This window comes from Escherichia sp. HH26CH (assembly GCF_009820205.1).
Classification (GTDB): domain Bacteria; phylum Pseudomonadota; class Gammaproteobacteria; order Enterobacterales; family Enterobacteriaceae; genus Escherichia; species Escherichia coli_F.
On record NZ_VNXM01000053.1, the window covers coordinates 57,672 to 101,539 of the forward strand.

39 protein-coding genes and 6 tRNA genes (1 of these 45 only partly in view) are annotated in these 43,868 nt (G+C 51.2%); 10 read left to right on the forward strand and 35 right to left on the reverse strand.

Annotation, left to right across the window (positions count from 1 at the left end; translation table 11 throughout):
* Both hemY and aslA read left to right on the forward strand, forming a co-directional pair.
* Positions 1–348, forward strand: partial view of a protoheme IX biogenesis protein HemY gene (gene hemY, locus FQ015_RS17280; protein ID WP_000921814.1) — the 3' end only. Its footprint begins 849 nt before the window's first position; 348 of the gene's 1,197 nt are visible here — the last part of the coding sequence; its start codon lies off the left edge, out of view; the stop codon is at positions 346–348.
* A gap of 678 nt (positions 349–1,026) precedes the next feature.
* Entirely contained in the window at positions 1,027–2,682 is a 1,656-nt protein-coding gene (gene aslA / locus FQ015_RS17285; RefSeq protein WP_160524312.1) for an arylsulfatase AslA, read from the forward strand.
* A 174-nt stretch (positions 2,683–2,856) separates the two neighbouring features.
* Here aslA and FQ015_RS17290 read toward each other — a convergent pair whose 3' ends face one another.
* The 21 genes from FQ015_RS17290 to trxA form a co-directional block, all read right to left on the reverse strand.
* The gene (locus FQ015_RS17290; RefSeq protein WP_160524313.1) at positions 2,857–4,092 is read right to left on the reverse strand and encodes an anaerobic sulfatase maturase; all 1,236 of its coding nucleotides are present in this window, start codon (positions 4,090–4,092) and stop codon (positions 2,857–2,859) included.
* 146 nt (positions 4,093–4,238) lie between these two features.
* Positions 4,239–4,315 (reverse strand) — tRNA-Pro (locus FQ015_RS17295).
* A 42-nt stretch (positions 4,316–4,357) separates the two neighbouring features.
* Positions 4,358–4,444 (reverse strand) — tRNA-Leu (locus tag FQ015_RS17300).
* A 20-nt stretch (positions 4,445–4,464) separates the two neighbouring features.
* A tRNA-His gene (locus tag FQ015_RS17305) sits at positions 4,465–4,540 on the reverse strand.
* Positions 4,541–4,598: 58 nt separating this feature from the next.
* A tRNA-Arg gene (locus FQ015_RS17310) sits at positions 4,599–4,675 on the reverse strand.
* Positions 4,676–4,777: 102 nt separating this feature from the next.
* A complete protein-coding gene (gene thrP / locus FQ015_RS17315; RefSeq protein WP_000774737.1) occupies positions 4,778–6,163 on the reverse strand; it encodes a bifunctional threonine/serine APC transporter ThrP in 1,386 nt (461 codons plus the stop codon).
* A 190-nt stretch (positions 6,164–6,353) separates the two neighbouring features.
* Positions 6,354–7,094: a lipopolysaccharide N-acetylmannosaminouronosyltransferase gene (gene wecG / locus FQ015_RS17320; RefSeq protein ID WP_001064038.1), complete on the reverse strand. Its 741-nt coding sequence runs from the start codon at positions 7,092–7,094 to the stop codon at positions 6,354–6,356.
* A gap of 2 nt (positions 7,095–7,096) precedes the next feature.
* Complete coding sequence (wzyE, locus tag FQ015_RS17325; RefSeq protein WP_000055132.1) at positions 7,097–8,449, reverse strand: ECA oligosaccharide polymerase; 1,353 nt, start codon at positions 8,447–8,449, stop codon at positions 7,097–7,099.
* Complete coding sequence (gene rffT / locus FQ015_RS17330) at positions 8,446–9,525, reverse strand: TDP-N-acetylfucosamine:lipid II N-acetylfucosaminyltransferase (protein ID WP_115739265.1); 1,080 nt, start codon at positions 9,523–9,525, stop codon at positions 8,446–8,448. Before rffT ends, wzyE begins: the two co-directional genes overlap by 4 nt.
* The gene (gene wzxE / locus FQ015_RS17335) at positions 9,522–10,772 is read right to left on the reverse strand and encodes a lipid III flippase WzxE (RefSeq protein ID WP_000050278.1); all 1,251 of its coding nucleotides are present in this window, start codon (positions 10,770–10,772) and stop codon (positions 9,522–9,524) included. The genes rffT and wzxE overlap by 4 nt, the downstream gene beginning before the upstream one ends.
* Position 10,773: 1 nt before the next feature.
* The gene (gene rffA / locus FQ015_RS17340; RefSeq protein ID WP_000612044.1) at positions 10,774–11,904 is read right to left on the reverse strand and encodes a dTDP-4-amino-4,6-dideoxygalactose transaminase; all 1,131 of its coding nucleotides are present in this window, start codon (positions 11,902–11,904) and stop codon (positions 10,774–10,776) included.
* Positions 11,905–11,908: 4 nt separating this feature from the next.
* On the reverse strand, positions 11,909–12,583 hold the full coding sequence (gene rffC, locus FQ015_RS17345) for a dTDP-4-amino-4,6-dideoxy-D-galactose acyltransferase (protein WP_160524314.1): 675 nt from the start codon (positions 12,581–12,583) through the stop codon (positions 11,909–11,911).
* Positions 12,561–13,442, reverse strand: coding sequence for a glucose-1-phosphate thymidylyltransferase RfbA (rfbA, locus tag FQ015_RS17350; RefSeq protein WP_000676063.1), 882 nt, complete (start codon positions 13,440–13,442; stop codon positions 12,561–12,563). Before rfbA ends, rffC begins: the two co-directional genes overlap by 23 nt.
* Positions 13,443–13,460: 18 nt before the next feature.
* The gene (gene rffG / locus FQ015_RS17355; protein WP_001226575.1) at positions 13,461–14,528 is read right to left on the reverse strand and encodes a dTDP-glucose 4,6-dehydratase; all 1,068 of its coding nucleotides are present in this window, start codon (positions 14,526–14,528) and stop codon (positions 13,461–13,463) included.
* Complete coding sequence (wecC, locus tag FQ015_RS17360; protein ID WP_000006603.1) at positions 14,528–15,790, reverse strand: UDP-N-acetyl-D-mannosamine dehydrogenase; 1,263 nt, start codon at positions 15,788–15,790, stop codon at positions 14,528–14,530. The genes rffG and wecC overlap by 1 nt, the downstream gene beginning before the upstream one ends.
* Positions 15,787–16,917 carry a non-hydrolyzing UDP-N-acetylglucosamine 2-epimerase gene (gene wecB / locus FQ015_RS17365; protein ID WP_000866672.1) on the reverse strand — a complete coding sequence of 377 codons (1,131 nt, stop codon included), beginning with the start codon at positions 16,915–16,917 and terminating at the stop codon, positions 15,787–15,789. Before wecB ends, wecC begins: the two co-directional genes overlap by 4 nt.
* Positions 16,918–16,972: 55 nt before the next feature.
* The gene (gene wzzE, locus FQ015_RS17370; protein ID WP_160524315.1) at positions 16,973–18,019 is read right to left on the reverse strand and encodes an ECA polysaccharide chain length modulation protein; all 1,047 of its coding nucleotides are present in this window, start codon (positions 18,017–18,019) and stop codon (positions 16,973–16,975) included.
* An 11-nt stretch (positions 18,020–18,030) separates the two neighbouring features.
* Entirely contained in the window at positions 18,031–19,134 is a 1,104-nt protein-coding gene (gene wecA / locus FQ015_RS17375) for a UDP-N-acetylglucosamine--undecaprenyl-phosphate N-acetylglucosaminephosphotransferase (protein ID WP_001050974.1), read from the reverse strand.
* Positions 19,135–19,373: 239 nt separating this feature from the next.
* Positions 19,374–20,633 carry a transcription termination factor Rho gene (rho, locus tag FQ015_RS17380; protein WP_001054527.1) on the reverse strand — a complete coding sequence of 420 codons (1,260 nt, stop codon included), beginning with the start codon at positions 20,631–20,633 and terminating at the stop codon, positions 19,374–19,376.
* 84 nt (positions 20,634–20,717) lie between these two features.
* Complete coding sequence (rhoL, locus tag FQ015_RS17385; RefSeq protein ID WP_001295255.1) at positions 20,718–20,819, reverse strand: rho operon leader peptide RhoL; 102 nt, start codon at positions 20,817–20,819, stop codon at positions 20,718–20,720.
* A 140-nt stretch (positions 20,820–20,959) separates the two neighbouring features.
* The gene (gene trxA, locus FQ015_RS17390) at positions 20,960–21,289 is read right to left on the reverse strand and encodes a thioredoxin TrxA (protein WP_001280776.1); all 330 of its coding nucleotides are present in this window, start codon (positions 21,287–21,289) and stop codon (positions 20,960–20,962) included.
* Positions 21,290–21,419: 130 nt separating this feature from the next.
* On the opposite strand from trxA, the gene rhlB reads away from it, so the two are divergent.
* Together rhlB and gppA are read left to right on the forward strand one after the other, a co-directional pair.
* Positions 21,420–22,685, forward strand: a complete 1,266-nt coding sequence (rhlB, locus tag FQ015_RS17395; RefSeq protein ID WP_000047508.1) for an ATP-dependent RNA helicase RhlB — start codon at positions 21,420–21,422, stop codon at positions 22,683–22,685.
* Positions 22,686–22,820: 135 nt separating this feature from the next.
* Complete coding sequence (gene gppA, locus FQ015_RS17400) at positions 22,821–24,305, forward strand: guanosine-5'-triphosphate,3'-diphosphate diphosphatase (RefSeq protein WP_160524316.1); 1,485 nt, start codon at positions 22,821–22,823, stop codon at positions 24,303–24,305.
* A 47-nt stretch (positions 24,306–24,352) separates the two neighbouring features.
* Here the strand turns inward: gppA and rep are convergent, their stop codons facing one another.
* Positions 24,353–26,374, reverse strand: a complete 2,022-nt coding sequence (gene rep, locus FQ015_RS17405; RefSeq protein WP_001238880.1) for a DNA helicase Rep — start codon at positions 26,372–26,374, stop codon at positions 24,353–24,355.
* A 217-nt stretch (positions 26,375–26,591) separates the two neighbouring features.
* Here rep and FQ015_RS17410 point away from each other — a divergent pair, with 217 nt between their 5' ends.
* Positions 26,592–27,041: a type II toxin-antitoxin system PemK/MazF family toxin gene (locus tag FQ015_RS17410; protein WP_000996697.1), complete on the forward strand. Its 450-nt coding sequence runs from the start codon at positions 26,592–26,594 to the stop codon at positions 27,039–27,041.
* A 151-nt stretch (positions 27,042–27,192) separates the two neighbouring features.
* Positions 27,193–27,474: a peptidylprolyl isomerase PpiC gene (gene ppiC, locus FQ015_RS17415; RefSeq protein WP_001140251.1), complete on the forward strand. Its 282-nt coding sequence runs from the start codon at positions 27,193–27,195 to the stop codon at positions 27,472–27,474.
* 45 nt (positions 27,475–27,519) lie between these two features.
* Here ppiC and ilvC read toward each other — a convergent pair whose 3' ends face one another.
* Positions 27,520–28,995 (reverse strand): ketol-acid reductoisomerase, encoded by a 1,476-nt coding sequence (ilvC, locus tag FQ015_RS17420; protein ID WP_000024950.1) that lies wholly within the window; start codon positions 28,993–28,995, stop codon positions 27,520–27,522.
* A gap of 149 nt (positions 28,996–29,144) precedes the next feature.
* On the opposite strand from ilvC, the gene ilvY reads away from it, so the two are divergent.
* On the forward strand, positions 29,145–30,032 hold the full coding sequence (ilvY, locus tag FQ015_RS17425) for an HTH-type transcriptional activator IlvY (RefSeq protein ID WP_160524317.1): 888 nt from the start codon (positions 29,145–29,147) through the stop codon (positions 30,030–30,032).
* A gap of 62 nt (positions 30,033–30,094) precedes the next feature.
* Here ilvY and FQ015_RS17430 read toward each other — a convergent pair whose 3' ends face one another.
* Positions 30,095–32,368 carry a hypothetical protein gene (locus FQ015_RS17430; RefSeq protein WP_160524318.1) on the reverse strand — a complete coding sequence of 758 codons (2,274 nt, stop codon included), beginning with the start codon at positions 32,366–32,368 and terminating at the stop codon, positions 30,095–30,097.
* A 518-nt stretch (positions 32,369–32,886) separates the two neighbouring features.
* Here FQ015_RS17430 and FQ015_RS17435 point away from each other — a divergent pair.
* Entirely contained in the window at positions 32,887–33,273 is a 387-nt protein-coding gene (locus FQ015_RS17435; protein ID WP_160524319.1) for a hypothetical protein, read from the forward strand.
* 16 nt (positions 33,274–33,289) lie between these two features.
* Here the strand turns inward: FQ015_RS17435 and FQ015_RS17440 are convergent, their stop codons facing one another.
* The 8 genes from FQ015_RS17440 to ilvL all read right to left on the reverse strand — a co-directional run bounded on the left by FQ015_RS17440 (position 33,290) and on the right by ilvL (position 40,295).
* Complete coding sequence (locus FQ015_RS17440; RefSeq protein ID WP_160524320.1) at positions 33,290–33,574, reverse strand: YceK/YidQ family lipoprotein; 285 nt, start codon at positions 33,572–33,574, stop codon at positions 33,290–33,292.
* 165 nt (positions 33,575–33,739) lie between these two features.
* Positions 33,740–35,284, reverse strand: coding sequence for a threonine ammonia-lyase, biosynthetic (ilvA, locus tag FQ015_RS17445; RefSeq protein ID WP_000785599.1), 1,545 nt, complete (start codon positions 35,282–35,284; stop codon positions 33,740–33,742).
* 2 nt (positions 35,285–35,286) lie between these two features.
* Positions 35,287–37,137, reverse strand: a complete 1,851-nt coding sequence (ilvD, locus tag FQ015_RS17450; RefSeq protein WP_160524321.1) for a dihydroxy-acid dehydratase — start codon at positions 37,135–37,137, stop codon at positions 35,287–35,289.
* A 64-nt stretch (positions 37,138–37,201) separates the two neighbouring features.
* Positions 37,202–38,131 (reverse strand): branched-chain-amino-acid transaminase, encoded by a 930-nt coding sequence (ilvE, locus tag FQ015_RS17455; protein ID WP_000208520.1) that lies wholly within the window; start codon positions 38,129–38,131, stop codon positions 37,202–37,204.
* Positions 38,132–38,150: 19 nt separating this feature from the next.
* Positions 38,151–38,414: an acetolactate synthase 2 small subunit gene (gene ilvM / locus FQ015_RS17460; protein WP_000983255.1), complete on the reverse strand. Its 264-nt coding sequence runs from the start codon at positions 38,412–38,414 to the stop codon at positions 38,151–38,153.
* Complete coding sequence (gene ilvG, locus FQ015_RS17465) at positions 38,411–40,057, reverse strand: acetolactate synthase 2 catalytic subunit (protein ID WP_039020271.1); 1,647 nt, start codon at positions 40,055–40,057, stop codon at positions 38,411–38,413. The genes ilvM and ilvG overlap by 4 nt, the downstream gene beginning before the upstream one ends.
* A gap of 2 nt (positions 40,058–40,059) precedes the next feature.
* Positions 40,060–40,110, reverse strand: a complete 51-nt coding sequence (ilvX, locus tag FQ015_RS17470; RefSeq protein WP_001387183.1) for a peptide IlvX — start codon at positions 40,108–40,110, stop codon at positions 40,060–40,062.
* 86 nt (positions 40,111–40,196) lie between these two features.
* Positions 40,197–40,295: an ilv operon leader peptide gene (gene ilvL / locus FQ015_RS17475; RefSeq protein WP_001311244.1), complete on the reverse strand. Its 99-nt coding sequence runs from the start codon at positions 40,293–40,295 to the stop codon at positions 40,197–40,199.
* A 352-nt stretch (positions 40,296–40,647) separates the two neighbouring features.
* Between ilvL and FQ015_RS17480 the strand changes: the two genes are divergently transcribed.
* The gene (locus tag FQ015_RS17480; protein WP_103253853.1) at positions 40,648–42,168 is read left to right on the forward strand and encodes a YifB family Mg chelatase-like AAA ATPase; all 1,521 of its coding nucleotides are present in this window, start codon (positions 40,648–40,650) and stop codon (positions 42,166–42,168) included.
* A 25-nt stretch (positions 42,169–42,193) separates the two neighbouring features.
* On the opposite strand, the gene maoP is transcribed toward FQ015_RS17480, so the two are convergent.
* Positions 42,194–42,532, reverse strand: coding sequence for a macrodomain Ori organization protein MaoP (gene maoP / locus FQ015_RS17485; protein ID WP_000841001.1), 339 nt, complete (start codon positions 42,530–42,532; stop codon positions 42,194–42,196).
* A gap of 118 nt (positions 42,533–42,650) precedes the next feature.
* On the opposite strand from maoP, the gene hdfR reads away from it, so the two are divergent.
* A complete protein-coding gene (gene hdfR / locus FQ015_RS17490) occupies positions 42,651–43,490 on the forward strand; it encodes an HTH-type transcriptional regulator HdfR (RefSeq protein ID WP_000379245.1) in 840 nt (279 codons plus the stop codon).
* Between the two features lie 95 nt (positions 43,491–43,585).
* Here hdfR and FQ015_RS17495 read toward each other — a convergent pair.
* Positions 43,586–43,661: transfer RNA gene (locus FQ015_RS17495), tRNA-Trp, on the reverse strand.
* A gap of 8 nt (positions 43,662–43,669) precedes the next feature.
* A tRNA-Asp gene (locus tag FQ015_RS17500) sits at positions 43,670–43,746 on the reverse strand.
* Positions 43,747–43,868: the final 122 nt, after the last annotated feature.

The window sequence follows — 43,868 nt, forward strand, 5'->3', positions numbered from 1 at the left end:
CAAATTATCATCGACGGCCTGAAACGCCAGTATGACGATCGCCTGCTGCTGCCGATCCCGCGTCTGAAAACCAATAACCCGGAACAGCTGGAAAAAGTGCTGCGCCAACAGATCAAAAACGTGGGCGATCGCCCGTTGTTGTGGAGCACACTGGGTCAGTCGCTGATGAAGCACGGCGAATGGCAGGAAGCATCGCTCGCCTTCCGCGCGGCGCTGAAACAACGTCCGGACGCCTACGATTACGCATGGCTTGCCGACGCGCTGGACAGACTGCACAAGCCGGAAGAAGCCGCAGCGATGCGTCGCGATGGCTTGATGTTAACGTTGCAGAACAACCCGCCACAGTAGCTCTTTCTCACCCGGAGGCAAGCACCTCCGGGGCCTTTCTGATATATAAAAAAACGCCTGCTCTTATTACGGAGCAGGCGTTAAAACAGGTCTGTATGACAACAAGTGGGTGCTTCACTCAACGTTGTGTCCATGGTGTCTGATGAGGCATAAGCGACATCTGTCAGTGGACGATAAGCACCGTAAACGGCTCTGCGTCATTCCGGAGTTTATGAGGCACTAAGGCGAACATAAGAGATGGAATGAGCATCTACTCGTTTATTATGCCACAGAGAACCGGGAAATAACATCCCTTAACACTTGTTATGAGATAATTCTGTAATCCTCTTTGCTTCCTGAGTAATAACTTCCTGAGTGAATATTTCTCCTGCGCACGATTCTACACATATATATAATGAATAATAAAAGTCATTCAATTAATAACATATATATTAATTGCCGTTAAAACTAAAAACAGCATCAATAATCAACGCGATATAACATCACCGCCTTACATATCACCTGCGCCAGAGGTAGGATTGAAAACGCTCTCCTGATTTTCCAATTCATTATCTGTATAAATAAATAATTTATTTTTATCACTATTATTTATGCAATCATCCTGTCAGGGAGAGGGATCTCAATTATCAATGCTTAATTACGTCATCATTTTGACGACATGAAACCGGAGCATTTTGCATGGAATTTTCGTTTTCACCCAAACTTCTTGTTGTGGCTGTCGCCGCCGCTCTTCCACTCATGGCCAGCGCAGCAGATACCCCGTCAACCGCCACCGCACGCAAAGGCTTTGCCGGATACGATCACCCAAACCAGTATCTGGTTAAACCGGCGACCACTATTGCCGACAACATGATGCCGGTAATGCAGCATCCGGCACAGGACAAAGAAACCCAGCAGAAGCTGGCAGAACTTGAGAAAAAAACCGGCAAGAAACCGAACGTGGTTGTTTTCTTGCTGGATGATGTGGGCTGGATGGACGTCGGCTTTAACGGCGGCGGCGTGGCGGTGGGTAACCCTACGCCAGATATCGACGCCGTTGCCAGCCAGGGGCTGATTTTAACTTCGGCGTATTCTCAACCGAGTTCTTCCCCAACCCGCGCCACGATTCTTACCGGACAATACTCCATCCACCACGGCATTCTGATGCCGCCAATGTACGGGCAACCGGGCGGTCTGCAAGGGTTAACCACTCTGCCGCAGTTGCTGCACGATCAGGGCTACGTCACTCAGGCCATCGGGAAATGGCATATGGGGGAAAACAAAGAGTCGCAGCCGCAGAACGTTGGCTTTGATGATTTCCGCGGCTTTAACTCGGTGTCTGATATGTACACCGAATGGCGCGACGTTCACGTCAACCCGGAAGTCGCCCTGAGCCCGGATCGTTCTGAATACATCCAAAAACTGCCGTTCAGCAAAGATGACGTTCATGCCGTGCGCGGCGGTGAACAGGAAGCCATTGCCGACATTACGCCGAAATATATGGAAGATCTGGATCAACGCTGGATGGAATATGGCGTTAAGTTCCTCGACAAGATGGCGAAGAGCGATAAGCCTTTCTTCCTCTATTACGGCACTCGCGGCTGTCACTTCGATAACTACCCGAACGCCAAATATGCGGGTAGCTCTCCGGCGCGCACCTCTTACGGCGACTGCATGGTGGAGATGAACGATATCTTCGCCAACTTGTATAAAGCGCTGGAGAAAAACGGTCAGCTTGATAACACGCTGATTGTGTTCACCTCTGATAACGGTCCGGAAGCTGAAGTTCCGCCGCACGGTCGCACGCCGTTCCGCGGTGCGAAAGGTTCTACATGGGAAGGCGGCGTTCGTGTGCCAACCTTCGTTTACTGGAAAGGCATGATCCAACCGCGTAAATCTGACGGTATTGTCGATCTGGCGGATCTCTTCCCTACGGCGCTGGATCTGGCAGGACATCCTGGAGCGAAAATGGCGAATTTAGTGCCGAAAACCACCTTTATTGATGGTGTGGACCAGACATCTTTCTTCCTGGGAACAAATGGTCAGTCTAACCGTAAGGCCGAGCACTACTTCCTCAACGGCAAACTTTCTGCTGTGCGTATGGATGAGTTCAAGTATCACGTCCTGATCCAGCAACCGTACGCGTATACCCAGAGCGGGTATCAGGGTGGATTCACCGGCACAGTAATGCAAACGGCGGGATCGTCGGTGTTTAACCTGTACACCGATCCGCAGGAAAGCGACTCTATCGGCGTGCGCCATATCCCAATGGGTGTACCGCTACAGACCGAAATGCATGCGTATATGGAGATCCTGAAAAAATATCCACCACGCGCGCAGATTAAATCTGATTAAGCCGGCGCTATCGCTACATCGGGCCACACTGACCTTGCCGGATGCGGCGTGAACGCCTTATCCGGCCTACAAGCCTTGCAAATTCAATAAATTGCAGCGTCCTGTAGGCCGGATAAGATGCGTCAGCATCGCATCCGGCAATCAACCGCAGGCGGCCACAAAATGGCTGCTTTTTTACTTATTCACCACCATCAAATGCGCCTGCATAATGTCGCTGGCCGGGCGACCGTGCGCCAGCAAATCAGCCATTGCTTTAAGATATGGCGGTAGATAGCGGAAATAACGCTGATACCCGGCACACAAATAATTCAGCCCCGGCTTACCGCTGGCATCGAGCATAAAGCGGTGTTTCGGGCAGCCTCCCCAACATGCTTTTAACACGTTACAACTGCGACACTGCGCCGGTAACTGCTTAAATTTATCTTCTCCAAACACCTGCTGCTGCGGGGAATCTACCATTTCTGCAATTGTTTGCTGAAGCATATTCCCCAGTCGATATTGCGGATAAACATAGTGATCGCAGGCGTAAACGTCGCCGTTGTGTTCGACAATCACCGAGCGTCCACAGGTCGGCTGATGATGGCAAACCGCACCCGGCGCACCGACAAAATTGGCAAACGCCCATTCGATATTCATCACGAAAATCTTGCCGACGTCACGTTTGATCCAGTGGTCAAAAATTGCCACCAGAAACTCACCGAACTCATCGGGGCGCACCGACCATTCTGTCAGTTCCCCCTGAATATCACCAGGCGCATGTAATTTCAGTCCATTGCGGGCAGCTGTTTCATCAGCCAGGCGCTCCACCACCGGAATAAACTGGATGAACTCCACGCCTGCATTGCACAAAAAATCATAAACCTGTAACGGTTGCTGCGCGCTGGTGCGGTTGACACAGACCAGCACGTTATAGTCGACATGATGTTTTTGCAGGAGCGTCAGGGCACGCATCACCAGCTTATGCGTGGGTCTGCCACCTTTGGTCACGCGATATTGATTGTGGATCTCAGCCGGACCGTCCAGCGATAACCCAACCAGAAAATGATTTTCTGCCAGAAATGCACACCATTCATCATCGAGCAGCACACCGTTAGTCTGAAAGCTGTTACTTACCTTCCTACCAGCACCATATTTCGCCTGTAGCGCCACGGCACGGCGGTAAAAATCCAGCCCGAGTAACGTTGGTTCGCCGCCCTGCCAGGTAAAAGCCACTTCGTTTTGGGGTTCGCTGGCAGCGATATAGTGACGGACATACGCTTCCAGCGTGTCATGATCCATATGCGCAACTGGCTTTTCGCGGTAAAGGGATTGTTTTTCGAGATAAAAACAGTAGTCACAGTTCAGATTACAATCGGAACCGCTTGGTTTCGCCATCACATGAAAAGCACGCGTTGGAACCTGTTGCAGCATGGTCGCTCCTTGCCTGAAGTCATCCTTCAATACGTTAAGGGCGAAATCATACCGTGTAGCAATGAGTGACTACGGGCGTTTCTTGCGAAGGGAGAGTGATGAAATGCACAGAAAACAAAAAACCCCGCCGAAGCGGGGTTCAAAATTGGTCGGCGAGAGAGGATTCGAACCTCCGACCCACTGGTCCCAAACCAGTTGCGCTACCAAGCTGCGCTACTCGCCGAAATACTGCTTTTTGAATTTTTAGTTCAATTCTTTAAAGTCGTGGTGCGAGGGGGGGGACTTGAACCCCCACGTCCGTAAGGACACTAACACCTGAAGCTAGCGCGTCTACCAATTCCGCCACCTTCGCATTGTCACAACTTCTAATAATGGGGTGGCTAATGGGATTCGAACCCACGACAACTGGAATCACAATCCAGGGCTCTACCAACTGAGCTATAGCCACCACTACAAATCTTGTTACGCGGTATTACTACCACCGCAGCTCAAGCGCCGGGACTAAATGGCGCGCCCGACAGGATTCGAACCTGAGACCTCTGCCTCCGGAGGGCAGCGCTCTATCCAGCTGAGCTACGGGCGCTTAGCGCCGTTGCGGGGGTGGATAATACGGACTTCCCACCCCTCTGTCTAGTCCCTTTTTAAATAAATTGCGCGTTTGGTTACGGTTTGTGCGTTTTGCTGCTTATTCCTCCAGTTTATGCGCTTTACCGTGGCGATTAAGCCCAAAAACTTTATAAATTGCCGTCACCGCCAGCATAAAGATGATGCCGACAAACAGCGACATACGCGTATCTTCATTAAAGTACATGCCGATCAAAACGCAAATCAGGAATGCCATTGTTACGTAGTTGGCCCACGGGAACAGGATTGAGCGGAACGGATGGCTGGCAATCGCCGCTTTGTGCGCTCGACGAAAACGCAACTGGCTAATCAAAATCACAAACCATGGCACCATCCCCGGAAGCACGCTGGCACTGTAGACATAGACAAACACACGCTGTGGATTGGGAATGATGTAGTTCAGGCATGAGCCAATTAACAGAATAGCAATTGATACCGCCACGCCTGCAACCGGAACACCTTGACGGGAAACTTTCGCCATTGCCGCCGGTAACTGACGGTTTTTCGCCAGTGCGTAGAGCATACGTCCACAACTGTACATGCCGCTGTTACAGCCAGAGAGCGCAGCCGTCAGTACCACAAAGTTGATAATACCCGCCGCTGCGGTAATGCCGATTTTGGCGAAAGTCAGTACGAACGGGCTGCCGTTGCTGCCAATTTCATTCCACGGGAAGATGGTGACAATAACGAAAATCGCACCTACGTAGAAAATCAGGATTCGCCACAGCACTTTGCCAACGGCACTGCGCAGTGTCACCTGCGGATTCTTCGCTTCACCGGCAGTAATGCCAATCAGCTCCACGCCCTGGTAGGACGCCACCACAATACACAATGCGGTCAGGAACCCTTTCCAGCCACCCGCAAAGAAACCGCCATGCTCTGTGAGATTGCTAAAACCAATCGACTGCCCGCCATTGCCAAAACCAAAGAAAATTACGCCCAGGCCAATGACAATCATCACGATAATCGTGGTGACTTTGATCATCGCGAACCAGAACTCGATTTCGCCGTACAACCGCACTGCCGCCAGATTCGCCAGTGCCACCAGCGCCACCGCGATCAATGCCGGTATCCATTGCGCCATCTCCGGGAACCAGAACTGGACATAAACGCCAATGGCGGTGATTTCTGAGATCCCCACCGCCATCCACATAAACCAGTAAGACCAGGCGGTGAGATAGCCAAAAAACGGGCTCATATAACGATGCGCATAAACGGCGAACGAACCGGTAACCGGTTCGAGGAACAACATTTCGCCCATTGAACGCATGATGAAAAAGACGAACAGCCCGGCGATGATATAGGCCAACAATACGGATGGCCCGGCCCATTTCAGGGTACTGGCGGCCCCCATAAACAGGCCGACGCCAATGGTGCCCCCCAGGGCAATGAGTTCGATATGTCGAGCTTCCAGCCCACGCTGTAGCTCTGGTTTGTTATCTGCCATAAATCCTCGTGTTGTGTTTGCATGCTTTCCGGTGTTACCGGTTATCGTTATGGGTACATCGAGTGTTGCGAATGTTTTCGTAATTCAGGAGAAATGGCAAATAAAGCATTAAAAATTTGAATGATTTGTGTAATAAAAAGACAGGCAGGCGACGAAGTGACCACTCCGTCGCTTTACAGAGAGAGGAAAATCAGAGGTTGCCGGTGTAATGCCAGCGTAAATAACGCAGCAAACGAAGCTGACGCTTGATGCGGCTCGGCTGCGAAAGCAGGCGGTAGAGCCACTCCAGCCCCAGCGTTTGCCAGATTTTCGGTGCGCGTTTCACGTGACCGGTGAAAACATCGTAAGTCCCGCCAACGCCCATATACAGCGCATCCGGATGCACCAGACGGCAGTCGCGCATGAAGATCTCCTGCTTTGGCGATCCCATCGCAACGGTGACGATTTGCGCTCCGCTGGCATGAATGCGTTCAAACAGCGCCTGACGCTGCTCGGGTTTAAAATAACCATCCTGACTGCCAACGATATTCACATTCCACTGATTGCGCAGTTTAGCTTCAGTTTGCGCCAGCACTTCAGGTTTACCGCCCACAAGAAATACCGGCGTCCCTTCTTTGCCTGCGCGCGCCATCAGCTCTTCCCAGAGATCGGCCCCGGCAACGCGGGAAACCTGCGCCTGCGGGTACTTTTTACGTACTGAACGTACAACGCTGATGCCATCAGCATATTTAAATTCGGCAGCGTTAATTAACTCCCTGACCTCGGCGTTATCTTCAATGGTCAGCATTTTTTCGGCATTAATGGCAACCAGCGTTCCCTGCTTAAGCTGCCCGTCAGCAAACAGATAATCGAGGGCGTGCTGCATATCACGCCAACCGATTAACTGTAAGCCACGCAACGTATAGGTCGGTGCCGTGGTATTGTTATTCATTGTTATCCTTCAACCTGTGTCCGGAGCGATGATTTTGTACGTTTATGAATGAGTCCGGCGCTTTCAAAAAGCCAGTACAACAGTTTTGCGATCATCAGACATGCGCCGAAGACCACGATAAAAAAGACTACGCGTGAGACAAACGAATCCAGCCCTTCACGCGCCAGTACGATCATATTGAAGATCGCCCCGAAGCAGAAACTGTGCAATATCGCAGCCTTATAGCGATTAGTTTCGCGATTGCCCAGTTCATACAGCCAGTCGAACCATTTGATGATCAGTCCAACCACAATCGCCCCGAGCGGGATGAACAACGCGCCGCCCATAACAACCAGTGAGCCTATAAGCGTAGGCGAGATCGCCAGCCCGGAGTGGTTATTCAGCACTTCCCAGGTAAAGTAGTTGGCGGAGTTCAGTACCATACTCGGGCGACCCGGCCACAGCCAGGAAGGGATAAAGACATAGAAATCGCGGACAATGGGAGCCAGGCCCTGGAAGTCGATGTTGTCGTAGTTCTGCAACAGCAATGCCAGATTCTCCCACGGCGAAAAGGTATCGCGGGTGAGATAGAGAAACGTATAGAACGCTTCATCGCCGCTCACATTCATTCCATAGCGTTTTAGCGCCAGCCAGAACATGCCCACAATCCCCAGCACGCCCGCCGCCGCCAGCATCCACAACGAAATCCAGCCGCGAATAATGCCAATAAACAGGAAGATAGCGAATGCGATGATGATATTGGCGCGAGTGCCGCCGACAATCATATAAGTCAGCAAGCCAAAGGCGACCGTGCTGACGAGGAAAAACAGCCACGCTTTGCTGTCCTGGCGCAGAAAGTAGACCACCAGCATTGCTGGGATGAAAAAGTAAAAGAAGCGCTTTAACGCCACGCCGGAGACTTCACTGGAGAAGATCTGACTGTAGGAGTTAAGCCGGAACAGCAAAAATCCGTTGTGCATGAAGAAGATGCCGACGCTCACCAGTGCAATGCCCATCAGAATCACCCATGTGAGATTGGTCTCCACGCGGTTCATGGTAAACAGCGGACGGCGCGGTACATCAGCAACGCGTTTGCGTAGGCGGGTTTTGTAGGTGACATAGTAAACCGCGTAGAAGCAGCCCGCAGAAAGCAACGCCTGCAACAAGATTTCTGGCGGCGCAACACCAACATCAAAGCGAAATACCAGCACGCTGGTCAGCGGGAAGCCGAAGAAAAAGGTGAGCAAAAACAGCAATGAAAAGAAGACATTGAAGTTAAAGCGCACACGGCGAAACTCAAACCAGGTCAGCGTGGCAATAAACAGCGTGCAGAGCAGCCAGACAACAAACAGGCCACTGAATTGCAGCAGACTCATGCGACCTCCCCGGCGGCAATCGCCAACGCCCGCTTCCAGCCTTGTAGATAGTTAGGGCTAAAGAAGGCAATGGTGTTTTTATCCACCGACGCCAACTGGCGCTGTGCTTCACGCACAATATCCTCGTTGAGATCGTCGGTAGTAAACAGCACCGGCAAATGCTGTTCCGTCATATCCTGCCAGAACGGATTTTCCCGGTTAAGCACACAAGGAATACCCGCCTGAATCAGTAAGCACAGCGTACCAATGCCCTGCTGGCGGGCAAAAATAAAGTAACCGAGATCGCACTGACGAAGTAGCGTCAGATAGGCGTCAAATTCCAGTTTTTCGCTCAGAACTTGCAGATTTTCTTCGCTGAATAACGCCAGCCCCGCCTGACGAACTTCCTCGATGTACGCTTCGTTATTGAGCGGATATCCCATCGGCACCACCACTTTTACCGTATCGCCAAATTGCTGATGAACGGCGCGTAAGGCGGCGACATGCTCATTGCTGCGGTCGCCGGAGTTCCCCACCAGAATGGTCATTTTCCCTTCACGTTGCCGATCGTTCGCCATCGTATTGAGAGAAGGGTCCATCCGCGTCGGGAAGTACAGCAGTTCGCCCCGCACCTTTGGATGCGTTTTGGCAAAAAAGCTCAAATCACCGCGGGTGGCAAATACACAGCCGACTCGCTTTTGCGCCAGGCGACGCAACGGGTAAAAAAGCTTATATCTCAAGCCACTGGAAAGCTCATACAGGTCTGCCCCCCAGATATGCCAGAAAAACTGGCTGGGCTTAATGCCACCACTCAGCAGAGCCAGCCACAGTTTGGGATTGAACTGACCGTGGAAAAAAAATCGCTGCTGACGGTTAGCTTTTGCTTTCGCGATGACCGCTTCCGCCAGCGATTTTTTCCCAGGGAAAAATTGCACAGAAAGCGCCGGACAGCTATCACTTAAGCCGTCGTCCTTGCCAACAACCATAAACTCGCGCGCGTGCTCGCTCGTCGCGACCAGCGCGTCGTTGAAAAACCGCAGAACGGTTCGGTTATGGTGAGGGATATCCGATCCCAGTACGTGAATCAGTACAGTCATGCCCGCCTACGCCAGAGTAAAAACACGCCACAACAAAGAGAAAAATAGACGATATAGGTTGCCATATAGGCCTGCGCCGCGCCCAGTGCACCATGCGCAGGGATTAGCCAGTGGGCAAATACCATCAATAAAGTGAACTGGCTGACTTCCGCCAGAATATAAAACCGCAGTGACGCTTTGGCGATCACCAGATAACCAAAGACATAAGCGCCCACTTTTAACACATCACCCACTAACTGCCAGGCAAAGAGATCGCGCATAGCGGTAAATTTATTCGACAACAGCAGCCAGATAGCAAAATCACGCAGCAACCAGACGGTAAAACTCGCCACAGCTACCGCCGGTAAGACGAATTTCAGCGATTTAACCACTTCCCGGGTGATATCGCGCTTTTCCGTTAGCCGCGACAACGTGGGCAGTAAATATACGCTGAACGATGCCGTAATAAATTGCAGGTAGGCATCGGAAATACTGCTCACCCCTTGCCAGATCCCCACTTCATCCCAGCTATACTGCGCCGCCAACAGTTTACGCATCATGATGTACGCAACGGGCAAGGTCACCGACGTAATCAACGCCATGAGCGTAAATTTGCTCAACTGCCCTGCCAGGCCGTTATCCCAGCTGGGTTTCAGATAGCTTAACGGGATGGCACCACGTTTGATCAACATGATGACGGCAGGAATCACCACCAACGCGGGAATCAGCGCCAGCCCCAGCAATGCCCCTTCATAACCGCCCAAACGGTAACTGACATAATAAGCAATTACGCCAATCAGGCTGCCGACAATCAGCGATAACGCATTACCTGCAGCATCGCGAAAGCCTTTCATCAGCGCCAGCAACAGGTTGCCCCAGGCGATCCCCATTTGCACCAGCGCCACTAAACGCACCAGCCCCACATAGTCGGTATTACCAAACAATCCCTGGCTAATTGGCGCTGCCGCCAGCACAAAAACCAGCGCCATCAGCGTAGAGAAACCAAGCACCATCGCTGATGAAGTGCCGACCACGCGGCGCAGCTGCTGCGGATTATCATGGTACTGGGCAACGTATTTGGTTACGCCATTAAAGATGCCCGCCCCGGCAAGCACGCCAAGCACGGTAATCAACTGGCGGAAATTTGCCGCCAGCCCAAGCCCCGCCGGACCAAATGACACCGCCAGTAACTTACCGACCAGTAACCCTGCACCAATCTTGACCAGTGTACTGGCCGCCGTCCATAAGGACGCTTTTGCCAACGACATATCAGGAGAAGTAATTCAACAAGGTCGCAATTACCGTACGCTGATTGACGGGCGACAGGTTGTAGAACAGCGGCAGGCGCAGCAGGCGCTCGCTCTCTTTGGTGGTGTAGCGATCTTCACCGTGGAACTCACCAAAGCGTTCCCCCGCAGGGCAACCGTGCAGCGGAATGTAATGGAACACCGCCATGATTTCCGCTTCTTTCAGAAAGTTAATCAACGCGCTCCGGTCATCAATATCCCGCAGTTTAATGTAGAACATATGCGCGTTCTGCACGCAGCCATCCGGAATCGATGGTAGCTCGATACGCCCGGCTTTCGCCAGAGGTGCTAACGCATCGTAGTAGTTTTGCCACAGCGCCAGACGTTGCTGATTGATACGATCCGCTGCTTCCAGTTGCGCCCACAGGTACGCAGCTTGCAGATCGGACATCAAATAGCTGGAGCCAATATCGCGCCAGGTATATTTATCGACCTGACCACGGAAGAACTGGCTGCGGTTTGTGCCTTTTTCACGGATGATCTCGGCTCGTTCGATTAACGCTTTATCGTTAATCAGCGTCGCGCCGCCTTCACCGCCCGCCGTGTAGTTTTTGGTTTCATGGAAGCTAAAGCAGCCAATATGACCAATGGTTCCCAGCGCACGCCCTTTATAAGTGGACATCACGCCCTGAGCGGCATCTTCCACCACAAACAGATTATGCTTTTTCGCCAACGCCATAATGGTGTCCATTTCACAGGCCACGCCTGCGTAATGCACCGGCACGATAACGCGCGTTTTGTCGGTGATCGCTGCTTCAATCAACGTTTCGTCGATGTTCATGGTGTCCGGGCGAACATCCACAAAAACGATTTTTGCGCCACGCAGCACAAAGGCATTGGCGGTGGAGACAAAGGTGTAGCTCGGCATGATCACTTCATCGCCAGGCTGGATATCGAGCAACAGCGCCGCCATCTCCAGCGAAGCGGTGCAGGATGGTGTCAGTAACACTTTGGCGCTGCCAAAACGTTGCTCCAGCCACTGCTGGCAGCGACGGGTAAAACCGCCATCGCCACACAGTTTGCCGCTACCCATTGCCGACTGCATATAGTCGAGTTCGGTTCCCACCACCGGCGGTGCGTTAAATGGAATCATGTGATCACCTGTATAACCAGTACGCGGTGCTTTCTACATTCGCACCACTTTGTATGTATCGTTTAAGCGCGGCGGTGTTGCCCATTTGGGTCGCCACCCGCAAAGTTGTTTTACCGCGAGCATACGCCCAGTTTAGCGCCGTTTGCATCAGCTCAGCACCTGCACCGCGTCCAGCCAGCAGGCCAATTCGTGCATCTGTCGCATTGAGTTCCCGTAAAGAGACATAGCCGCGAATATCGCCGGACGCCGCACGTAAAATCAGACATTGATGATCAAAGGTGCCGCGCACGGAATTTTCAATCCACTGCGCATAAAAGCGACCGCTGGCGTCAGGCGCATACCATGGCGCACGAAAACGGCTTTGCGCAAATGCGGCGCTGGCTAACTGACGTAATGCGGGAATATCTGTCTCTTGTGCCACTTCAGCGCCGCTATCACTGACATTGTTCACGGGTAGCGCCAAATCAACTTCACCTTCAACCAGGCAGAATCCCAGCTGTTGCAAGGCATCCAGCTCAACAGTATTTGATGCAGTAATTTTGGCCTGTACTCGTGACCACGGCGCTAAAGCGTCTGGCGTCAGGAGTGGCGCATCAGGAGTGAGATGCACGATAGCGCTGTTAACGCCAAAGAAGGCATTTTCCCAGGCTAGTGGTTCAATACTGGCGCGGACGGGCACGGAGTAACTCCAGCAGATATTGGCCGTAGCCAGTTTTCGCTAATGAACTGGCAGCACGCTTCACACCTTCGTCATCGAGCCAGCCGTTACGCCAGGCAATCTCTTCCAGGCAGGCAATCTTAAAGCCCTGGCGTTTTTCCACCGTCTGTACAAAGGTACTGGCTTCAATCAGGCTGTCGTGTGTGCCTGTGTCCAGCCAGGCAAATCCGCGCCCGAGCAGTTCAACGGTCAGGTTGCCTGCCTCGAGGTACATCTGGTTGATGGAGGTAATCTCCAGTTCACCACGCTCCGACGGCTTCACCTGCTTTGCGTACTCCACAACTTTACTGTCGTAGAAATAAAGCCCGGTCACCGCCCAGTTTGATTTTGGCTGTTTTGGCTTTTCTTCCAGAGAGATAGCGCGGAAATTGTCGTCAAACTCCACGACGCCAAAGCGTTCTGGATCCATTACCTGATAGCCAAATACCGTCGCCCCTTGCGTGCGCGCCGCAACATGACGCAGCTTCGGACTGAAGCCCTGGCCGAAGAAGATGTTATCGCCCAGCACCAGACAAGATGGTTCACCATTAAGGAAGGTTTCACCGATGATAAATGCCTGCGCAAGACCGTCCGGGCTGGGCTGTTCGGCATATTCCAGCTGGATACCGAACTCACTACCATCGCCCAGCAGGCGCTGGAAATAACCTTTATCTTCCGGCGTGGTGATGATGAGAATTTCGCGGATACCGGCCAGCATCAGCACCGACAGCGGATAGTAAATCATTGGCTTATCGTAAATCGGCAACAGTTGCTTCGATACGCCGCGCGTAATCGGATGCAATCGGGTGCCGGAACCGCCCGCCAGGATAATACCTTTCATGTTTGCCTCCGCTGAGAATTAGCCGTTCAGACCTAAACGCTCACCCTGATAGCTGCCGTCCTGCACCTGCTTCCACCAGCTTTCATTAGCCAGATACCACTGCACTGTTTTACGCATTCCACTTTCAAAGGTTTCCTGCGGCAGCCAGCCAAGTTCACGGGCAATTTTCGAAGCATCAATGGCATAGCGCAGGTCATGCCCCGGACGGTCAGCGACAAAAGTGATCAGATCACGATAGTGCGCCACACCGTGCGGTTTATTCGGGGCCAGTTCTTCCAGCAGCTCGCAGATGGTTTCCACAACCTCGAGATTCTTACGCTCGTTGTGACCACCAATATTATAGGTTTCACCGACTTTCCCGGTGGTCACCACGCAATACAGCGCGCGGGCATGATCTTCAACATATAACCAGTCACGGATTTGCTGCCCGTTGCCATATACCGGCAGCGGTTTACCCGCCAGCGCGTTGAGGATCATCAGCGGGATCAGTTTTTCCGGAAAGTGGTAAGGACCGTAGTTATTAGAGCAGTTGGTGATTAACGTCGGCAGGCCGTAGGTCCGCAGCCAGGCGCGCACCAGATGGTCGCTGCTGGCTTTTGAAGCAGAATAAGGGCTGCTCGGCGAATACGGCGTGGTTTCGGTGAAGAAATCATCTGTGGAATGCAGGTCACCGTATACTTCGTCGGTGGAGATATGATGAAAACGGAACGCCGATTTTTTGTCTTCTGCCAGCGCATTCCAGTAAGCCCGCGCCGCTTCAAGCAGTGTATAAGTCCCGACAATGTTGGTTTCGATAAACGCTGCTGGGCCGTCAATAGAACGGTCAACATGGCTTTCAGCTGCCAGATGCATGACGCAGTCTGGCTGATGTTCTGTGAAAATGCGCGCCAACTCTGCCCGATCGCAGATATCAACTTTCTCAAAGGCAAAGCGATCGCTTTGCGCGACTGGTGCCAACGACATCAGGTTTCCGGCGTAGGTCAGCTTATCGACCACCACCACCGCATCGTTCGTCTCGTTGATGATATAACGCACCAGCGCCGAGCCAATAAACCCGGCACCGCCTGTTATCAGAATCTTTCTCATTAGCGCCAGACTCCTTTGGCATCGACGACATACTGCTGATGGACGTTGTCGCCATTGATAACTTTGAACTGACTATGATCGACCAACATCACCAGCACATCTGCCGTTGCCAGCGCCTCGTCAAGCTGCGCCAGAGTACAAAGCCCATTCAGTTTGTTCGGCAACTGGTGAATGTTAGGCTCAACAACCAGCGTTTCGCCGCTGTGCCACTGAGCGATCAATTCAGCGATTTCCATCGCCGGACTTTCGCGCAGGTCATCAATATTCGGTTTAAACGCCAGACCAAAACAGGCAATTTTCAGCTCACTGGCGCGTTTATCGGTAGCGGCCAGGCAGTCGGCAACCGCCGCTTTGACCTGATCAATCACCCAGAACGGTTTGTGATCGTTTACTTCACGCGCGGTACGGATAAGCCGCGCCTGCTGCGGATTCTGTGCCACGATAAACCACGGATCAACAGCGATGCAGTGACCACCCACGCCAGGGCCAGGTTGAAGAATATTGACGCGAGGGTGACGATTCGCCAGGCGAATCAGTTCCCAGACGTTAATCCCCTGATCGGCGCAAATCAGCGACAGTTCGTTAGCAAAAGCGATATTCACATCGCGGAAGCTGTTCTCGGTGAGTTTACACATTTCCGCCGTCCGTGAGTTAGTGACGACACACTCACCTTCGAGGAAAATTTTGTACAGTTCGCTGGCACGGGCCGAACAAACCGGCGTCATACCACCAATCACGCGATCGTTTTTAATCAGCTCGACCATAACCTGGCCCGGTAACACGCGTTCCGGGCAGTAAGCAATGTTGACGTCCGCCTGCTCGCCCACCTGCTGTGGGAAAGTCAGGTCCGGACGCATCTCTGCTAACCATTCTGCCATCTTCTCGGTTGAACCCACCGGCGAGGTGGACTCAAGGATCACCAGCGCGCCTTTTTTCAGCACTGGCGCAATGGAGCGAGCAGCCGATTCAACGTAAGCCATATCAGGCTCATGATCGCCTTTAAACGGCGTGGGTACAGCAATCAGCCAGGCATCCGCTTCAACCGGCGTCGTGCTCGCTCGTAAAAAACCGCCTTCTACGGCAGTTTTTACTACGCTCGCCAAATCAGGCTCGACGATATGGATTTCGCCACGATTGATGGTATCAACCGCGTGTTGGTTGATATCAACACCAATCACCTGTTTTTGCCGGGAGGCAAACGCTGCCGCCGTTGGCAGTCCAATGTAACCCAGTCCAATGACAGAAATGGTCGCAAAACTCATAGTGATATCCGATTATTTTTTAACGCTTCCAGAATGCGAGAGCATGCCTGACCATCACCATACGGGTTATGGGCGCGGCTCATGGTTTGATATTCGTTTTCGTCTTTTAAAAGACGCGTCACTTCCTCGACGATTCGCTGCTTATCCGTGCCGACCAGACGCACCGTACCTGCCGTCACCGCTTCCGGACGCTCGGTGGTATCGCGCATCACCAGCACCGGTTTCCCCAGCGAAGGCGCTTCCTCCTGAATGCCGCCTGAGTCAGTCAAAATCAGCCAGGCGTGGTTCATCAGCCAGACAAACGGTAAATACTCCTGAGGATCGATCAGAATGACATTTTTCACGTGCCCCAGAATGCGATTGACCGGCTCTCTGACGTTCGGGTTGAGATGCACCGGATAGACAATCTGGATGTCCTGGTGCGTGGTGGCGATGTCTGCCAGTGCATGGCAGATTTCTTCAAAGCCACGACCAAAACTCTCACGTCTGTGACCGGTCACCAGAATCATCTTTTTATCGGGGTCGATAAACGGGTAATTTGCCGCCAGCTCTGAACGCAGCGTGTCGCTGCTCATCACCTGGTCACGCACCCATAACAGTGCATCAATGACTGTATTACCGGTAATGAAGATTCGGCTGTCAGCAACGTTTTCACGCAGCAAGTTTTGCCGGGACGTTTCGGTTGGAGAGAAGTGATACATCGCCAGATGCCCGGTCAATGTACGATTTGCCTCTTCCGGCCACGGCGAATAGAGATCGCCCGTGCGCAGACCAGCCTCAACGTGACCAACAGGAATACGCTGATAAAACGCTGCCAGGCTGGTTGCCAGCGTCGTCGTCGTATCACCGTGAACCAGCACGACGTCTGGTTTGAATTCGGCAAGAATTGGTTTTAGCCCTTCCAGAATCCGACAGGTTATCTCTGTCAGACCCTGTCCTGGCTGCATTATGTTGAGATCGTAGTCAGGTACAATGGAAAAGAGTTTCAGCACCTGATCGAGCATCTCCCGATGCTGCGCAGTGACGCAAACTTTAGCCTCAAAAAAAGGATCTTTTGCCAACGCATGCACCAACGGCGCCATCTTGATGGCTTCCGGGCGCGTACCAAATACAGTCAGTACTTTCACATCGATTCTCTTCGAATAAGCGGCGAGCGCCTTTGCGCTCACCGCAGCAGTGTTGCTATTTCGAGCAACGGCGGGTTAATGCGACACCAGCCCCGATCAGCCCCCCGACAATGCCCCACATAATCATCAGGAAGGCACGACGTGGGCTATCGCGTTTTACCGGTTCTTCCGGCGTACGCAAATAGCGATAGGTCTGAAAACGCGGATCCAGGGTTGGACCAACATTCAGGGTGTTTAACATGGCCCGATTCTGATCATAGTCGAGATCAAAGGCCGGACCGACGGCCTGTAAATTTTCCAGTCGCGCCTGGAGCATTGGACGCCCAAGCAGGAACATTTCTGAATCAGGTAGTTCCTCGGCAGGTACATCTGTCGCAATGCGCGAAATATTATGCTGCTCAGCAATTTTCAGCGCCTGTTCAATGCTGTTCATCCGGCGGTCGTAGATGGCTTTCGCCACTTCTTCCTGACGCTTCACCTGAGCTTTCATCTGGATGGTACGCGCCGCCCATGCGCCTTTCAGCTCATCATTCAGATGGCTGGCTGCTCGTTGGCTGGCAAACGCAACATACTGACGTAACAGGTTATTAGCGTCAGGCGCGGTTTCGGCAATCAGCTTAACGCTATCATTGACCGCACGCGTGAAGTCACCGGGAATAAACACGATGTTGTTAATCATTTCATCCAGCAACGCCGCATCGGCTTTGCTGTTCCCGACCATCCGCTGTTTGTAATAGTCTGTCTGCAACCAGAAATCGCGGCGGGTATCCCACGAGGCCAGTTGCATAACAAACTCTTTATAGGCTTCATCCATGACCGATGGTTGGTCGGCAGAAGCCATGTTCGAACGGACGTCCAGGTTACGCAAAAATTGCTGCTGCGAGTAGTATCCTCCCAGCATATTCACTGTTGGACGATCGGTAATCGCCGTCGAGCTCCACTCCTGACGAGCAAAAAAAGTATACGCCAGCGCGATTAACGCAAACGCCAGCCCCATGCCAATAATCCACAGCTTCCCAGCCCACAAGGTACGAAACAACCCACGAATATCCAGTTCATTTTCAGCGGCTTCGGCCGGTTTCCCAGGCATTGGTTGTGTCATCACATCCTCATTTATTTGGTTAAATTGGGGCTGCCACCACGATTTCTACGCAGTCTGCGTTTTACGCGCTTAATAAAGCGAGCAACTTTCCAGGCACGCTTAATGCAATATCCATAGAGGAAGAATGCTAGCAAAAAGAGCACCAGCATGACCCATTCCGGGACAAAATGAGAGTATTCTGCCAGCACGCCAATTGAGGCGAGCAGTGCTGCGGCAAGGGTAATCAGCACAAACGCCTGGCGGGAAGTAAACCCGGCACGCATGATCAAATGGTGAATATGCTGACGGTCAGGAGAGAATGGGCTCATGCCTTTACGCAGGCGACGGTACATAATTGCCACCATATCCATTAGCGGAATGGCGATAATCCATAATGCAGTAACCGGGCTTATTGGGTGCGTTTTTCCCTGAGTCGTTTCGAGCAGGATCCAGATAACGGTAAAACCAATCAGCGTACTGCCCGCATCACCCATAAAGACTTTGTAGCGGCGACCCAGGATACCAAGGTTGAGCATGATATAGGGCAGGATGGCGGCGATCATCGCAAAGCACCAGATAGCGAGGCTGGTTTGCCCGTCGAACCACAAAATCATACCGATTGCACCGAACGAGACGCAGGACAACCCGCCCAGCAAGCCATCAATGCCATCAACCATGTTGAACGCATTAATGGCCGCCCAGACGGCAAATAGCGTCAGGAAGTAACCAAACGGTCCGAGCACCATCTCCCAGGAGCCAAAGATATAACCCAGGCTACTGAGATAAAGGTTGCCGAACACCATCATAACAATGCCAACAGCGGCCTGTATGGTGGCACGGATTTTTACGCTGATATCAAAACGGTCATCCAGCGCACCGATGAACACAAGCACACCGGCACAAGCGAGATAGAGAGATGCATGCGGAATATAATAATCGACAATTCCGAACGTGAAGCAAATCCCTGCGTAAACCGAAATACCCCCAACGAGAGGTATCAATCCCTGGTGACGTTTGCGGAAGTTAGGTTTATCCACTAAACCGACTTTTTTTGCTACCTTTCGGGCAAAAAACAGAAACAGTGTCGTGAATAAAAAAATACTGATGAGATCAGTACTCACTGTCAGTAAGTTCACAATGCATGCTCTCAGAGAAAATTATTAGCAGAAGTATAACCACGAAGACCTTTATTCAGAAGGGAAAGTCTGTTCCGAACCCACCAGTCCTGTGCAAAAATTAATCATTCGATATGCAAATTGCATAACACACGAGCAAAACCCAGGAATTTTCCTAACATTGCCAGTGCGGCAATAAGATTACAGATATAAAAGCAAAACGCCACGTAAACACGTGGCGTTTTTGGCATAAGACAAATTTATGAGCGCTTCATCATTTCGAAGAAATCGTCATTGGTCTTGGTCATCGCCAGTTTATTAATGAGGAACTCCATGGCATCGATTTCGCCCATCGGGTGAATGATTTTGCGCAGGATCCACATTTTCTGCAGCTCTTCCTGAGTAGTGAGCAGCTCTTCTTTACGGGTACCGGAACGGTTGTAGTCGATTGCCGGGAAGACGCGTTTTTCAGCGATCTTACGAGAGAGGTGCAGTTCCATGTTGCCTGTACCTTTAAACTCTTCGTAGATAACTTCGTCCATCTTGGAACCGGTATCGATAAGCGCGGTAGCGATGATGGTCAGGCTGCCGCCCTCTTCCACATTACGCGCCGCACCGAAGAAGCGTTTCGGGCGATGCAGGGCGTTGGCATCCACACCACCGGTCAGCACTTTACCTGACGCCGGAACAACGGTGTTGTAAGCACGCGCCAAACGAGTGATGGAGTCGAGCAGAATGATAACGTCTTTCTTGTGCTCAACCAGGCGTTTCGCCTTCTCGATCACCATTTCCGCAACCTGAACGTGGCGAGATGCGGGTTCGTCAAAGGTGGAAGCAACAACTTCACCTTTTACCAGACGCTGCATCTCGGTGACTTCTTCCGGACGTTCGTCAATCAGCAGAACCATCAGCACACAATCCGGGTGGTTGTAAGCAATGCTCTGAGCAATGTTCTGCAGCAGCATGGTTTTACCGGCTTTCGGCGGTGCCACAATCAGACCACGCTGACCACGACCGATAGGTGATGCCAGATCCAGTACGCGAGCGGTTAAATCTTCAGTAGAACCGTTACCACGTTCCATGCGCAGACGAGAGTTTGCGTGCAGCGGGGTTAAGTTCTCAAAGAGGATTTTGTTGCGGGCGTTTTCAGGTTTGTCGAAGTTAACTTCGTTAACTTTCAGCAGCGCAAAATAGCGTTCACCTTCTTTCGGCGGGCGAATCTTACCAGAGATGGTATCACCAGTGCGGAGGTTGAAACGGCGGATTTGGCTAGGAGAAACGTAGATGTCATCAGGACCGGCGAGGTAGGAGCTGTCTGCGGAACGGAGGAAACCAAATCCATCCTGCAATATCTCCAGTACGCCATCACCAAAGATATCTTCGCCACTCTTTGCGTGCTGCTTCAGGATGGCAAAAATAATGTCCTGCTTACGCATACGAGCCAGGTTTTCCAGCCCCATATTTTCGCCGAGAGTGATCAGCTCAGAAACCGGCGTATTCTTTAATTCGGTAAGATTCATAGTGGTGTGAGTTCTTAAACTTGGGGTAAATCTCGAACTTAATGTTGTGAATGGTATGGCAGGATCATCCATGCCTGTTTACGGTCATCGACTCATGTCTTTTCGCTGCCTGGTCACAGGAGAGTACGCAGAACTGAAACGACAAGACGGATTGAGTGACGAGCCAGAAATCTGTTCACTTCGCATTTAAGATAAAACGGGAAGCGTTGGAAATTACAAGATTCAAACTTAATAAGGTATGTTTAATACGAAGTCAACACTAAGTTAGCATGACTCACGCCGGGCGTCCAGTTTTTAGCGACAGGGCACCCGAACATGAAATTCCCTTACGCCAGGTTAGCGTCGAGGAACTCTTTCAACTGACCTTTAGACAGTGCGCCCACTTTGGTTGCCGCCACTTCACCGTTTTTGAACAGTAGCAGAGTCGGGATACCACGGATGCCATATTTCGGCGCAGTGCCAGGGTTTTGATCGATGTTCAGTTTTGCAACGGTCAGTTTGCCCTGATATTCGTCAGCGATTTCATCCAGAATCGGGGCGATCATTTTGCACGGACCGCACCACTCTGCCCAGAAATCAACGAGGATCGCCCCGTCCGCTTTGAGTACATCCGTGTCAAAACTGTCGTCAGTCAGGTGAATAATTTTATCGCTCATATATAACTCCACAGGAATAAGCCTGGCGTGTTGGTTTCGTTGTTGGTGTAACATTAACCAACTAAAGGTTGACTTTATTTCACCGGATACGCTTTCGTAAAGCAATAGTAAGCTGATATTCTACCACACTATGAGCAAAACACATTTAACAGAACAGAAGTTTTCCGACTTCGCCCTGCATCCGAAGGTTGTAGAAGCCCTTGAAAAAAAAGGGTTTCATAACTGTACGCCCATTCAGGCACTGGCCCTTCCGCTGACGCTGGCGGGTCGTGACGTAGCCGGGCAGGCGCAAACCGGTACCGGGAAAACGATGGCGTTTCTTACGTCAACGTTTCATTATCTTCTCTCTCATCCCGCGATTGCCGATCGCAAGGTGAATCAGCCGCGAGCCTTAATTATGGCACCGACGCGTGAACTTGCCGTGCAGATCCACGCCGATGCGGAGCCACTGGCGCAAGCTACCGGCCTGAAGCTGGGTCTGGCTTACGGTGGTGATGGCTACGACAAACAGCTGAAAGTGCTGGAAAGCGGCGTTGACATACTGATTGGCACCACGGGTCGTTTAATTGACTACGCCAAGCAGAACCACATTAACCTCGGTGCCATTCAGGTGGTGGTACTGGACGAAGCCGATCGCATGTACGATCTGGGCTTTATTAAAGATATCCGCTGGCTGTTCCGCCGTATGCCGCCTGCAAACCAGCGCCTCAACATGCTGTTCTCCGCCACGCTTTCGTACCGGGTACGCGAACTGGCATTCGAGCAGATGAACAATGCCGAATATATTGAAGTGGAACCGGAACAGAAAACGGGCCACCGTATAAAAGAAGAGCTTTTCTACCCTTCTAACGAAGAAAAAATGCGTTTGCTGCAAACGCTGATTGAAGAAGAATGGCCAGACCGAGCGATTATTTTCGCCAACACCAAACATCGTTGTGAAGAGATCTGGGGCCACCTGGCGGCAGATGGTCATCGTGTCGGTTTGTTGACAGGCGATGTCGCGCAGAAAAAACGTCTGCGTATTCTTGATGAATTTACCCGTGGCGATCTGGATATTCTGGTTGCCACCGACGTTGCTGCGCGTGGTTTGCATATTCCGGCAGTGACGCACGTCTTTAACTACGATTTACCCGATGACTGTGAAGATTACGTTCACCGTATTGGTCGTACAGGTCGCGCAGGCGCAAGCGGTCACTCTATTAGCCTGGCGTGTGAAGAGTATGCATTGAATTTGCCTGCTATTGAGACCTATATTGGTCACTCAATTCCAGTAAGCAAATACAATCCGGACGCATTGATGACCGATCTGCCAAAACCGCTGCGCCTCACACGCCCGCGTACAGGTAATGGTCCGCGTCGTACTGGCGCTCCGCGTAATCGTCGTCGTTCAGGTTAAATAAAAAATGTCATACTCAAAATCATTCAAACTGTATCAAGATGGCAAGAGAGTTAATCCCAATGAACTTACTGTAGTAAGTGATTCGGATGAAAGAACGCAGCCAACGCAGAGACAGAATGAAGGATGAAGAGTATGGGTTCCACCTCGTCATTATATGCAGCCATTGATCTCGGTTCGAATAGTTTTCATATGCTGGTTGTGCGCGAGGTGGCTGGAAGCATCCAGACGCTGACGCGAATTAAACGCAAAGTGCGTCTGGCTGCTGGCCTGAACAGCGAAAATGCCCTGTCTAATGAAGCAATGGAGCGCGGTTGGCAATGTTTGCGCCTTTTTGCTGAACGTCTGCAAGATATCCCTCCCTCGCAAATTCGCGTTGTCGCCACGGCGACATTACGCCTTGCCGTCAATGCCGGTGATTTTATTGCCAAAGCGCAGGAAATCCTCGGTTGTCCGGTACAAGTGATCAGCGGTGAAGAAGAAGCTCGCCTGATTTATCAGGGTGTTGCTCACACCACTGGCGGTGCCGATCAGCGCCTGGTGGTGGATATCGGCGGCGCCAGTACTGAACTGGTAACCGGCACGGGCGCACAAACCACCTCGTTGTTCAGCCTGTCGATGGGCTGCGTCACCTGGCTGGAACGCTATTTTGCCGATCGTAATCTGGGGCAGGAAAATTTTGATGCCGCAGAAAAAGCGGCACGCGAAGTGTTACGTCCGGTTGCCGATGAATTGCGGTATCACGGCTGGAAAGTATGCGTTGGTGCTTCCGGCACTGTGCAGGCCTTACAAGAAATCATGATGGCACAGGGGATGGATGAACGGATTACCCTGGAAAAGTTGCAGCAACTGAAACAGCGCGCCATTCATTGTGGTCGACTGGAGGAACTGGAGATCGACGGGCTGACGCTGGAACGTGCGTTAGTGTTCCCGAGTGGTCTGGCGATCCTGATAGCCATTTTTACCGAACTGAATATTCAGTGTATGACCCTGGCTGGCGGTGCACTGCGTGAAGGCCTGGTCTACGGCATGTTGCATCTGGCCGTCGAGCAGGATATTCGCAGCCGTACGCTGCGTAATATTCAACGCCGCTTTATGATCGATATTGATCAGGCTCAGCGAGTAGCCAAAGTTGCGGCTAATTTCTTCGATCAGGTGGAAAACGAATGGCATCTTGAAGCGATTAGCCGTGATTTGCTCATCAGCGCCTGTCAGCTTCATGAAATCGGTCTGAGCGTTGATTTCAAACAAGCGCCGCAACATGCTGCTTATCTGGTGCGTAATCTGGATCTTCCCGGTTTTACGCCTGCACAGAAAAAATTACTGGCGACGCTACTACTCAACCAGACGAACCCAATAGATCTCTCCTCGTTGCATCAACAAAATGCCGTACCGCCACGCGTCGCAGAACAACTCTGCCGTTTACTACGCCTGGCCATCATTTTTGCCAGCCGTCGCCGTGACGATCTCGTGCCAGAGATGACATTAAAGGCCAACCATGAACTGTTGACCTTGACGCTTCCGCAAGGTTGGCTAACCCAACATCCGCTGGGTAAAGAGATTATTGATCAGGAAAGCCAGTGGCAAAGCTATGTTCGCTGGCCGTTGGAAGTACATTAAAGAGTAATATGCCGGATGCGATGCTCGCGCATCTTACCCGGCCTTGATTATTTCCCTCGTTTTGCTGCCATCATCGCCTTCAGATTTGCCAGATGGTTTTGGCCTTTCTGCATTCGTTCTTCGGCGCTGACAACTTTGCGCTCCTGTTCCCATACCAAATCATCCTGCGGCAGCTCCAGCAGGAAGCGACTCGGCTCCGGGCGCACAAGTTCGCCGTACTGACGGCGTTCTTTACACAGCGTAAAGGTCAATTCCTTCTGAGCGCGGGTGATGCCAACATAGGCCAGCCGACGCTCCTCATCGATATTGTCTTCATCGATGCTGCTCTGGTGGGGCAAAAATCCTTCTTCCATACCGACCATGTAGACATAGGGAAACTCCAGCCCTTTTGACGCGTGCAGAGTCATCAGTTGTACCTGATCCAGCTCTTCCTCGCTCTCGCCGCGCTCCATCATGTCTCGCAGAGTAAAGCGCGTCACCACCTGAGTGAGCGTCATCGGCTCATCCAGTTCACTGCCTTCCAGCATCTCCGTCATCCAGCTAAACAGTTGGTTGACGTTCTTCATGCGCATTTCGGCAGCTTTCGGGCTGGGCGATGTTTCATACAGCCAGGATTCATAATCCATGCCGTGGATCAGATCGCGTACTGCGGCAATCGGTTCCCGCTCCGCCAGGCGCTGGATTTCCGCTAGCCAGTGAGTGAAGCGGGTCAATGCTTCATAACCACGTCCACTAAGCGTCTGACTCAGGCCCATATCAAAACTGGCGGTAAACATACTTTTATTGCGCGTCATCGCCCACTCGCCCAGCTTTTTCAGCGTCGCCGGGCCAATCTCTCGTTTCGGCGTGTTAACGATACGCAGGAACGCACTATCATCGTCCGGGTTAGTCAGCACGCGCAGATAAGCCAGCAAATCTTTGATTTCTGGGCGAGAGAAAAACGACGTGCCACCGGAAATTTTGTACGGGATGCGGTTTTGCATCAGGAATTTTTCAAACACCCGCGACTGATGGTTACCGCGATAAAGAATGGCGTAATCTTTGTACTGCGTTTTATTGACGAAGTGATGGGCGATCAGTTCACCGGTAACGCGCTCGGCCTCATGTTCCTCGTTATTCGCGCTTAAAACTTTTAGCTCTGTGCCGTAACCCAGTTCAGAAAAAAGACGCTTTTCAAAGACGTGCGGGTTATTGGCGATAAGGATGTTCGCCGCTTTCAGAATACGCCCGGAAGAGCGATAGTTCTGTTCGAGTTTAATCACCTTCAGCGCCGGAAAATCCTGGCTCAACAGCACCAGGTTTTGCGGACGTGCGCCGCGCCAGGAGTAGATCGACTGGTCATCATCGCCTACCACGGTAAAACGTGCGCGGCTGCCCACCAGCAGTTTCACCAGCTCATACTGACTGGTGTTGGTGTCCTGATATTCATCCACCAGCAGATAGCGAATTTTGTTCTGCCAGCGCTCGCGTACTTCTTCATTGCGTTGCAGCAGCAACGTCGGTAATAAAATCAGATCGTCGAAGTCGAGAACGTTGCACGCTTTCAGGTGTGAATCATACAGCCCATAACAATGGGCAAAAATACGGTCCCGCTCGCCCTTTGCTTCTGCCGCCGCCTGCGCCGGTGTTTTGAGATCGTTCTTCCAATTGGAGATGGTCGAAATCAGCTGTTGCAGAAGAACTTTGTCATCTTCAATCAGCCCCTCGGTCAGTTCTTTGAGCAACGCCAGTTGATCGGTATCGTCAAACAGTGAAAAGTTCGCTTTCATCCCAAGCGCCGCATACTCCCGTTTGATGATATCCAGCCCTAATGTATGGAAGGTGGAGATCATCAGCCCGCGCGCCTCTTTACGCCCCAGCGTCTGCCCGACACGCTCTTTCATCTCGCGCGCCGCCTTATTGGTAAAGGTCACCGCCGCGATATGCCGTGCCTGATAACCGCAACCGCGGATCAGATGGGCGATTTTATTGGTGATAACACGAGTTTTACCGGAACCCGCGCCCGCCAGCACCAGGCAGGGGCCGGTAACGAATTCGACAGCTTGTTGTTGGCCGGGGTTTAGACGCATAGGTGTATTGCTCAATCTTCGAACGGGGGGGAGGATTGTAGCAGAATCGCATTTGAATGTGACCGAGTGAAAACCGCTAACCGGATGGCTGCGGATGTTTAAATCAGAGAGGGAAGGCCGAAACCGGAGTTCATCATGAATCCATTAGACTTAGAAAATATCGGGTCGTAACGTTGTGTTATTACTTTTTCAGAGTTTACTAAGGAGAGGTTTACTCGTGGCGATTAATTTCAGCCCCAAGGTTGGTGAAATACTGGAATGCAACTTTGGTAACTATCCCGTTAGCCAGAATGGACAGTTCAGCACGACGTATTACGATGGCCGCATTCCACCTGAGATGATAAAAAATAGGTTGGTTGTCGTGCTCAACGGAAAAATTAATGGCAACGCATGTATCGTCGTTCCATTATCAACCACTCGCGACCATGACAAGTTAAATCGTGGAATGCATGTTGAAATAGCCAGTAATGTTATCAATGACCTGCAATTCTTTGATCCGCAGATACGTTGGGCTAAAGCCGACCTGGTACAACAAGTCAGTCGAAACCGATTAAACAGAGCAAGGACTTATCGGGGGTATCTTAATCAATGTTTGCCACATGAGTTGGTTGCAGACATACAGAGGGCAGTCATCAAGTCAATCAATGCCATATCGCTCATAAATTGACAATAAAATCACCATCCCCGATAATGACTCTGTAGCCCATAGAGGCCCTAAGTTTTCTCCCCTTGAGGGACCTGCGAAGCCCGGATTTTCCGGGCTTTTGCCATATATGTCCCCCCTCCCTGACTGACAATTTTTAATTCAAGGCACGATCATGGCAAAAACAGCAGCAGCACTGCATATCCTTGTAAAAGAAGAGAAACTGGCTCTGGATCTTCTCGAGCAGATTAAGAATGGTGCCGATTTCGGCAAGCTGGCGAAGAAACACTCTATTTGCCCGTCAGGCAAACGCGGCGGTGATTTAGGTGAATTCCGCCAGGGCCAGATGGTTCCGGCGTTCGATAAAGTGGTTTTCTCTTGTCCGGTACTGGAGCCAACCGGTCCGCTGCATACCCAGTTCGGGTATCACATCATTAAGGTGCTTTACCGTAACTAACAGCAAGGCCTTCTCCGGGAGAAGGCCTTGAACTCTGAATCGCACTTAACCCGCAACTGCAATACGTTTCATATCCGTCATATAGCCGCGCAGTTTCTTACCTACCTGCTCAATCGCATGGCTGCGAATCGCTTCGTTCACATCACGCAACTGCGCGTTATCTACCGCACCTTCCGGAATAGCTTTACCCAGGTCGCCCGGTTGCAGCTCTGCCATAAACGGTTTCAGCAACGGCACACAAGCGTAAGAGAACAGATAGTTACCGTACTCGGCGGTATCAGAGATAACCACGTTCATTTCGTACAGACGCTTACGGGCGATGGTATTGGCAATCAGCGGCAGTTCGTGCAGTGATTCATAGTAAGCAGACTCTTCGATGATGCCGGAATCAACCATGGTTTCGAATGCCAGCTCAACGCCCGCTTTCACCATCGCGATCATCAGTACGCCTTTATCGAAGTACTCTTGCTCGCCGATTTTGCCTTCAAACTGCGGCGCAGTTTCGAACGCGGTTTTGCCGGTTTCTTCACGCCAGGTCAGCAGTTTCTTATCGTCGTTAGCCCAGTCCGCCATCATGCCGGAAGAGAATTCGCCAGAGATGATATCGTCCATATGTTTCTGGAACAGCGGTGCCATGATCTCTTTCAGTTGTTCAGAGAGCGCGTAAGCACGCAGTTTCGCCGGGTTAGAGAGACGGTCCATCATCAGGGTGATGCCGCCCTGCTTCAGGGCTTCGGTGATGGTTTCCCAACCGAACTGAATCAGTTTTTCTGCATATGCCGGGTCGGTGCCTTCTTCCACCAGCTTGTCGAAGCACAGCAGAGAGCCAGCCTGCAACATACCGCACAGAATGGTTTGCTCGCCCATCAGGTCAGATTTCACTTCCGCAACAAAGGACGATTCCAGCACGCCAGCACGGTGACCACCAGTTGCTGCCGCCCATGCTTTAGCGATCGCCATGCCTTCGCCTTTCGGATCGTTTTCCGGGTGAACGGCAATCAGCGTCGGTACGCCAAACCCACGTTTGTACTCTTCACGCACTTCAGTGCCAGGGCATTTCGGCGCAACCATTACTACGGTGATGTCTTTACGGATCTGCTCGCCCACTTCGACGATGTTGAAACCATGTGAGTAACCCAGCGCCGCGCCGTCTTTCATCAGTGGCTGTACGGTGCGCACCACGTCGGAGTGCTGTTTGTCTGGCGTCAGGTTAACCACCAGATCTGCCTGCGGGATCAGCTCTTCGTAAGTACCCACTTTAAAACCGTTTTCGGTCGCTTTACGCCAGGATGCGCGCTTCTCAGCGATCGCTTCTTTACGCAGGGCATAAGAGATATCCAGACCAGAATCACGCATGTTCAGGCCCTGGTTCAGACCCTGCGCACCACAACCGACGATGACCACTTTTTTACCCTGAAGGTAGCTCGCGCCATCGGCGAATTCGTCGCGGCCCATAAAGCGACATTTGCCCAGCTGTGCCAGCTGCTGGCGCAGGTTCAGTGTATTGAAGTAGTTAGCCATGGTGATTCCTCGTGATGTTGTGCTTCTTATTGTTCGGTTCGCGTTTGCGAGATTGAATTCACTATATGACAGGAAATTTATTGCGGAAATTGATATATTCACAACGTCACATTGCAATTTTTGCAACGTCAACATTGAGGGCTGCGCCATTGGATTTACGCGATCTGAAAACCTTCCTGCATCTGGCGGAAAGCCGCCATTTTGGCCGCAGCGCGCGGGCGATGCACGTTAGTCCATCCACGCTTTCCCGACAGATTCAGCGCCTGGAAGAAGATCTCGGTCAGCAGCTGTTTGTGCGCGATAACCGTACGGTGACGCTGACCGAAGCGGGCGAAGAACTGCGCGTTTTCGCCCAGCAAACACTGTTGCAGTATCAGCAATTGCGCCACACCATCGACCAGCAAGGACCGTCGCTCTCTGGCGAATTACATATCTTCTGCTCGGTGACCGCTGCCTACAGCCATCTGCCGCCGATTCTTGACAGATTCCGCGCGGAACACCCGTCAGTGGAGATCAAACTCACTACCGGTGATGCGGCGGATGCGATGGAAAAAGTGGTGACGGGGGAAGCGGATCTGGCGATTGCCGGGAAGCCGGAGACGCTGCCCGGTGCAGTGGCGTTTTCGATGCTGGAGAATCTGGCAGTGGTGCTGATTGCACCCGCATTGCCCTGCCCGGTGCGTAATCAGGTTTCTGTCGAAAAGCCGGACTGGTCAACGGTACCGTTTATCATGGCCGATCAGGGGCCGGTGCGCCGCCGCATTGAGTTGTGGTTCCGACGCAATAAAATCAGTAATCCGATGATTTACGCCACGGTCGGCGGGCATGAAGCAATGGTCTCGATGGTGGCGCTCGGCTGCGGCGTGGCATTGTTGCCGGAAGTTGTGCTGGAAAACAGCCCCGAACCGGTGCGTAACCGCGTGATGATTTTAGAGCGCAGCGATGAGAAAACGCCGTTTGAACTGGGCGTGTGCGCACAAAAAAAGCGGCTGCATGAGCCGCTGATTGAGGCGTTCTGGAAGATTTTACCGAATTAGTTTTACGGCCCCACCTTCAACTCTAATGTTAAAATGGCCTCCCGTTACGGAGGCCAGTTTAATTATTTTTGGATTTCCGCTACCCAGCGGTGATTGACCGTATTTTTGTCGAACTCAAATTGTTCAATACGGGAGACAGGGACAGGGAACCGTAACTTGCCTTCGTGATTGATAAAAATACTCAGCGGTGTTTTTTTCAGTTGCTCATATGAGGCCTGTAGTCGCGGCTGGTGACTCAAATCATCCTTAAACAGAGAGGTGGGAACAGGCGCAAGCTGCTCTCCCTTATCATTGATAAAGCGATTCAGGTTAAAGAAAGTATAGGCGCTGATATTATCCGCATTCACACCATCTGGAAGCAACGGAGCAACATCTACAAATAGCTGCGGTTCCATTTTCATACGTGCTTTCCATAAGCCCGTATTACACTCCAACATCGCATTAACTTTCTGCGAGGTTTGTTCTCTATTATCACCAGCATTTTTTAAATCCCAGGTGATTCTTCCGAGACCGCTACCGCTTTCAATCCACTGTAAATCAGGCGCATCGGAGGTTAATTTACAGACATTATTGAGCGGATAGTCGATATCAATACGCGTAGTATAATAACTTGGGTCTTCCTGAATTCTTGCATCAATTTTCGCGAATCCTTTTTCCAGTACAGCAGAATCAACATTGTCTGTCACTACAGAGTATTGACTAAACTGTAATGGCATTATATTTACCGTACTATTTTTTAATAGCTCGCTGGTTGAGTACCAATGAAGTTTCGTAGTCCCTGAACGCGATTCCTTCTGTGCAAGGATCAGCTTAGGGGCAATTCGTTTATCCATTGAACTGATGTGTTCGTAAAGCCCTGCATATGGGGTCAGGCCGGATAGTACAAGTCGTTCAATATTTGGCGCATCAAACCAGTTAAAAACGATATTGGTGGTACCGGTGTGAGAAATACCACGCTGATCGCTATAGATTAACAACGTTTTACTTTTTAAGTCCGTGGGACTATCGCTGGTTAGCGCCCATTCACCCTCTTTCTCCGGTGTTGCCATGATATTCCCTATATCAGCCATCTCAATATTGACTGCTTTTTTCGCATCAAGAGCCAGCTCTTTTGTGTCGAGAATGATTTCACCTTTCCAGGTAATGTCACCGTCGATGGTGCTAACTTTCGGCAATGGTTGACTGAATTGTAAGGTAATTTCCAGCCCGTTGCTTTTATCAGCGGCGTAACCTTCCCATTTAGTATCAACGTCGATAATCCTGAAATCCGGCGTTTTTTCAATAACATTACCCTGTTCATCTCGCAATGAAATATTGTTAACCGTAAGGTTGTCAGGGGAAATATATGTGGATCTGTAATATGTATATTGAGAATAACTTAATGGTACATAGAGGACAACGGTATTGTTATCCTGATTCATAATAATACCGCTTGAAGGAAAGCTTTCTTCTGTTTTCGAAGGTAAGCCAGGGAATAACTCTATCGGCATATCTGAGCCATATTCTTTATCGTATCTATCTTTGGCAGCCCACATGGCGAGATATGTGTCGATGTTAATAGACCTTGCCTTATCTGGCTGATTTGGCACGTTCTTCTGCTCTTTCTCGCGTTCAGCATAAAACAGTGAACGTCCTTTTATATTCTTTCCAGAGTCGATATTTTGAAAAAGCACAACAGATTGCAGTTGATTATTTTTGTTGTCTACCGTTAAAGTGCCATACAGTTTTACATCTGATTCAGATGAAGTTTTTAGTGAATAATATTTAAATTTATCGTTTATTTTTTCCACTTTTACTGTGACATGGGGGATTTTAAATAGTGAATCCAGTATTTTTTCCTGTTTAATTTCCTGAGGTAGATCGGTCATCACCAGCATACCGTCAGAGTCTTTTAGCATTTCCTTTATGTAACTAACGGTTTGAATCACGGCCTCATAGGCTTTTGGCTCATCAGATTCTTTTAATGTCTGTAGCGCAGTCGTGAGCTTTTTTTCTTCAGCGGTAAAATCACTTTTGTTATTTTTTACATCGATAATGAAAGGAGTGAGTAGCACATCTGATATAGCTTTATGTAACGTTGCTTGACCTGATTTTTCTTTCAGATTATAGAGTTGGCCACTTTCGCCCTCAAGATGTGAAGAGAATTCATCCCAGACGCCGTTAACAGTACTCCCTTGAGTTTGGAAGCGAAGTTTACCTTCATTAAAAATTTCAACTTCACCATCCATGCCTGTTACCAAAGCAACATTGTAATGGTTTTCTTTATCAAGGGAAACTGAAGGCTTCTGATCACAACCAGCAAGAAGTGCGAGAGATATCAATAAATATTTTTTCACAAATAAAGTCCATTTTTGTATTAAAAAATTACTTTCCAAAAAATTTATTTAACAAATAAAGACAGCATTATCTACAGCCTTTGAGGACAACGATTCGAGTTCGTCAGGGAATTATCCGTAGAGAATTAAAAATCCTTTATTCTACTCAATCTTCCTTGCCAAAAAAATAATGCGTCAGTTCGTTGCCACGCAAGCATATGTCTGGCGAACGATGAGGGAAAGATAAAGGAAACACAGATGAGATACGTTGTGACAGATCACGATATTGTTCAAAACAACACCGCTCAGGACTTGCCGCAAACCTGTAGGGTGGCCAGACTCGAACGCCGCCAGTACGCGCCCGTAGTCAGTACCGTGGCTGCGATAATTGAACAGCGTTTCGCCACAATCAGGTTGAGAGTCTTCAGGAAAACGTCTCGCAAAATTGAATGACTGGATGCTCCGGAAACAACCTGTTTTCTTACAGAAAAACCCAATAAACTGAGGGAAGATTGGATCTGGATATTAAAGGACAACGTATGATAACGAGGATGTGGATAGTATCTCTGGTTTTAGCGGTAAGTTGCAGTGCACAAGCCAAACCGAAAGGTATCACCGTTCAGGATGTGAAGCACCTGGCGTTGAAAGAGTGTTTAACCTCTCATTACCGTGAACGCACGCCGACGGATGCCTTTTCGGCCCCAGCTCATGACAGCTCATTTCTGCTTGAAAGGTACGCTTTAGATAATGCTGGAAAGTGGAATGCTTTCCAGAAATTTGTCGCCAAAGAGACGAAGGGATTTAGCACCCTCACCCTTGCGCTACATCCCGATAGCGCAAAGGATGCGAATAACATAATGGAGCAGTGTATGAGCTTTTATGAGTCGGAGAAGCTGGATAACTATACCCGTAGTTTACTCAAATGATTCTTCCGCGAGTTTATTATTGCCCACATCCCGGTTTTGGATAAGCGGGATCGTGGGCGACAAGCATACCGCAGTATGGTGAATAAATTAAATCAACTGGAAAAAGCAGGGTGTCAGCGACTAGAGAAAATGGTAAATCCAGCAATAAAGTAAGCGAAAGAGGCTTATCGAAATTAACACTCTCTGCATCGAACTGTGTGCCATGATAATAAGTGTAACGCTCCCCTGCCACCCTCGAGATAATACTACCGCAGCCACTAAGCAAAAAAGTTAGCATAAGAATAACTGGCGCAAATTTCATCTCACCGTCCCTGGTTAATAGTACTTTTAGCATCTGGCGCTTATGCCTGGTCACTAGCTTTGCCCTTTCCATGACAGCCTTAGAATTAATACACCAGCTAATGAGACGTCTACAAAAAATTTAAACATGACCGGAAACGGACCTGACTTCCGGTCACCAACTCAATTAACCCGCCAAAAAGAACCTGAACGCCGGGTTATTGGTTTCGTCGTGGCAATCGTAGCCCAGCTCATTCAGCCGGGTTTCGAAATCCGGTTCATGGTCGCCAAGTTCGAACGCCGCCAGTACGCGCCCGTAGTCGGTACCGTGGCTGCGATAATGGAACAGCGAGATGTTCCAGTGCGTACCCAGCGTGTTGAGGAAGCGCAGCAGCGCACCCGGTGATTCCGGGAATTCGAAGCTGTAGAGGCGTTCCTGCAACGGATGCGATGGACGCCCGCCAACCATATAGCGCACGTGTAGCTTCGCCATTTCGTCGTCGGAGAGATCAACCACGCTGTAGCCGCCATCGTTGAGCATCTGCAAAATTTCTTTGCGCTCTTCGAGGCCGCGGCTTAAGCGCACGCCGACAAAGATGCAGGCGTTTTTGGCATCGGCAAAGCGGTAGTTGAACTCGGTGACCGAACGCCCGCCAAGCAACTGGCAGAACTTCAGGAAGCTGCCTTTTTCTTCCGGAATGGTCACCGCCAGCAATGCTTCACGTTGTTCGCCCAGTTCGCAGCGTTCCGAGACGTAGCGCAGGCCGTGGAAGTTCACGTTAGCACCGGAAAGAATATGCGCCAGCCGTTCACCGCGAATGTTGTGCTGAGCGATATATTTTTTCATCCCTGCCAGTGCCAGCGCGCCGGAGGGTTCCGCCACCGCGCGCACATCTTCGAATAAATCCTTCATCGCCGCACAGATAGCATCACTATCGACGGTGATGATGTCGTCGAGATACTCCTGGCACAAACGGAAGGTTTCGTCGCCAATGCGTTTTACCGCAACGCCTTCAGCAAACAGCCCCACGCGCGGCAGATCCACAGGATGACCCGCATCCAGCGCCGCTTTCAGGCAGGCGGAGTCTTCCGCTTCAACGGCGATCACTTTGATTTGCGGCATCAGTTGTTTGATCAGCACCGCCACACCCGCCGCCAGACCGCCGCCGCCGACCGGCACAAACACGCGGTCAAGATGGGCATCCTGCTGGAGCAGTTCCAGCGCCAGCGTGCCTTGCCCGGCGATCACCATCGGGTGGTCGAACGGTGGCACCCAGGTGAAGCCCTGCTGCTGTGACAGTTCGATCGCTTTCGCTTTTGCTTCGTCAAAGTTCGCGCCATGAAGCAACACTTCGCCGCCAAAGCCGCGTACCGCATCAACTTTGATATCGGCGGTGGCGGTTGGCATGACGATCAGCGCCTTCACGCCTAACCGTGCGGAAGAAAACGCGACGCCCTGCGCGTGATTACCCGCCGAGGCAGTGATCACGCCATGCGCTTTTTGTTCTTCCGTCAGGCCCGCCATCATGGCGTATGCACCGCGCAGCTTAAAGCTGTGTACCGGCTGGCGATCTTCGCGCTTCACCAGAATCACGTTATCAAGACGCGACGAGAGCTTTTCCATTTTTTGTAGCGGCGTGACCTGCGCCGCCTCGTAAACCGGTGCACGTAGCACCGCTCTTAAATATTCGGCGCCTTCCGGAGCACCAGACAGGGGTTGTGAGTCTGCCATCATTAACCCCCCAGTTTCGATTTATCGCGCACCGCGCCTTTGTCGGCGCTGGTTGCCAGGCTGGCGTAGGCGCGCAGGGCAAAGGAAACCTGACGTTCACGGTTTTTCGGCATCCAGGCTTTGTCGCCACGGGCTTCCTGCGCTTCACGACGGGCCGCCAGTTCGGCATCGCTTACCTGTAACTGAATGCCACGGTTCGGAATGTCGATAGCGATCAGGTCACCATCTTCAATCAGGCCAATGCTGCCGCCGCTTGCCGCTTCCGGCGAGACGTGGCCGATGGAAAGACCAGAGGTGCCGCCGGAGAAGCGTCCATCGGTGATCAGCGCACAGGCTTTGCCGAGCCCCATTGATTTCAGGAAGCTGGTTGGGTAGAGCATTTCCTGCATGCCAGGGCCGCCTTTCGGGCCTTCATAGCGGATCACCACCACATCGCCCGCGACAACTTTGCCACCGAGGATCGCTTCTACCGCGTCGTCCTGGCTTTCGTACACTTTCGCCGGGCCGGTGAATTTGAGGATGCTGTCATCGACGCCCGCGGTTTTCACGATGCAGCCGTTTTCTGCGAAATTACCGTAGAGCACCGCCAGACCGCCGTCTTTGCTGTAGGCGTGTTCCATCGAGCGGATACAGCCATTGAAGCGATCGTCGTCCAGCGTATCCCAGCGGCAATCCTGCGAGAATGCCTGTGTAGTACGAATGCCCGCAGGGCCAGCGCGGTACATATTTTTTACTGCATCATCCTGGGTCAGCATAACGTCGTATTGTTCCAGCGTTTGCGGCAACGTCAGACCAAGTACGTTTTTCACATCACGGTTCAGTAACCCCGCGCGATCCAGTTCGCCGAGAATGCCGATAACACCACCAGCCCGGTGAACATCTTCCATATGGTATTTTTGGGTGCTCGGCGCGACTTTACACAGCTGCGGGACTTTACGGGAGAGCTTATCGATATCACTCATGGTGAAGTCGATTTCCGCTTCCTGCGCCGCCGCCAGCAGGTGGAGAACGGTGTTGGTAGAGCCGCCCATCGCGATATCCAGCGTCATGGCATTTTCAAACGCCGCTTTGCTTGCGATGTTACGCGGCAGTGCGCTTTCATCATCCTGTTCGTAGTAACGTTTGGTCAATTCAACAATGCGTTTGCCGGCATTGAGGAACAGCTGCTTACGGTCAGCGTGGGTTGCCAGCAGCGAACCGTTACCCGGCTGCGACAGGCCCAGCGCCTCGGTCAGGCAGTTCATCGAGTTAGCGGTGAACATCCCGGAGCAGGAACCGCAGGTCGGGCAGGCGGAACGTTCAACCTGCTCGCTCTGCGAGTCAGAGACTTTCGGGTCTGCGCCCTGGATCATCGCATCCACCAGATCGAGCTTGATGATCTGATCGGACAGTTTGGTCTTCCCGGCTTCCATCGGGCCGCCGGAAACAAAGATCACCGGAATATTCAGGCGCAGGGAGGCCATCAGCATCCCCGGGGTGATTTTGTCGCAGTTAGAGATGCAGACCATGGCGTCGGCGCAGTGGGCATTGACCATATACTCAACGGAATCAGCGATCAGTTCGCGAGATGGCAGTGAATAAAGCATCCCCCCGTGGCCCATAGCGATCCCATCATCCACCGCAATGGTATTGAACTCTTTGGCAACGCCGCCAGCCGCTTCAATTTGTTCGGCGACCAGTTTACCGAGATCGCGCAGATGAACGTGACCCGGTACAAATTGGGTGAACGAGTTCACAACCGCGATAATCGGCTTACCGAAATCGGCGTCGGTCATTCCGGTGGCGCGCCACAGCGCACGAGCACCCGCCATATTACGACCATGAGTGGTGGTGGCGGAACGGTACTTAGGCATACTTTATTTACTCCCAGTGTCTGTCTCGTAAATGGGACGGTGCGTGCCGTCCCATTTTTTGTATTTATTGATTAACTTGATCTAACCAGCCCCATTTATCTTCGGTTTCACCAGTGAAGAGGCCGAAGAAGGCTTGCTGGATGCGTTTGGTAACCGGGCCACAACGGCCTTCGCCTACCTGGATACCATCTACACTGCGCACTGGCGTGATTTCAGCCGCTGTACCAGACATAAACACTTCATCCGCCAGGTACAGTGATTCGCGCGACAGCACCTGCTCACGCACTTCAATTCCCAGTTCTTTCGCCAGTTTGATGATGGCGTCACGGGTAATCCCCGGCAGCGCGGATGAGGTGAACGGTGGGGTAAACAGCACACCGTCTTTCACTTCAAACAGGTTTTCGCCCGCACCTTCAGAGATATAACCATTCACGTCCAGCGCGATACCTTCCTGATAACCGTGGCGGCGCGCTTCGCTACCCACCAGCAGAGAAGAGAGGTAGTTACCACCGGCTTTTGCCGCGGTTGGGATGGTGTTTGGCGCTGCGCGGTTCCAGGAGGAAACCATTGCATCGATCCCCTGCTCCAGCGCTTCTGCACCCAGATACGCTCCCCACGGGAAAGCGGCGATAATCACGTCGGTTGAGTATCCCGCTGGCGGGTTTACGCCCATGCCAACATCACCGACGAAGATTAGCGGACGGATATAGGCGCTGGTGAGATTGTTTTTGCGGATCACGTCACGACACGCTTCCATCAGCTCATCAATGCTCTGCGAAACCGGGAAGCGATAGATTTTGGCGGAGTCATGCAGACGCTGCATATGCTCACGATGGCGGAATACAACTGGTCCTTTGTGCGAATCATAGCAACGGATACCTTCAAAAACTGAGGTACCATAGTGCAGCGCGTGCGACATCACATGCACCTTCGCGTCTTCCCAGCGAACCATTTCCCCATTGAACCAAATGTAATCAGCTTTCTTCGTGGTCATTTTTATATTCCTTTTGCGCTCAGGCGCGGATTTGTTGTGATGTGGTTGTGCTCTGGCAGATGGCAACGTGTGCGACGTCCACCAGTTTATTTAACTGACTAAACAGTAAGTCGACCGACCGTGGGCTGGCAACGGTCAATTCGATATTTATATTTTGTGCATCGCTGGCGGCGGCCATATTCATTGAGCAGACGTGGAAACCACGATGACGCACCACGCGTAAAACACGTTCTAAGGTTTCCGGATTGAAGCGAGCCGATACATTGACCTGATGTTGCATCATGATAATTTCTCCAACATTTCTGAATTACTGGCGCCAGGCGGCACCAGCGGCCAGACGTTCTCAAGTTCGTCGATTGAGACATGAAGCAGGTATGGCCCATCACTGTTCAGCATGGTGTCGAGTGCCGCTTCAACCTGGTCTTTACGGGTGATGTGTTGGCCAGGGATGCCGAAGGCGCTGGCTAACATGAGGAAATCGGGATTATCGGTAAGGGTGGTTTCGCTATATCGTTCTTGGAAAAACAGTTGCTGCCATTGTCGAACCATCCCTAACCGTTGGTTATCGAGTAAGACAATTTTCAACGGTAATTGCTTGCGTTTTACGGTGCCCAGCTCTTGCACATTCATCATGAAAGAGCCGTCACCGGAGATACAGACGACGGTATCGTTCGGTCGCGCAACTTGCGCACCAACCGCTGCCGGTAAACCAAACCCCATGGTGCCTAATCCGCTTGAAGTGATGAAATTTTCCGGGCGAGTGTGGACGATGTGCTGCGCGGCCCACATCTGGTGCTGCCCTACATCTGTGGTTACTACACAATCTTCAGGTTTACGATCCGACAGTTGTTTTAACAACAACGGCGCGTAGATAGCATCACCGGGATGGTTGTAACGCCATGCATGTTCATCACGCAGCTGCGCGCAGTGTTGCTGCCAGTCATTGATATTCAACGGCTGTCGTAATGCCGGTAACAGAGCATTTAAATCACCCTGCAATGCCACATGCGCCTGACGCAGCTTGTTCATTTCTGCCGGGTCGATATCCATATGGATAACACTGGCGTGTGGTGCGAAGGTGTTCAGTTTGCCAGTTACCCGGTCATCAAAACGTGCACCCACGGCGATCAACAAGTCACATTCCTGCACCGCAAAGTTCGCCGCTTTGGTGCCGTGCATCCCCAGCATGCCCAGATAGTACGGATAATCCGCATCAACTGCGCCAAGTCCTTTCAGCGTGCAGGTGGCAGGCATTTTTGTGGCAGAGAGAAATTCTCGTAATGCAGGAACTGCCTGCGCCATACCCACGCCACCGCCAACGTACAGCATCGGTTTTTGCGCTTTTGCCAACATCTGGCGCGCTTGCTCGACTTCGGCATGTGGGAAAGTCACTTCGTTTTCAACGGTGGTGAACCAGGGTTCCAGATCGCCGCTGGCTAACTGGATATCTTTTGGAATATCGACCAAAACCGGACCGGGACGACCTGAGCTGGCGACGTCAAACGCTTCGGCCATGATACGCGGTAACTCTTCCAGTGATTGCACCAGGAAACTGTGCTTGGTGCAGGCTAACGACAACCCCAGAATATCCACCTCCTGAAATGCGTCAGTGCCGATAAACGGTGCGGATACCTGACCGGTGATAGCAACAACGGGGATGGAATCTAACAGCGCGTCCGCAAGCCCGGTTATCAGGTTGGTTGCACCAGGACCAGACGTGGCGATGCAAACGCCAGTTTTGCCGGTAGCACGGGCATAACCGATAGCCGCCATTGCTGCACCTTGCTCGTGTCGGCACAGCAAGTGTTCCACGCCACCGTCATACAATGCATCGTAAACCGGCATAATTGCGCCACCCGGATAACCGAAAACGGTGTTCACACCCTGTGCCCGCAACGCATGTACCACCCACTGTGCGCCATTCATAGTTAGTTCCCCGTCCTGAATCTTGAGAAACAGAATTTTGTGCTGTTATTCATTGTCTGCTCCTCAGTTATGTTTTTAAGGTCAAAAAAAACCCCCGGACCTTTCGGTGCGGGGGTCTTAGTTCGTTAAGGCTTGATCTCTAAGCCTTTCCTCGTCCAAGTGCAGCCCCGCACGGTGGGATAATAATCACCACCACGCTAATCACGACCAGGCTAATCACTCGTAGAAGGGCTGTCATTTTGTCTTTTCTTGCATCTTGTTCGAAGGAATGCCTAAAGAGTTACCATAGATTTTGCGAATAGCACAAGATATTTTTTGGCCGATTTTTATGATGCCTTTAATAATTTCAATAGAAATTGTTGTTTTTTAAAAAGAAAACAGTGAGTGAAAAAAATTCAATTTCAGTATGAATGTTGTTCCCTTCCTCGTAGTTAATCCTTTGTCCACTGCATTTTTGCGAGCATCGTTCCACCGCCAGAACAACTCAACTTCACTTGCACAAATAAACAGGAATCAGCCACTAAAATTCACGAATTAGCGGGCTACAGCAGCGATATCTTATGCACATAATGGCGACTCAAGGAGGGCTTATGTCACTGTCAATTGTTCATACCCGCGCAGCCCTGGGAGTAAATGCGCCCCCAATCACTGTTGAGGTACATATCAGTAAAGGTCTACCCGGCTTAACGATGGTGGGCTTACCAGAAACAACGGTAAAAGAAGCTCGCGATCGCGTGCGCAGCGCCATTATCAATAGCGGATATGAATATCCGGCGAAAAAAATCACCATCAACCTTGCTCCAGCCGATCTGCCAAAAGAAGGGGGACGATATGATTTACCTATCGCCATTGCGTTGCTGGCAGCCTCAGAACAGCTTACAGCCAATAAGTTAGATGAATATGAATTAGTCGGAGAACTGGCGCTTACAGGCGCTCTGCGTGGCGTTCCCGGCGCAATCTCCAGTGCAACTGAAGCCATTAAGTCGGGCAGAAAAATTATCGTCGCGAAAGATAACGAGGATGAAGTGGGGCTAATTAACGGTGAAGGATGCCTGATAGCCGATCATCTGCAGGCTGTCTGTGCGTTTCTGGAGGGTAAGCACGCTCTCGAACGCCCGAAACCAACTGATGCAGTATCCCGGGCGCTACAACATGATCTCAGTGATGTTGTCGGTCAGGAGCAAGGAAAGCGAGGACTGGAAATTACCGCAGCTGGCGGGCACAACCTTTTACTGATTGGACCGCCGGGAACAGGTAAAACAATGCTCGCCAGCCGTATTAATGGCCTGTTGCCAGATTTAAGCAATGAAGAGGCACTGGAGAGCGCTGCGATATTAAGTCTGGTAAATGCTGAATCAGTACAAAAACAATGGCGGCAGCGCCCGTTCCGCTCACCGCATCACAGTGCGTCGTTAACTGCGATGGTGGGCGGTGGTGCAATTCCAGGGCCTGGTGAAATTTCGCTGGCGCATAACGGCGTGCTTTTTCTTGATGAGCTACCTGAATTTGAACGGCGTACACTGGATGCCTTGCGAGAGCCGATTGAATCCGGGCAGATCCATCTTTCACGCACGCGAGCAAAAATAACCTATCCAGCCCGTTTCCAGCTTGTCGCGGCGATGAATCCCAGCCCTACCGGACATTATCAGGGAAACCATAACCGCTGCACACCAGAGCAAACGCTGCGTTATCTCAACCGACTCTCTGGTCCCTTTCTTGACCGATTCGACCTCTCACTGGAGATCCCACTACCGCCACCCGGTATTTTGAGTAAAGCGGTTGTTCAGGGGGAAAACAGCGCCACCGTTAAACAACGCGTAATGGCCGCCAGAGAGCGCCAATTTAAGCGGCAGAATAAACTGAATGCCTGGCTGGATAGTCCGGAAATACGCCAATTCTGCAAGCTTGAGAGCGAAGATGCGCAGTGGCTGGAAGAAACGCTGATCCATCTGGGGTTATCGATTCGTGCCTGGCAGCGGTTACTGAAAGTTGCACGAACCATTGCTGATATTGATCAGTCCGACATTATCACACGTCAGCATTTGCAGGAGGCAGTTAGCTATCGTGCCATTGACCGTTTGCTCATCCATCTGCAAAAACTACTGACATAAAAAAAAGGGCATTTCGCCCTTTTTATTAATCGTCAGAATCGGTGTAGTCTTCAGCACCTTCAACCTGCGGTTTACCGCCGGAAAGGGTGTGAAAACGTTTTGGACGCTTGATACGCGTCATATACTTGGACCACACGCGTTCTGCTTCTGTCACTGGCTCACGTTCGCCACGGCATACTGCTACGAAGAGTTTCTCTTCCTCGGTAACCGGCTCGCGTTTGCCGAGATCCAGCTCATTGAAGGCATAACCATGACGCTCAAGCAGTTGTGCCTCTTTGATGGTGAAATCACCATGACGAGAGAATCCACGTGGATAATGTTTATTGTCGAAATATCGATTAGTCGTCGTAAAGCTTTCCGCCATCCTGCACGCTCCTAATTCTTTGACCGAGCTAGTTATGGCGCGGAGTATTAGTTACGCTTGACAGAGTGTAAAACAAAACATTTAAATCATAACGACAAATAATTTTGCGGAGAGCACTGTGGATACGGAATTGTTAAAAACTTTCCTGGAAGTTAGCCGAACGCGTCACTTTGGTCGAGCAGCTGAATCGCTCTATCTGACCCAGTCAGCAGTGAGCTTTCGAATCAGACAACTGGAAAATCAACTGGGTGTGAACCTTTTCACCCGCCACAGAAACAATATCCGTTTAACCGCTGCCGGTGAAAAACTACTGCCTTACGCAGAAACGCTCATGAGCACCTGGCAGGCCGCCCGTAAGGAGGTGGCGCATACCTCACGACATAACGAGTTTTCTATCGGTGCCAGCGCCTCGTTGTGGGAATGTATGCTTAATCAGTGGCTGGGACGCTTGTATCAAAATCAGGATGCCCATACAGGTTTACAGTTCGAAGCGCGAATTGCCCAACGGCAGTCTCTGGTAAAACAGCTGCATGAACGCCAGCTTGATCTTCTTATTACTACTGAAGCACCCAAAATGGACGAATTTAGCAGTCAGTTGTTGGGGTATTTCACTTTAGCGCTTTATACCAGTGCCCCTTCTAAACTAAAGGGAGATCTAAACTATCTGCGATTAGAGTGGGGGCCAGATTTTCAACAGCATGAGGCAGGTTTGATCGGTGCTGACGAAGTTCCCATTCTGACAACGAGTTCAGCTGAACTGGCACAGCAACAGATTGCGATGCTTAATGGTTGCACCTGGCTACCAGTCAGCTGGGCGCGTAAAAAAGGCGGTCTGCATACCGTTGTCGATAGCACAACACTTTCACGGCCGCTTTATGCTATATGGCTGCAAAATAGCGATAAAAATGCGTTGATTCGTGATCTATTGAAAATTAACGTGCTGGATGAAGTGTATTAATCAAAATGACTGGCAAGGATGCCGGTGGAAGGATTTACTTCGGAGAGGGTTGGTACAGATAAAAAAAATCCTTAGCTTTCGCTAAGGATGATTTCTGGCAGGGGCGGAGAGACTCGAACTCCCAACACCCGGTTTTGGAGACCGGTGCTCTACCAATTGAACTACGCCCCTAATTAGGGTGGCGGAACGGACGGGACTCGAACCCGCGACCCCCTGCGTGACAGGCAGGTATTCTAACCGACTGAACTACCGCTCCACCGAATTCTTTTACAACCACCGGTTTTATGACCGGCTTACTGCTTAATTTGATGCCTGGCAGTTCCCTACTCTCGCATGGGGAGACCCCACACTACCATCGGCGCTACGGCGTTTCACTTC

Excerpts from the sequence above, each read along its gene's own strand:
- wecG (WP_001064038.1), bottom strand. The coding sequence starts at position 7,094 with ATGAATAACAATACCACGGCACCGACCTATACGTTGCGTGGCTTACAG.
- rho (WP_001054527.1), bottom strand. The coding sequence starts at position 20,633 with ATGAATCTTACCGAATTAAAGAATACGCCGGTTTCTGAGCTGATCACT.
- wzzE (WP_160524315.1), bottom strand. The coding sequence starts at position 18,019 with ATGACACAACCAATGCCTGGGAAACCGGCCGAAGCCGCTGAAAATGAA.
- ppiC (WP_001140251.1), top strand. The coding sequence starts at position 27,193 with ATGGCAAAAACAGCAGCAGCACTGCATATCCTTGTAAAAGAAGAGAAA.
- thrP (WP_000774737.1), bottom strand. The coding sequence starts at position 6,163 with ATGGCAGATAACAAACCAGAGCTACAGCGTGGGCTGGAAGCTCGACAT.
- trxA (WP_001280776.1), bottom strand. The coding sequence starts at position 21,289 with ATGAGCGATAAAATTATTCACCTGACTGACGACAGTTTTGACACGGAT.
- rhlB (WP_000047508.1), top strand. The coding sequence starts at position 21,420 with ATGAGCAAAACACATTTAACAGAACAGAAGTTTTCCGACTTCGCCCTG.
- rffA (WP_000612044.1), bottom strand. The coding sequence starts at position 11,904 with ATGATTCCATTTAACGCACCGCCGGTGGTGGGAACCGAACTCGACTAT.
- ilvM (WP_000983255.1), bottom strand. The coding sequence starts at position 38,414 with ATGATGCAACATCAGGTCAATGTATCGGCTCGCTTCAATCCGGAAACC.
- FQ015_RS17290 (WP_160524313.1), bottom strand. The coding sequence starts at position 4,092 with ATGCTGCAACAGGTTCCAACGCGTGCTTTTCATGTGATGGCGAAACCA.
- maoP (WP_000841001.1), bottom strand. The coding sequence starts at position 42,532 with ATGGCGGAAAGCTTTACGACGACTAATCGATATTTCGACAATAAACAT.
- wecC (WP_000006603.1), bottom strand. The coding sequence starts at position 15,790 with ATGAGTTTTGCGACCATTTCTGTCATTGGACTGGGTTACATTGGACTG.
- rep (WP_001238880.1), bottom strand. The coding sequence starts at position 26,374 with ATGCGTCTAAACCCCGGCCAACAACAAGCTGTCGAATTCGTTACCGGC.
- ilvC (WP_000024950.1), bottom strand. The coding sequence starts at position 28,995 with ATGGCTAACTACTTCAATACACTGAACCTGCGCCAGCAGCTGGCACAG.
- rffG (WP_001226575.1), bottom strand. The coding sequence starts at position 14,528 with ATGAGAAAGATTCTGATAACAGGCGGTGCCGGGTTTATTGGCTCGGCG.
- FQ015_RS17435 (WP_160524319.1), top strand. The coding sequence starts at position 32,887 with ATGATAACGAGGATGTGGATAGTATCTCTGGTTTTAGCGGTAAGTTGC.
- FQ015_RS17440 (WP_160524320.1), bottom strand. The coding sequence starts at position 33,574 with ATGAAATTTGCGCCAGTTATTCTTATGCTAACTTTTTTGCTTAGTGGC.
- rfbA (WP_000676063.1), bottom strand. The coding sequence starts at position 13,442 with ATGAAAGGTATTATCCTGGCGGGCGGTTCCGGCACCCGATTGCATCCG.
- rffT (WP_115739265.1), bottom strand. The coding sequence starts at position 9,525 with ATGACTGTACTGATTCACGTACTGGGATCGGATATCCCTCACCATAAC.
- wzyE (WP_000055132.1), bottom strand. The coding sequence starts at position 8,449 with ATGAGTCTGCTGCAATTCAGTGGCCTGTTTGTTGTCTGGCTGCTCTGC.
- ilvG (WP_039020271.1), bottom strand. The coding sequence starts at position 40,057 with ATGAATGGCGCACAGTGGGTGGTACATGCGTTGCGGGCACAGGGTGTG.
- rhoL (WP_001295255.1), bottom strand. The coding sequence starts at position 20,819 with ATGCGAAGTGAACAGATTTCTGGCTCGTCACTCAATCCGTCTTGTCGT.
- ilvD (WP_160524321.1), bottom strand. The coding sequence starts at position 37,137 with ATGCCTAAGTACCGTTCCGCCACCACCACTCATGGTCGTAATATGGCG.
- gppA (WP_160524316.1), top strand. The coding sequence starts at position 22,821 with ATGGGTTCCACCTCGTCATTATATGCAGCCATTGATCTCGGTTCGAAT.
- ilvA (WP_000785599.1), bottom strand. The coding sequence starts at position 35,284 with ATGGCAGACTCACAACCCCTGTCTGGTGCTCCGGAAGGCGCCGAATAT.
- ilvE (WP_000208520.1), bottom strand. The coding sequence starts at position 38,131 with ATGACCACGAAGAAAGCTGATTACATTTGGTTCAATGGGGAAATGGTT.
- FQ015_RS17480 (WP_103253853.1), top strand. The coding sequence starts at position 40,648 with ATGTCACTGTCAATTGTTCATACCCGCGCAGCCCTGGGAGTAAATGCG.
- ilvL (WP_001311244.1), bottom strand. The coding sequence starts at position 40,295 with ATGACAGCCCTTCTACGAGTGATTAGCCTGGTCGTGATTAGCGTGGTG.
- aslA (WP_160524312.1), top strand. The coding sequence starts at position 1,027 with ATGGAATTTTCGTTTTCACCCAAACTTCTTGTTGTGGCTGTCGCCGCC.
- wzxE (WP_000050278.1), bottom strand. The coding sequence starts at position 10,772 with ATGTCGTTGGCAAAAGCGTCCTTATGGACGGCGGCCAGTACACTGGTC.